This is a genomic window from Leisingera sp. ABD4_442, assembly GCF_056160905.1.
The window spans coordinates 1-47,015 of record NZ_JBSWYB010000037.1 but is presented as its reverse complement, the minus strand read 5'-3'; the positions used below and the strand labels follow the sequence as shown (position 1 = coordinate 47,015).

The following is a 47,015-nucleotide window of genomic DNA, read 5'->3' as shown; positions in this document are numbered from 1 at the left end:
AGCCGAGGTCTTCGAAACCAACCTGATGGAAATTCAGAACCGATTGGAATAAAACAGGATATCAGAAACTGCACTTCGCCGTGAGTTCACAGGGTCATCCATCGCAGGATCACCCGTGCATCCAGGCTTGAAGGCTGCCATAGAGGGCCGCCTGAAACCTGGCTCTGCACCTGAAGAAATGCGAGTGGCGGCGGGGCACAGACCCCGGTACACTCTGCCAAGAACTCAAGACGTTACTGGTCTGAAGCCATTAGAAAATGTGATCCGGGATGACACAGGATACCAGAAAAATTGCCGTCATTGGCCTGGGCTATGTCGGGCTGCCTCTTGCGGTGGAATTTGGCAAGATCCGCCCGGTTGTCGGTTTTGACATCGACGCAGGCCGGGTCCGTGAGCTGGCCTCAGGCTATGACCGCACCCGGGAAGTGGACGCGGAAGAGCTGGCTGAGGCCAGCCAGCTGCAGTACACATGCAGCCTGCAGGATATCGCCGGCTGCCAAATCTATATTGTGACTGTCCCGACACCGATTGACGCCCATAAGCGGCCTGACCTTACGCCCTTGATCAAGGCGTCGGAAACGGTGGGAAAGGTGCTGGGCCGGGGCGATATCGTGATCTATGAAAGCACGGTTTATCCCGGCGCTACGGAAGAGGACTGCGTGCCCGTTCTGGAGCAGTTTTCGGGGCTGGCCTTCAACAAGGATTTCTTTGCCGGCTACAGTCCGGAGCGGATCAACCCGGGCGACAAGGCTCATCGCCTGCCCAATATCCGCAAGGTGACTGCAGGTTCGACCCCGCAGACGGCCGCGGCGGTTGACGCGCTTTACAGCGGGATAATCACCGCGGGCACTTTCAAGGTCGGGAGTATCCGTGTCGCCGAAGCGGCCAAGGTCATCGAAAACACTCAACGCGATCTCAACATCGCCCTGGTCAATGAGCTGGCGATGATTTTCAACCGTATGGGGATCGACACCCAGGCGGTGCTGGAAGCGGCCGGCACCAAGTGGAACTTCCTGCCCTTCCGCCCCGGGCTGGTCGGCGGCCATTGTATCGGCGTGGACCCCTATTACCTCACGCATAAAGCTGAGGCGACCGGCTACCGGCCGGAGGTCATTCTGGCGGGACGGCGGATCAATGATGGCATGGGCGCGTATGTCGCCTCGCAACTGGTCAAATCCATGCTGCAGAAGCGCATCCATGTGAACGGGTCGCGGGTGCTTGTGATGGGGCTGGCATTCAAGGAGAACTGCCCCGATCTGCGCAATACGCGGGTGGTCGATGTGATCGGGGAATTGCGTGAGTTCGGCGCCGAAGTCGATGTTTTTGATCCTTGGGTGGATCCTGACGAAGCCCGCAAGGAGCATGGCATTGAAATGGTCAGCGCTCCGCAGGACGGGATCTATGACAGCGTTGTGATCGCGGTGGCCCATGATGCATTCCGGGAACTTGGTGCCAGCGGCGTGCAGAAGCTGCTGCGCGGCATTCACGTCGTTTTTGATGTGAAAGGGCTGTTTCCAGAGCTTGATGGGGCTTTGCGCCTGTAAATGAGGCGCCGGCGGCTATGCAGGTGAAACGCGCTTCTTTGGCGTTTCCGGATGGCATGTTTCCGGATGGCACAATGGGATGGGGAGAGCGGCTGATCCTGGCCCGCGCGGTTTTTTGGGCCGCACTTCAGGCCTGGTCTGCCGCGCCGCAGGTCACAGGCGGCGCAGGCTGGCGGCGCGCAGCGCGCTCAGCCCGTGGCGGACAACCTCCCATTCCGCCCGGCCCAGCCTGGGATTGCGGTATTTCAGCTGCCGCCGCCAGTGCAGCAGCCGCACCAGCAGGCCCGGGGGCGGCACTGCGGCCGGGGGTGGCACCCCCAGCAGGGTCTCCAGCATCCTGAGCTGCAGTCCGAAGGCCAGCCGGAAGCGCCAGTCGCGCTGCTTGCTGCAGAGCCAGTCCCAATCGGGCGGGTCCTGGGCATTCCGGAGCTGCGCGGCCAGCGGCAGCAGGTAGCGCAGGTTGGTGGCGCCGCTGGCCAGGGCGGTGTGATGCAGCATGTCATGGGCAATATTGATCAGGAACCGCAGGCTGGCGTCAGGCACCCTGAAGCGCAGCCCGTCCCGCTCCATGAGGATCAGGCGCTGGCGCAGCTCGGTGCTGTCCAGCAGGCCTGCGATGCGCTCCGGCAGGGCGCCGTGCAGATCCAGCGCCGCCACTTCGCCCGGGCGCCAGTAGCTGCCGGGCGAATGGTCATAGGCGCTGTCCTCCAGCGCTTCAAACCCGGCCCGCTGCAGCACCTCTGCGGCGGCGGCCAGGTCGGCGGGATCGGTCAGCATATCGGCGTCGATCAGCATCCGGGCATAGTCCTGCGGATCGGGGAGCAGGGCCATCTCCCCTGCCCCCTTGATCAGCACCGGGGTGATGCCGGTGGCATTGAGTTCAGCCGTGACGCTGCTGACCAGCCGCCACAGGCGGCGGTTGCGGGTGCGGTTTGCCTCCGCCAGCTCTGCCAGATAGGCCAGCGCATCCGGTTCTGCCCGTGCGGCCGCGCCGGTTTCCGTCAGGCTGCGGTACAGCGCGGGGGCCACGAATTCCGCATTGGCGGTGGCGATCAGCTCAAACCAGTCGGCCCCGCTGCCGAACCGGCCGCGCAGGCAGTCCGCCAGCCGTTCCAGCGGCGCGGCCGCGCTCATGGCCCCGGCCCCGCCCCGGCGGCCGCAGCCGGGGCCAGGCCGCACAGCTGCTGCAGCGCCGCCACCGCGCCGGCAAGATCCGAATAGCGCAGCCGCAGGCAGGCGGCGCGGTCCGCGCAGGCGGCCAGGGCGCTGAATTCCCCGGGCGTCAGATCGCTGTCGCCGGACCAGGCGGCCCCGATCAGGCCCGACAGCGTATCGGGCGCAGAGACCGGCTCCAGGCTGGCCGGGCCGCTGCCCCGGCGGTCGAGAAAGACAATCCAGCCGGCCGGCAGCGGCTGGCGGGCGGCGGCAGCGTCCACCGGCAGGTAGCGCACATGCTGGGCGTCCGGCCGCAGATGGGCCGGCGCGGTGGCCAGCGCGGCGGTACAGTTGTCCAGCAGGGGCCAGGAGCCGGTCTTGAGAGTGACGGGGAACGGCAGCGCGCGCAGCTGCCCGCCGGGATCCAGCGCCGCCAGATCATCGCCCGCCAGGATAAAGCCCGCACCGCCCAGGGCGGCCGCCAGGGTGCTTTTGCCCGCCCCCGGCCCGCCGGTGAGCAGCAGCGCTTGCCCCTGGCACTGCAGCAGGGCCGCATGCAGAAGGAGATCGGTAACATGGTCCATCACCGCATCGGTGATGGCGATTTTCAGCACCGGCGCGGCGCTGGCGGCGGCGGCCCGTTCCACGGGGCCGTCCCGCAGTGCGATGAGGGCATCCCCGCCGGCAGGCTGCACCGAAACGCAGTCGTCGCAGGGCTGGTCCAGGGGGATTTCCATATGGGCGAATTCCGGTGCCAGCTGCGCGTGCAGCTGCGCATCGCCATAGCAGATCAGCACCGTTCCGCCGCCGGTATCCACCGCCTGCAGTGCCGCCACTGCGGCCGGTCCCGTTTCGGTGGCGAGCGGTTCCAGGGCGCCGGCCTGCCGCAGGCCTGCCACTGCCGTAGGATCGCAAAGGCCGGCTTCACAGGGCTGATCGCCGCTGCAGAGCACCCCTGCCTCGAACTGCGGCCAAGCCGCGGCGGCGTCCTCATTCAGGGCAAAAACCGATTGCTGTTCTGCAAGGAAAAGATAGGCTTGCCCGCCGATCCGGGCCATCCGGCTCCCGCGGGCTGAAATCAGCAGCTGAGTTGAAATTGCGCGCGCTCCTCATTGCCACGGCTGTTGGAGGCCACGGTCATTGAGTGCCGCAGCCCTTGCCCCGCTCCCGGCCGCCGCTGCGGCCGGCCAGGCTCTCAATCCTTTTTCAAAGACCTGCCCGCCCCTTCGGCAAATGACCGGAGGGGCGGCCCGCCCATCCGGCGGGCGCGGCCGGTGTTACCAGCGCCGCCACTTGCGGTGCCAGCGCTTCCACTGCTTCCACTTGCGCTTGCGGTAGTACTTCTTATGCCCGTGGCCGCCGCCGGATTTGAAAATACCGGTGGCATCGGCATCTTTTGCCGTCGACAGCAGCACCAGAACCGCGGCCGGTGTTGCCGCGGCAAAGCGGCCGGCCTTGGCCAACAGGGCGCGCCGTTCAGGTGATTCGGGCAGCTCGCTGGAATTTCTTTTCTCTTCTGTCACTTTCAACCCCCATACTCGTAATGCTGTTAAGTGTTGCTCATTTGCGGTAAAAAATCAAGAAAACGGCGCGTTCTGCGGCAAAGCGGAGCACTGCTGCCGCCGGGGAAGACCGGGCTATATCATCTGGGAAACATGTCTTTGCCTTTGTTTACAGGGTGTTTGCCGGCAGGTGCGCCGGAGGATCGAGGGGGGTGATGGGCGGCAGGGTGAGTTCTGAAAATATCGGTGCCAGCATCCGGAACATCTTCTGGGCCTATGCGTCCTTTTTTTGCACCAAGGTGCTCAACCTGGTCTCGGTTGTCATTCTTGCCTGGTATCTGGAGCCTGCGGAATTCGGCCTGATGGCCATTTGCCTGGCGGTGATGAGCTATCTGGAAATCATTTCGCAATTCGGCATGGGGGCGGCGCTGATTTCGGCCCGCAGCAAGGTGGAGGAAACCGCCAGCGCGGTGCTGCTGTGCGGCCTGGTGTTCTCTGCGGCGCTGTTTGCGCTGATCTGGCTGAGTGCGGAGCCAATGGCCGCCTGGTACGGCGACCCCCGGCTGGCGGAGCTGCTGCCGGTGATTGCCGCCGCCCTGATGATCACCGCCGCCACCACGGTGAACACCAGTTTTCTCTACCGGGAGCTGCGGCTGAAGGCGAAGCTTGTGCCGGATGTGGCGCGCGGCCTGGCCAAGGGGCTGACGGCGATCCTGCTGGCGGTGCTCGGCTACGGGGTCTGGGCGCTGGTGCTCGGCTATCTGGCCGGGGCCGTTGCCGGCAGCCTTGCCACCTGGATGGTCCGGCCCTGGCGGCCGCAGTGCCGGCCCGGGCTGGGGACCCTGCGCCGAATCCTCAGGTTCGGGGCCCATATGATCGGTGCCCAGACCATCAATGCCACCCCGCGGCTGCTCGACAACCTGCTGGTCGGCAAAGTCTTGGGGCTGCAGGCGCTTGGGATCTACTCGCTGGCCTTCCGCATTCCCGAGCTGGGGATCAAGAGCTTCACCAATGTGGCCGGCTCGGTGCTGCATCCGGTGATGTCGCGGATCCAGTCCGATCCCGCCGGGCTGACCGCCTATTACTACGGCGCCCTGAAATACTGCGCGCTGCTGATGTTCGGCGCCGGCGCCCTCATTGCGGTGCTGGCCAGCCCGCTGGTACACCTGCTTTATGCGCCGAAATGGCATGCGATGATCGTGCCGATGCAGCTCATCGCCATTGCCTTTGCGATCAGCACTCTCAACATGGTGCCGGGCAATGTGTTCAAGGCGCTGAGCCGCACCGACCTGATGTTCCGGGTCTCGCTGATCAACCTGCCGTTTTTCCTGGGGCTGATCTGGCTGGCGGTGCCGCATGGCATCGCGGCGGTGGCCCTTGCCCAGCTGGCACTGGCGGTGATCCGCTTCGTGCCCAATTTCCTCTTGCTGCGGCGGGCGCTGGAGATCACCGCCGCAGGCACCTTTGCGGCGCTGGCGCCGGGGGCGGCCTGTGCCCTGGCGGCGGCAGCGGCGGCGCTGGCCGCCCAGAAGCTGGGCAGCGGCGGCGATCTGGCCCGGCTGCTGACCGGTGCCGCCGCCTTTGCCGCGGCCTATCTGGCGGCGGCCTGCCTGGCCGCACCGGAGGTTTTCCGGCTGCTGCGCCAGCGCTTGCAGCGCAAGTCCCGCCGCGCTTGAGCCGGGCTGCCCGCGCAGTTCCATCACGGCATTGAAGCAATTCAAGCCGCCTGTTCTCCACAGTGCGCGCCTTGGCCGGCGCAGCGTACCCGGCTGGCATAATTTGCGAACATTACACATATCCTGCCAGGGCCGCTCTTCTCCCTGATCACTGAACTTTCTCCGCGATGCAGGACGCTTTGGCCGGGGCCAATGGCAATTCCGGCGAACTGCCATGGGTTTCCATGCCCCGGGGTTGCACAGCGGCGCTATAGATGGGATCAGACCAGACAGCACTATTGCGGCCCCGGTACCGGCGGAAGCAGACAGCATAAGAGGTCCGTAAGGATGCAGATAGAAGAGACAGGATTGCCGGGGCTGAAGGTGCTGACCCCGGCGCGGTTCGGCGATGCGCGGGGGTTCTTCAGCGAGAGCTGGAACAAGCGGCGGATGCAGGAGGCCGGGATCGATCTGGATTTCGTGCAGGACAACCATTCTGTCTCGGCGGAGACCGGCACCCTCAGGGGCCTGCATTTCCAGGCGCCGCCCCATGCCCAGGACAAGCTGGTGCGCTGCGGCCAGGGCGCGCTGTTTGACGTGGCGGTGGATATCCGCAAGGGCTCGCCCACATACGGGGGCTGGTTCGGCATTGAACTCAGCGCAGAGAACGGCAAGCAGCTCCTGGTGCCCAAGGGCTTCCTGCACGGGTTTATCACCCGGGTGCCAAACACCGAGGTGATCTACAAATGCACCGATTACTATGCGCCGGACTGCGATGGCGCGGTGGCCTGGGACAGCTGCGGCATCACCTGGGATTTCGAAGGCAGCCCGGTGCTGTCGGAGAAGGACGCCGCGGCGCCGCGGCTGGCGGATTTCGACAGCCCGTTTGTGTGGGAAGGATAAGGCATGAAGCTTCTTGTGACCGGCGGGGCCGGCTTTATCGGATCGGCGGTGGTGCGGCTGGCGATTGCCCGCGGCCATCAGGTGGTCAATCTGGATGCGCTGACCTATGCCGCCTGCCTTGAGAATGTGGCGGAGGCGGCGCAAAGCCCGCTGTATGCCTTTGAGCAATGCGACATCCGCGACCGCGCGGCGCTGGACCGCGTGTTTGAGGCCCACCGCCCGGATGCGGTGATGCATCTGGCGGCGGAAAGCCACGTGGACCGCTCGATCGACGGGCCGGGCGATTTCATCGAGACCAATATCACCGGCACTTTCAACATGCTGGAGGCGGCCCGGAAATACTGGACAGAGGCGGGCAAGCCCGAGGGTTTCCGTTTCCACCATATCTCCACCGATGAGGTTTATGGCAGCCTGCCTGCCGACCCGTCGGTGCAGTTCACCGAAGACACATCTTACGATCCGCGCTCGCCCTATTCCGCCAGCAAGGCCGCCAGCGACCACCTGGTGCGCGCCTGGGCCGAGACCTACGGGCTGCCGGTGGTGCTGACCAACTGCTCCAACAACTACGGCCCCTATCACTTCCCCGAAAAACTGATCCCAGTGGTGATCCTCAATGCGCTGGCGGGCAAGGTGCTGCCGATCTACGGCGACGGCTCCAACGTGCGCGACTGGCTCTATGTCGAAGACCACGCCGATGCGCTGCTCCTGGTGGTGCAAAAGGGCGCGTTGGGGCGGTCTTATAATATCGGCGGCGAGAACGAGCGGTCGAACCTGGAGCTGGTCAATACGCTGTGTGAGGTCCTGGACCAGAAGCGTCCGCGCGCGGACGGCAAGTCCTACAAGGACCAGATCAGTTTTGTCAGTGACCGGCCGGGCCATGACGCGCGCTATGCCATTGACCCCAGCCGCATCCGCGAAGAACTGGGCTGGCGGCCTTCGGTGACGGTGGAGGAAGGTCTGGAGAAGACGGTGCAATGGTATCTCGACAACGAGGCCTGGTGGCGCGCCCTGCAGGACCGCGACGGCGTCGGGCAGCGGCTGGGGACGGGGAAGTGAAGGCTTTCCGCGGGAAAGCCTGCCCCCCTCTCGGCGGCAAAGCCGCCTGCCGGGCAGCGGGACGGGGATATTTTTGGCCAGATGAAGGAGAATCCCGCCTGGGGGCGGGGCGCGAGAGGCAAAGGGAGCGGGTATGACCATCCTTGTTTTTGGCAAAACCGGCCAGTTGGCCCGCGAACTGGCGGCGCAGGGAGACGTTACCTGCCTGGGCCGCGATCAGGCGGATCTGTCTGATCCGGCGGCCTGCGCCGCGGCCATCCGCGCCCATGCGCCTGCCGCCGTGATCAACGCCGCTGCCTATACCGCCGTCGACAAGGCGGAGGAGGAAGAGGCGCTGGCAACCGTGATCAACGCCGCCGCCCCCGGCGCGATGGCGGCAGCCTGTGCGGAAACCGGCATTCCCTTTGTCACCGTCTCCACCGATTACGTCTTTGACGGCAGCGGCAATACGCCCTGGCAGCCGGGCGATGCCACCGCGCCTCTGAATGCCTATGGCCGCTCCAAGCTCAAGGGCGAGGAGATGGTGCGCGCGGCGGGCGGCGCCCATGCCATCCTGCGCACCTCCTGGGTGGTCTCGGCCCACGGCAATAATTTCGTCAAGACCATGCTGCGTCTGGGCAAGGAACGGGACCGTCTCACCATCGTCGCCGATCAGACCGGCGCCCCGACCCCGGCGCGGGATATTGCGGCGGCCTGCCTGGAGATCGCGCGGCAGCTGGCGGAGGATCCGGACAAATCCGGCACCTATCATTTTGCCGGGCAGCCCCAGGCTATCTGGGCGGATTTCGCGCGGGAGATCTTTGCCCGCGCAAGGGTAGATTGCGACGTGGAGGGCATTCCCACCACTGCCTATCCGACGCCCGCGGCGCGGCCCTTGAACTCAAGGCTCGATTGCACCGCATTAGACACTGTTTTTGGCATCCCGCAGCCGGACTGGCGGCTGGGGCTCATGGATATTCTGAAGGATTTGGGAGAGCTCTCATGACAGACGGCAAGCCCGGCGCAGGACATGTTTCCGGCCGCAAAGGCATTATCCTGGCAGGCGGCTCCGGCACCCGGCTCTATCCGATCACCATGGCAGTCTCCAAGCAGCTCTTGCCGCTCTATGACAAGCCGATGATCTATTATCCGCTGTCGGTGCTGATGCTGGCAGGGATCCGCGAGATCTGCGTGATCACCACGCCGCAGGACCAGGAGCAGTTCATCCGCTTGCTGGGCGATGGCAGCCAATGGGGGATTGAACTCACATACGTGGTGCAGCCTTCTCCCGACGGGCTGGCGCAGGCCTTCATCCTGGCCGAGGACTTCCTGGCGGGCAGCCCTTCGGCGCTGGTCCTGGGCGACAATGTCTTCTTTGGCCATGGCTTGCCGAAACTGCTGGCCGCCGCGGACCGCCAGGAGGCCGGCGGCACTGTTTTTGGCTATCACGTGGCCGACCCGGAGCGGTATGGCGTGGTGGCCTTTGGCAGCGATGGCACCGCGCAGGAAATCATCGAGAAACCCCCGGTGCCGCCCTCGAACTATGCGGTGACCGGCCTGTATTTCCTGGACGGCTCAGCACCGCAGCGGGCGCGGGCCGTGAAACCCTCCGCCCGCGGCGAGCTGGAGATCACCGATCTCTTGCAAAGCTACCTGAACGAAGGTGCGCTCAGGGTCGAGACCATGGGCCGCGGCTATGCCTGGCTGGACACCGGCACCCATGGCTCGCTCTTGGATGCGGGCAATTTCGTGCGCACCCTGCAGGAGCGCCAGGGGCTGCAGACCGGCTGTCCCGAGGAGATTGCCTATGAGCAGGGCTGGATTGATGCTGCGCAGCTGAAGGCGCGGGCAGAGAAATTCGCCAAAAACGCCTATGGCGCCTATCTCGAAGGCCTGCTGAAGTAGGGTCAGGACCCAAACCACCCGGCCCCGCCCGGGGCATCCGCACAATACAAAAAGGCAGGCGCTGGCCGCGCCTGCCTTCAGTCTTGGCAGCTGCCGCCTGGATCAGGCCAGCAGCGTGTCGGCGAACAGCTCGATGCTGTCGATGCGCAGCGGCTCGCCGCCATTGCCGTAGCCCTGCAGCACGATGGCATCGCCGGCCTCGATCCGGACGTCCTGGATCAGGCGCTGCGCCAGGCTGTCCGGCGCGGCCAGCGCCTGCTCGGTCTCCTCGTCCCAGGTCCAGCTGTCGACGGTCTTGCCGCCAACGATGACCTCCAGGAAGCTGGCCCCGTCCGCCTCGTCGAAATAGTCGATGGCAATGTCATAGACACCGGCGCCGCCGTCGAAGACGGTGGAGGCCTTTGCATCCTTGCCCTTGCCGGCCTGGATCACCTGGCCGCCGGAGGCATTGGTGTTGCCCTTGATCCGGAAGCCCTGCTCCAGGTCCATATCCTCGGCTTCGATCTTGAGCACCGGCTGGCCGCTGCCGCCGCCCGGCTGCGTTTCCCCGCCGCCGCCGGTCCCGGCAGAGGCCAGCTGCAGGTCGACGTAATCGATCCGCAGGGGTTCCTTGCCGTCGCCGCTGCCCGCCAGGATGATGGTGTCGCCATCGCTGATGTCCACACCTTCGATCACCCGCTGGGTCTGGGTGAAGCCATCGGCCAGGTTCGAGCCCAGATCCTGCTTCCACTGCCAGCTGTCGACCTCCTGGCCGTTGACCAGAACGGAAAGGCTGGCATTGCCGTCGGCCTCGTCGAAATAGCCGACGGTCAGGTCGTAGGTGCCGCTGGCGCCGTCAAAGACCGCGGAAGCTTCGCCGCTGCTCTGGCCCTGGACCTGCAGCACCTTGCCGCCCGACGCCGCCTTGACCGAATTCGCAAAGAAGCCGTCCGCCGCGGTGAAATCCTCGGCCTCCAGGCGGATGCTTTCGCCATCCGCGCCACCGCCGGTGCTGCCGCTGCCGCCAGTGCTGCCGCCCGTGTTGCCACCGGTGCTGCCGCCGTCATCGCCATCATCATCGCCGTCATCCGGGGCCACCTGGCCAAAGCCGTCGACCAGCCGGTTGATGTAATCCTCGATGTTGGACACGCCGTTGCCATCGCTGTCGGCATGGGCGTCGAACTTGTCCGGGTTGGTGCCAAACAGCTCCTCATAGCTGTCCGGCACGCCGTCGCCATCGCGGTCGCTGGGAGCCGGGGTGTTTTTGGCAAAGTCGTAGCCGCCGACCTCATCGGGGGAGTCGATGATGCGGCCGGTGCCGTCCTTCACCGACTGGATGATCCGCTCATCCACCGAGTTCAGCTCCGGATAGCGCGCGCCGGCATTGCTCAGCACGTGGTCCACCACTTTGGAGGAGGGCAGCACGGTGACATTGCTCGGCTCGAACACATAGCTGTTCTTGATCTTATCGGTGGCACCGCCATCCACCTCGGCGATGTTGTCCTCCAGGTAATAAGCGGTGCCGCTTTCCGGCGATTTCAGCTGGATCGCGGCGCGGCCGGCGGAATCCGCCCCGGCAATATAGGCATTGCCGATGATATGGGCGGTGGTGCCCTCATGGCCCAGGAAGCCGTGAGGGCCATAGTTGTAGATGACGTTGTTGATGAATTCGATCTGCTTGGCGTCATCCTTGACGGTGGCATTGCGGAATTCGTTATGCGCCAGCAGGTTGCCGGCGATGGTGACATTGGAGCTGCCGTCGCCCACCAGCAGGCCCATCGAATGGTCGCCCTTGGGGTGGATCGAGCTTTGCAGCGCTTCCGCCATGATATTGTTGGTGATGGAGACGTTCTGGGAGCCGTACCAGACGGTGACCAGCTCATCCACCGACCAGGTGAAGGAGTTGCCGTCGATCACCACGTTCTTCACGGTCTCGCTGCTGCTGCCGATCGAAATGCCGTCGCGGTTGTCTGCGGCATCCCCCGCGCCGTCGCCGGGGCGGAACTGCAGCCCGCGGATGATCACGTCGCTTTCCACCACCCGCAGCTTGGCGCCGGTCACGGTGACACCGCCGGGCGAGGTCTGGCCGGCCACGGTGACATCGCCGTTCACCTTGACGGCATCTTTCAGGTTGATCTCGCCGCTGACGTCAAAGACCACGATCCGCGGCCCGTCCAGTTCTTCCAGCGCCCAGCGGAGCGATCCCTTGCCGGAATCCGCCAAAGTGGTGACTTTGACGATCTCGCCGCCGCGGCCGCCATCTGTTTCGGCGCCAAATCCCTGCGCGCCTTCAAAGGCCAGATCGGCCTGCGAAAGAGTCTCGCTCATCTAGTTTCCTTCTCTCGATCTCGGCGGAAAGTTCCGCCGGGGCCTCCTGGCCGTCGCTTTTGCCGCAGGTCTTGCTGCCCGCGGGCCTCGGGTCTCAGCCGCCCGGCGCGCTCAGGGATCAGCCCCGGTGCGCTGCGGCCGCCAGCCTCGTATACGCGGCTCCCCTGAAATCCAAACGCCGCACCCGCGAAATCTGCCGCGCGGCGGGCGGAACCTTGCCAGTTTTGCCGTTTGGAGCGGTTTTCGGGGAAAATATAAGCGAATTCACGCCAACGGAGGACGATTTTCTGCTAAAATCCGCTACATCTATACGTAGAAGACCAGGCCAGATGTGCGAAAAGCACAATTTTGCGGCCTGCCGGGGCCGCTCAGCCTTCCACTGGCCGGCCGTGGAATCAGTATTGGTACGGCGCGCGCGGGGTGCCGCCGGTGAATGGTTTTTGAGGGTGGGGGCATGGCAAAAATCCGGATTCTGGCGCTGACCAAGGCGACCGGCGGCATCGCGTTTTACAACAGGATGCTGCTGGCCGCGCTGGATCCCGGCCGGTTCAGCTCCCACACCATCTGCCTGTCCGACAATGCAGAGGCCTATGCCGCGGGGCTGCAATCCGCAGGCCTCAGCGCAGAGCCCTTTGCCATGGCGCGCTACCGGATCAGCCCGGGCGGCGATCTGCGGGTGCTGCGCCATGTGCTGAAGACGGCGCGCAGCCGCCAGGCGGATCTGCTGCTGTGCCACGGCAGCAAGGCGGGCTTCCTGGGCCGCGCTGCGGGGCGGATCCTGGGGATTCCGGCAATCTACCGGCAGGCCTCGATGCCGTTCCTGCGCCGGGTGCAGGGCGGCAAGGCGCCGCTTTACTGGGGGCTGGAGCATCTGGCGGGCCGCTTTGGCGGCCGGCTGGTGGCGATCACCGAACATGCCCGGCGCGAGACCCTGGCCCGGCGGGTGGTGAAACCCGAAGCCGTCCGGGTGATCCGGACCGGCATCGACACCGCCCGGTTCCAGCCGCGCGGGTGCCGGGCCGCGGCGGCTGCGGAATTCGGGCTGGACCCGGCGCGCCCGGTGGCGGGCTGGCTCGGCCGGCTGGAGCCGCAGAAGGCGCCGCTCGACTATCTGGCGGCGCTGCGCACAGTGGCGCCGCGCCATCCCGAAGCGCAGTTTGTCATCGCCGGCGAAGGCAGCCTGCAGGCGGCGGTGGAGCAGCAGCTGGCGGCAGGCGCCCTGCCCGGCAACGTGCGGCTGCTGCCCTGGCAGAACGATCCGGCGCATGCGTTCCAGGCGATGGACGTCTTTGCCATGAGCTCGCTCTGGGAAGGGCTGCCGCTGACCCTGCTGGAGGCGATGGCCTGCGGCTGCGCGCCGGTCTCCACCACGGTGGACGGCTGTTCCGAGGCGATTGCCCACGGCGAAAGCGGCCTGCTGGTGGCGCCCGGCGATCCTGCAGCTATGGCCGCGGCGCTGGACCGGATGCTGGCAGACCCGGAGTTCCGGCAGGCCTGCTCCCGGGCAGCGCGGCAGCGGGTGCTGGACCTGTTCGACCGCCGCCGCATGGTCCGCGAATGGGAGGAACTGCTGGAGGAGGAGGTGCAGGCTTCGGGACGCCCTGCCGCCGCCCGCCCTGCCGGCGGCCCGGGTGCCGCCGCTGTGCCGGATCCGGCCCCCGGCTCTGCGGGCGCCCCCGCCGCTTCGCCCGCTGCCCCGCCCGCTGCGGCGCCGCGGCAGGGCGCCCTGCGGATCTGCATGGTGATTTCCTCCTACCATCCGGTGGTGGGGGGCGCCGAGAAGCAGCTGGCGCAGCTGGCCGGGCTGATGCGCGGCAAGGGCCATCAGCTGCGCATCATCACCCGCCGCTACCCGGGCCTGCCGGCGCTGGAAACCATCAACGGCATCGAGGTGCAGCGGGTGCGCTGCAGCGGCCCCAAGCCGGTGGCCGCGGCCCGCTTCCTGGCCGGTGCCGCGCGCGCCATCCGCGCCTATGCCCCGGATGTGATCCACTGCCATTCGGCCTTCAGCCCGGCGTTGGCCGGGCTGGCCGCCAGCGCGCTGACCGGCCGGCCGCTGCTGGTCAAGCCGATGTGCGGCGGCGAGATCACCTCGGTTTTCCGGAAGGCGGGCGGCAGCCTGCGCCGGGCGGCAATGGCGCGCCGGGTCAGCCGCTTTGTCGCGGTCAGCCGCGAAATCAGCGAAGAGCTGCAAAGCTTCGGCATTCCGCCGCAGCAGATCCTGCAGATCCCGAACGGGGTGGACACCGGACGCTTCCGCCCCTGCGCCACCCCGGCAGAGAAAGCGGCGCTGCGCCAGCGCCTCGGCCTGCCGGAGGGCATCCTGTTCCTGTTTGCAGGCCGCATTGCCCGGCAGAAGCAGCTGCCGCTGCTGCTGGAGGCCTGGCCTGCGGTGGCGGCGCGCTGCCCGCAGGCGCGGCTGCTGATCGCCGGCGCCAACCGGCAGACGGCGCCGGGCCATGATGCCAATGCCGGCGATGCCGACAGCGTGCCGCCGCATCTGCTGGCGCAGGAGGGGGTGCAGCTGCTGGGCCATGTGGAGGATATGCCCTCTTATCTGCGCGCCGCTGACGTTTTTGTGCTGCCCTCGGCCCGGGAGGGGCTGTCCAACGCGCTGCTGGAGGCCTGCGCCTCCGGGCTGGCGGTGGCGGCCTCCAAGGTCGGCGGCACCGAGGATGTGATCCGGGACCGGGAAAACGGGCGGCTGTTCCCGCCGGAGGATGCAGAGGCGCTGGCGGCGGTGCTGACCGCCCTGGCGCAGGACCCGCAGCAGCGCCGGACCCTGGGCGCGGCAGCGGCGCAGACCGCCGCCCGCCAGCTCGATATCCGGCTGACCGCAGAGCGGCTGCTGGAAGCCTATGGGGGGCTGTGCGGCGCCTCCCCGCTGCCCGCCACGCCGCAGGCGGCAGATCCCGGCGCCATGCTGGCGCCCGGCCGGGGCCAGCGCGGATGACCGCGGCAACGGGGGCGGCAGGGACGGCAGCGGAGGGCGCGCCGGTCTTCATCCTTGGCCTGCAGCGCGGCGGCACCAACCAGCTGCTGAACATTCTGCGCTCGCATCCCGATACGGTCTGGCCGGACGGCGAACTGCATGAGGTGCTGCGGCCGAAATGGAAAGCCATCACCGATCCGGCGGCGTTTTCACGCCAGGCCTGCCGCTATCTGCCGGTGCTGCTGCGCCATGGCGATGTGCTCAGCCCGCATAAGCCGCCGCGCGGCCGGCAGGCGGATATGCCCGCGGGCCTGCAGCGCTGGATTGCCGCCCAGCTGGCGCAGGCCACCGCGCGCAATGCGGCAGAGGTGGCCCGGTTCCGGGCCGCCATGGCGGCCCAGGGCTTTGCCCCGGCGCAGCCCGCGGGGGCGCCGCGGATGGTGGTGAAACTGGTCAACTTCAACGTCGGGCTGGCCCGCAGCCTGCTGCGGATCTACCCCGGCGCCCGCTTTATCGGCATCACCCGCGATGCGGTCGGCGTCTGCGAAAGCATGATCTCCCGCGGCATGCCGCCGGAACGGGTGCTGCCGCTTTATCAGTATGTGGCGCAGGAGCTGCTGGAGCTGCACAGCAGCGGCTTCCCGGTTCTCTTGCTGCGGTTCGAGGACATCATTGCCGATATCCTGGCCGCCAGCGCCAGGGTCTACGGCTGGTGCGGGCTGGATCCGGCGGCAGTCACCGGCTTCTGCCTGCAGGACAAGACCCGCAAGCTGGACAGCCGCGGCCAGGTCGTGGGCATGCGCAAGGTGGATGCCTTCTATGATACCGCCACTGCCGCCCGGCATCTGCGCGGCGACGTCAATGCCGCGGCCCGGGCCCGCATGCCCGAAGCGCTGAAGCGTGAAATCGGCACCCGCTGCGGGCCGCTGATGCAGCGGCTCGGCTATGGCTCAGACAGCGCCGGGCCGGCCTGATCCAGCCTGCCCGGCCCGCATCTGCGGGGTCAGCAGCAGCGGCCCGGCCCTGCCGGGCCGGGCAGGCTGGCCGGGCGCCGCCGCCAGCCGCTGCCGGGTGATGCGCCCGGCTTCGATCCCAAGCACGATCACGATCCACAGGAACCGCGGATAGGCGTCATGCAGCAGCGCCATGCCCGCCAGATAGCCCGTCAGCCCGGCGCCAAACGCCGCAAGATGATGCGCCAGCCGGCTATCCCCCGCGGCCCGCGCCTGGCGGCAGGCCGATAGGATGCCGCCTGCGGCACAGGCCAGCATCGCCAGGAAATAGATCAGCCCCAGCAGCCCCTGCTCTGTCAGCACTTCCAGATAGAGGCTGTGGGTGGAACGGCCCTCGCCGCGGAAGATCAGCCCCAGCTCCAGCGCATAGTCCTGATAGAGCAGGTTGAAATTGCCGGCTCCGACCCCCAGCCAGGGGTAGGTCTTGAAGATCTCCGCCGCCACCGCCCAGCTGCCCAGCCGGCCCTCGGTGCTCTTGTCGACCCGGTCCTGGCCGACCAGGTCGGCCAGGGTCGCAAGCCGCTCAAAGGCCGCTTCGCCGACAAAGAAGGACCCCGCCAGCACCACCGCGCCAAAAGCGGCAACGGCGGCCAGCTTCTGGCGGCGGCTAAGCTGCAGGAACAGGATCGCCAGGCCGATGCAAAGCGCCAGCAGGCCGCCGCGCGACTGGGTGGCCAGCAGCCCGAACAAGAGCAGGCTGGCGGACAGCCCCCAGAACAGCCGGGCCAGGCTGCCCCGCGCCTCCAGCATTTGGGCCAGCGCCAGCGGGATGCAGAAGACCACGACGACGGCAAAGAAATTCTCATCCTCGATCGGCCCGGCAAAGCGGCCGTTGTATTCCCCGAAGCGGGCAAACAGTGCAAACGCCCCCGGCAGATCAAACCCTGCCACCTGCAAGAGCCCCAAACCGCAGACCGCCGCCACTGTCAGCACCGCTGACAGGGTGACGGTCTCAAACCCCTTGCGGTATCCCATGAAGGCCAGCGCCAGAACGGCCACGATGGCATCCTTGATGAAATCACCCGTGTCCTTCAGCGTCTTGCCCCAGTCCGGGGCATAGACCGCGCCGAACAGCTTGAGCGCCAGCAGTCCCGCCAGCAGCCACAGCGCCAGCCAGCAGATATAGGGGCGGTCGCCCCACAGCATCCAGCGGGCGGCCAGCAGCGCCACCAGCCCCGGCGCCGCCAGTTTCGCCACCGAAGGCGCCCCGAAGCCCTGGATCAGATTGGGCGACAGGTTTGCGGTGATCATGATGATCAGCAGCGACAGCGCCGCCAGCGGATAGCGCAGCACCAGCAGGCACAGCAGCGCAAACAGCACCAGGGCGGTCAGCTTGGCCGGCGAGGAATCCCCGACCGCCATCGCCGCCATCGCCAGCAGCAGCCCGATGCCCGCATTCCTGGCCGCCGCCAGAATGGCGCCGCGGCGCACCATCAGCGCCGCCGCCTAATGGCTGCGCCGCTTCTGCAGCCGGTTGCCGATAGTGATCCTGATCCCATTCACGATGCCTTTTCTGCGGATCTTATGCACAAAGGATTTGGCCCCGTCCGCCAGGGCCAGGCAGGCCCGCGCCCGCCGCGGCAGCGGCCTGGGGCCGCGGGCGTATTCCATGATGTAGGGCGTCTGCTGCGCCGCGCCCCAGACAATTTCCTCGATCCGCTTCTGCAGCCGCCGCGGCAGCTCCTGGCGGTATTTGCAGGCATTGGCCGCATCGACATAAAGCTTGCCCTTGGCGGCGCCGATGTTCTCGGATGGGGCCGCCAGCTGCGTCATGCCGGGTTCATAGACCTGGCCGAGAAAGCCGGAAATCCGCCGCAGCTCCGGCTCCGGGGCGGCCAGCAGCTGCTCATAGAACACTTCCAGGTAATCGGCGCCCAGCTGCGCCGCGCTGCGCCGCGCCGCCGCCAGCCCCTGCGCCCATTTGGCCGCCGTGCGCAGCGGGTTGTGGCCCCAGGCGCGGCGTGCCGACAGCGCCACATCGCGCGGGTCTCGGATGATATGCACAAAGCGCGCTGCCGGGAAGATCCGCTTGAGCAGCGCCATCTCCAGCACATAAGACGGTGTCTTGTCGCCCCAGATGCCCGTGTCCGGCGCCTCGCCCTCGCCATAGAAGCGCAGGATGATCTCAAAGGCCGCGCTCCAGTCCGGCGCCGCCTCCAGCCGGGCGAAATCCGCCCGGGTCATCACCCGCCGCCCGGTGGTGCGGCGGTAGATCTGAAACGGGGTGCTGTCGAAATCGGCAAACAGCCGGTCGAGATCCGCATCGAACCTGGCCGGGTCGCCGCCGTGGCGCTGGAACAGATAGGGAATGAAATGGGTTTCCGGGTCGCACAGGCTGATGCCGGAGTTCCGGTTCAGCAGGCTGCGCAGCAGCTTGGTGCCGCTGCGCGGGCTGCCCACAAGGAAAAGAGGCCCGGAAAAAATCTGCATGCCCTCCGCCGTCCTGCCGCGGGTCCTTCACCGCCGGCAAATCCTGTCCGCCCCAACGGCCGCTAGATACTGGGCCTCAGGACGCTAGATAGTAAGTCGCCCGGCGCCAAAGGCACGCGGAAACCGCTGTTTTCCTGCCGGGCAGCCGGCCTGCCGCGGGGCCGGGCGGACGGTAGGGGTAAGAGAATTTTACGTTTGGGAGCAGGGAATTGTACCATCCTTTGGGCGTGTCCTGGAAATTTGTCAAAGTCACGATTGCCGTTGTCATATGCGTCTTTCCCGTGCTCGCGTATTACGTGCTGCAGAAGCCGGAGATCTATCAGGCGCGCTCGCTGATCCTGTTCGCGCTGGGGCGGGAATACATCTATGTGCCCGATGCCGCAGGCAGCGGCGTCAAGGCACCCAACCCCGGCGATTTCCAGGGGGTGGTCAACGCCGAGATGCTGCTGCTCGACAATCCGGAGCTGAGCCGCAGCGCCCTGGAGGCGGTGGGGATCGGCCGGGTCTATCCCGGCCTGCCGGAAGGGGATGAGGACGCCGCCCGCCAGGCGGTGCTGTGGTTTCAGGCCGCCACCACCGTGGAGCTGATCACCGGCTCCTATGTGGTCAAGGTGGCGGTCCGGCACTGGGATCCGGATATCGCCGCCGAGCTGACCAACACGCTGACAACCTCTTTCCTGGAGCGCCGCCGCGCGCTCTATGCGGCGCGGGAAACCGCGCAGCTGCAGGTGCGCCTGGCTGCCGCCGCCGGCCAGGAAAGCGAAATCAACAAGCAGATCTCGGAACTGCTGGGCGGGCTGGACCCGCTGTTCATCGCAACCGATCTGGAAAAAACCTCGGAGGATCAGGCCAACCTGGCCCGGCTTTTGCGGGACTCGCGCACCACGCTGGCAGCACTTGAGGCCCGCCGCGCGCTGTATGAAAAGCGCCTCGGCATGGAGGACCGGCTGCTGGCTGCCGATATTGAGATCCAGGAGGAGCTGGCCCGGATCAGCTATATCGAGCGCGCGATGATCACCAACCGGAAGAAGATGGAGCATCTGTCCAAGCTGATGCCTGCGCTGCGACCGCTGAATGAGCTGCGGGCGCAGCAGGCGGAACGGATTGCCGGGCTGAAGCTGCGCCTGCGCGACAGCGAGGCCCTCAGCGGCTCGGATGCCGAGGGCAATGTCCGCGTGATCGAGGCCGCGGTCTCCCCCCTGCGGCCCAGCTCCGCATCGCTGGAGGTGCAGCTGGCGCTCTCGGGGGTGGTGTCGCTGCTGGCAGGGCTGTCGGTGGCGGGGATTGGCGCGCTGCTGCGCAATCCCGGACCCGCAGCCGCCGGCCCGGCCAGCCCGGCCGCAGAAGCACCGGCGCGGCCGGTTCCCGGGCCTCAGCCCCCCGGGCAGGCCCAGGCTGCGCAGGGCCGCAACGCAGGCTTCCGGCGCAAGCCGCCGGGCGGCGGAATGGTTCTCTAGGGCAGGCGGCGGACGGCAGGGCAGAGCGCAGGGCAGATTTCAGCGGGGGAGCAGACAATGGCGGAAACAACCAGGGACGCGCCGCTCAGGCTCGCCTATATCGTCGACACGCTGGTGACCGGCGGCGCCGAGCGCCTGGTGGTGAGTTTTGCCCAGGCGGTGCAGCAGCGTCCGGATACCGCGCTGACCGTGATCGTCCTGAGCCGCGGCGGCACCCCCTTCCACGAAGAGCTGGCACGCTCGGGCGCCGATGTGGTCTGCCTGCCGGGCAAAAGCCTGGTCGATCCGCGCCGCTTCCTGCGGGTGCTGGCGGCGCTCAGGGCGCGGCGGATCGCCTATGTGCATGCCCATCTGATCACCTCTACCGTGGTGGGCGGGCTGGCGGCGGCGCTGCTGGGGATCCCCTTTGCCGCCACCATCCATAACGTCAAGGCCAGCACTGCCCGGGTCAGCCGGGTCCGCAGCTTTCTCTACCGGCGGGTGCTGCGGATGGCGCGGACCACCCGGATTGCCGTCGGCCAGGCGGTGGCCGAGGCGGCGCTGGCGGATACCGGCGGGCGCCGCTGCCTGGTGGTGCCCAATGCAGTGGCGCCAGAAGCAACGGCGCCGCCCGGCACCCGCGCTGCAGCCCGCGCGGGCCTTGGCGTGCAGGACCGCCCGGTGCTCCTGGCGGTGGGGGCCATCATCGGCCAGAAGGCCTATGGCGACATGCTCACGGCCTTTGCCCGGGTGCTGCAGGAGGTGCCCGATGCGCTGCTGCTGATTGCCGGCAATGCGCCGGAGCCGCAACGCCTGGCCCGGCTGCAGCAGCAGGCGCAGGAACTGGGTATCGCCGGCAGCCTGCAGTTCCTTGGCCTGCGCCGGGATATTCCCGCCCTGCTGGCGGCCGCTGATGTCTTCATCAGCGCCTCCCATTGGGAGGGCGCGCCGGTGTCGCTGCTGGAGGCGATGGCAAACGGGCTGCCCTGCGTGATGACTGACGCAGGCGACAACCGCAGGATCCTGGAGGGCACCGGATTGCCGGTGGTGCCCCCCGGCCAGCCCCAGGCCCTTGCCGAAGCCGCGGCTGCGCTGCTGCGCGACCCCGCCGCCCGGCAGCGCGCAGGCCAGGCTGCCCAGGCGCGCGCCGCCGGCCAGTACGGGGTTGAGGCCTGGGTTGCCCGGCTCATCGGGATCTACACCGGCACCGCCCCGGCACCGGCCCCGGATCCAGACCCAGCCCCAGCCCAGGGCGCCATCCCGGAGCGGCCGCCGGCAATCCCGCCTGAATTACCGCCAGCCCCGGGCCGGAAAGGCGGTGCCCGGTGACCCTGATGGACAAGACCCGGCGGCGGCTGCGCCGCAGCCCCGCCTATACCCTGGCCCGCAGCCTGCAGCTGCAGCTGCGCAGCCTGCGCGATCCGGACCGGCCGCTGCCCGCCTTTATCGTCATCGGCGCCCATAAGGCGGGCACCACCTCCTTTTACAAGAACCTGGCCGCCCATCCGCAGATCGGCGCCGCCTGGACCAAGGAAGTGCATTATTTCGACCGCAGCCCGCTGCCGCCGCTCAGCTGGTACCGGGCCCATTTCCCGCGCACGCAGGAGCTGCCGGAGGGCGGCATCACCGGCGAGGCCAGCCCCTCCTACTGCCTGTTCCCGCAGCTGCCGGAGCTGATCCGCCGCCGCATGCCGCAGTGCAAATTCATCATGCTGCTGCGCGATCCCGCCGCGCGCGCCTATTCGGCGCATCAGTACAACAGCCGCGGCGGCATGACGGGGATGTCCTTTGAGGACTGGCTGGAACGGGATTTCCGGCTGCTGGAGGGGCGCGATGTCACCCAGGAGGTGTTCAGCGGCCTGATGTCCCGGGCCGGATCCGCCGAACACACACCGCTGGGGCTGTTGCGCGGCATCTATGTGGAACAGATCCGGCGCTGGCACGCCGTGTTTCCGCCAGAACAGCTGCTGGTGCTGGACAGCGCCGATTACTTTGCTGATCCCCCGGCGCTGCTGCAGCAGGTGGCCAGCGGCTTTCTCGGCCTGCGCGATCATAGATTCAGCTATCAAAAAACCCGGACCGAAAGCCGCGGCTATCCCCGGATGAAGCCGGAAACCGCGGCCCGGCTGCGCGCCTTCTACCGCCCCTATAATGACAGGCTGGAGGCCTATCTCGGCCGCAGCTTCGGCTGGTAAGGCCTGTTTGCGGGCGGATCAGCCGCCGCTGCCCTGAAAGGAAACGCTCAGAACATCATCGGGGCGCAGCGGGCTGGTCAGCTCCACCCGCTCCGGCGCGGTGCCGGGGCCGCCGCGGTAGATCTCGAACACCGCCACCATCTCTTCGCCGACCGACAGCGCCACCGATGGCGCGGCAGAGCGCAGGTATTCCAGCGCCGTATTGAGATTGGAGCGCAGCAGCGCCACCTTCTGATCGGCCTCGATCTTGTCGCGCAGCAGGTCGCGCTGGTAGCGGCTCAGCGCAACGCCGATCTCGCTGGCGGCATTGGCGCCGGTCTGCTCGGCCCGGGCGGCAAAGGCCAGGGTTTCCAGCTCGTCGGAGCGGTAATTGTCCACATCGACCTGCAGGTCGATCAGCGGCTCGCGCCGGGACAGGCCCTGGGCCACCAGCTCGTTGATGTCGGCCAGCTGCTGTTCGATGGTCTGCAGCTGGCGGGCGATGATCTCGCGGCGCTGCGCGTAATAGCTGGTCTCCGCCTTGGCCAGCGCCTCCTTGCGGCGGAAGCCGGAAATCGCCTCGTCCAGAATGACCCGCCCCATCCGGTAAAGCTCTGCCTGGTCCGGGTTGGCGCCCGCCCCCCCGTCCGGAGCCGCTGCGGCCTCTGGATCCGCGGCCTGCATCCGCTTCAGTTCCGCGGCAATGGCGCGCTGCTCATCCTCGGCAAAGCGCAGCCGGATCTGCGCCTCGACCGCGCGCCGCTGCGCCTCCAGGATCACCCGCTCATCGGTGGTTTCCGCATTGGCCCGCTCATAGCCGCCAGCCAGGGCAATCGCCTTGATCACCGTCATCCCGGGCGCATAAGGGTAAGAGCCCGGGGCCTGGACATTGCCCAGCACAAAGACCGGCCGGTATTCGGCAATGCCCGCCACCACCGACACCGCGCCGTCGAACCGGTCGCCCGCGCGCTGCATGATCTGCGCCTCGACATCCGCCAGGGTCTTGCCCGCCGCCTCGATCCGGCCCAGCAGGTGGATCCGGATGCTGCCGTCGCCGCGCACTTCGGTGATCCTGGAAAACTCATCACGGCCAAAGATGGAAATGCTCAGCTTGTCGCCCGGGCCGATGATGTAATTCTCTGCTGCCGCCGCCCCCGCAGCCAGGGTCAAAGCCATCGCTGCCGCCGCCGCCAGGGCGGCCAGCCCGCCCGCAAACCTCTGAAACAATGCCCGCATGTGCCAGCCTCCGTCAGCCCCGTCCTTCATCTAACCTTCATCTAATCTATGCCGGTTGCCTGCAAAGTCCGCTGCCGGTCCCCCATAGAGCGCCCAGATCCGCTTCAGCATGGCGGCGCCGGAAAACCGCGCCCGCACCGTTTCCAGCCCGGCCGCCCCTAGGGCGCGCCCGGCAGCCGGGTCCAGGATCAGCCGCTCTGCCGCCGCCGCCAGCGCCACCGGATCGGAGGGCGGCGCCAGCAGCCCGTTCCGGCCGTCCTCGATCAGGCCCGGCACCCCGCCGACCGCGGTGGAGACCACCGGCAGCCCCATCGCCATCGCCTCCAGCAGGACCATTGGCAGGCCCTCCCATTTCGAGGCCAGCATGAAGATATCAATGGCCGCCAGCAGCGCCGGCATATCGCGCAGATTGCCGGTAAAGCTCAGCCGGTCCGGGCCCAGCCCCAGGCGGCGCGCCTGATCGCGGATCTGTTCTGCCAGCTCGCCATCGCCGGTGATCAGGAAATGCGCCCGCGGCTGGCGCTGTGCCAGCAGCGCCGCGGCCTGCAGGAAATTGCCGTGGTCCTTCTGCACGGTGAAGCGGCCGATCTTGGCAATCACCACCGCATCCTTTGGCACCCCGAAGCCGGACAGATCCATCGCCGGGACCCCGCCCGCTGCAAAACGGCCGAGGTCGACGCCATTGCGCACCACCTCGATGCGCGCCCCGTCATAGCTGCCGCAACGGGCCGCATGTTCGGCGACATTCTCTGCCACCGCGATACAGGCATCGGCGCCGCCGGTGATCAGCCGGTAGATCCGCGACAGGACCGCATTGCGGCGCCAAGGATCGGTATTGTGCAGGGTGATGATGCGGCGGCGGCGCGCCAGGCGGGCCGCCAGCTGCCCGGCCAGGTCGCTTTTGACCAGATGGGTGTGGACGATATCCGGGTCCCAGTCCCGGATCAGCCGCAGCGCCCGCAGCACCGCCCGCGGATCGCGCAAGCCCGCCCGGCTGAGCCGGGTGGCCCCGACCCCGCGGCGCGCCACCTCCGGCGCCAGCGGGCCCGGCGTGAAATAGGCGACATGGGCGCGGTCGCCGCGCGCCTGCGCCGCATCCAGCAGGTCCAAGAGCAGCGTCTCCGCGCCGCCCACCCGCAGGCTGTCGATGATGTAGAGCAGCCGCAGGCTCACCAGGCCAGCTCCTGCGCCGCCGGGCGGCTTGCAGCCCCCGGCGCATGGGCGGCAATCCGGCGCGCCACCGCCTCCCAGGTGAACTGGCGGCCCCGCTCCAGCGCCGCCAGCCCCATGCTGCGGCAGGTGCCCGGGTCCGCCAGCACTTCATACAGCGCCTGTTCCAGCCCAGCACTGTCGCGCGGCGCCGCCAGCCGGCCGGTCTCGCCGTCGCGGACAATGGCGCCGATATCGCCCGCGGTGGTGGAGACCACCGGCAGCCCGAATTGCATCGCTTCCAGGAAGACCACCCCGAAGGGCTCGACCCGCGACGGCATGCAGAAACAGGACGCCTCATGGAAATGCGCCTCCAGCGCCTCCAGCGGCAGCCGCCCCAGCACCCGGCAGCCCTCCAGATGGATGTCCGGCGTGCAGCCGATGATGGTCAGCGTGGCATCCGGCAGCCGCTGGCGCAGCCGGGCAAATGCCTTTGCCAGCTCGGGCCCGCCCTTGCGGTCCCATTCGACACCGACAAACAGGATATTGCGGCGCCCATAGCGCTCCGGCGCGGTCTGCGGCGGCTGGGCGGGCCGCACCGAGGCGCCGGCCCCGATCGCCGAGACCTTGCCCGGCGCAATGCCATAGCTGCCGGTCAGGAAATCGCGGATCTTCGGCCCGAAGGTAAAGACATGCGCGGCCTCTTCATAGATGGCGCGCTCGCAATCCAGCCAGGCGGCGGAGGGCTGGCCGGTGCCGTCCTGATCCTCATCCGCCAGCCGGGCGCGGGCGGCGTGGTCGGTATAGACAAAATTCGGGCAGCCCGGCAGCGCCGCGGAAAACATCGACTGGGTCTGCACCGTGAAATCAAAGCCGCGGCCTGCGAACCGCTGCTGCACCAGCCCCGCCGCCCAGCGGATATAGGCCTGGTTGCGGAACAGCCGGTAGCGCAGCCGGGCCCGCGCCCCCATGCCCCGCAGCCCGTATTCGCGCAGCGCCCCCAGCCCGCAGCGCAGCAGCGCCGGGTAATCCCCGCGCATCTGCCCGGACAGGCTGAAGGTTTCAAACTCTACATCCGGGCATTGCGACTGCAGCGCGGCCAGCAGCTGCGTGTTGATGTGCGAAAAAGAGCCCAGCGTCACAAACAGCGCCCGGTACTGCGCGGCAGCATCCGCCCCCGTCCCAGTCCCAGCCGCCCCAGTCTCAGCCGCCCCAATCTCAGCCTCTGCCGCGTCCCGCATCTGCTCTCCTCCTGAGGGCCGCGGCCGGACGCGCCTTGCAACCGTTCCGGCTACACAGGCATCAGGCAATCGGCTCGTCATTGAACACGAAATCGATGTAGTCCGTCCGCAGCGGTTCGCCACCATTCTTGGTGCCCACAATCTCGATCACATCGCCGGAGCTGAGCGCCACATCAGCGATCTCATGCACCGCAAAGGAGGTCTGGTTGGCGATCGCATCGCCGGCATCCTGGTTCCAGATGAAAGTGTCGATCTCGACACTGTTCAGCAGCACGCTCATCTGCGACTGGCCGTCGCTTTCGTCGAAATGGCCGATCTGCAGATCATAGGTGCCCGCTGCCGCCGCAAAGGTATAGGAGGCGCGCTGCTCGCCGCTGCCGCCCGCCTGCAGGTACTGATTGCCGGAGGCCTGGTTGTTGTTTTTGATGTTGAAGCCGCTGAGGATGGTAAAGCCTTCCGCCTCCTCGCGGAACGAGGCTGGCGGCGGCGCCGACAGATCTACGGTAAAGCTGTTCAGCGCGGGATCGGCAGCAGCAAAATTGCCGCTGGGGTCCTCGACCTCGCCGGCCAGCAGCGCCACCGTATAGACGCCCTCATCCGCCGCATCCCAGCTGCCGCCGGGGGCATCCACCGTATAGGTCACCGTGCGCGGGCTGCCGTTGCTGCCGATGTCGACGCTGAAGCCGCTCACCGTCAGCGCGCCGCCCGGGCCGGTGACGCTGATGTCGCCGGTGTCGATGGTGGTCAGGTCCACCGCCACATTGTCCGCATAGGTGACCAGGATATCCGTTGTTGCAGTGCCGGCCCCGGCCGGGCCGATGTCCGGCGCCGAGGAGGACTGCACGAAGGGTGCGGTGGTATCGCCGCCGCCGCCCGCCCCGGTAAAGACAAAGTCGATGAAGTCGGTGCGCAGCGGCTCCTTGCCGTCCTTGAAGCCGGACAGCTCGATCACATCGCCGGAGCTGAGGCTGACGCCGCTGACCGTGTGTTCGGCAAAGGACGTCTGGTTGGCGATATGGCTGCCGGCGTCCTGGTTCCAGATGAAATTGTCGATCTCGATGCCGTTCAGCAGCACGCTCATCTGCGACTGGCCGTCGCTTTCGTCGAAATGGCCGATGGTCAGGTCATAGGTGCCGGCCGCCGCCATGAAGGTATAGGAGGCGCGCTGTTCGCCGCTGCCTATGGCCTGCAGGTACTGGCCGGCCGAGGCCTGGCTGTTGTTCCTGACGGCAAAGCCGCTGACAATGGTCATGCTCTCGGCCTCGACCCGGAACGGATCCGGCGGCGGGCTGGAGAGATCCACCGTAAAGCTGTCCATCGCCGGATCAGCCGCCGCGGCATTGCCGCTGGTGTCCTCGACCTCGCCGGCCAGCAGCGCCACCGTGTAGCTGCCATCGTCGGCCGCGTCCCAGCTGCCGCCCGGCGCATCCACCGTATAGGTCACCACCCGCGGGCTGCCGTTGGTGCCGATATCGACGCTGAAGCCGCTCACCGTCAGCGCCCCGCCCGGGCCGGTGACGCTGATGTCGCCGGTATCCAGGCTGGCGATGTCGATCGCCGCGTTATCCGCATAGGTGACAGTGATATCTGTCGTGGCGGCGCCCGCCTGGCCCGCGCCGATATCCGGCGCCGAGGAGGATTGCACCACCGGCGGCGCGGTATCGCCGGCGCCGGAGTCGAAGGTCAGGAACACCGGCTGCGTCGCCGGGCCCAGCGGCGCATCGCCGTCCGCCGGATTGATGATCGCGGCGGTAAAGGCCAGCGGCAGCTCATCCTCGCCGGCAAAGTCGTAATCCGCCACGCCGGAGAAATCGAACATCGCCGAGATGTCCTGGTTCGAGCCGTCCAGCAGCACGTCGATGGTCTGGAACTCGACGATATTGTTGGCCGGGAAGTCCGAGGCCGCCAGCGCGGCCAGCTGGGCATCCAGCTGCGGCGCATAGGCCTGGTCTTCGCTGTTGCCGTTGTGGAACTCATTGGTCACCGGCTGGATAAAGCCCTTGGCCAGGGTGATGCGTGCGGTGAACCCTGCCGGGCCGCTCAGCACCACGGCCGGCCCGCCGGCGCCATAGGTGCCGGTGCCGCCCTCGCCCGCACCGTTGACGGTCAGCACCGGCTCCAGCCCCGGGGCCGCCTGCGACGACACCGTATAGGACCCGGCATTGTTGCCCGCGCTGATCAGATCGCCGGTGCTGGTGGTGCCGTCGTCATAGGTGACGGTGACCGTCGAGGCGATGATCTCCGCCCCGGAGATGCCACCCGCATCCCAGCCCAGCGAGGAGCCCGCATCGAGCAGCGATTTCTTGGCGCCGAGCAGCGAATTGGGATCCATGTCGATCGAGAAGCTGACGCTCTCGCCCGGCTGGAAGCCGCCGTTCACCGCCTGGTCGAAGGTGACGATCAGCCCCTCATAGCCGGCCGCGCCGCCCGCGCCCACGTAATTGGAGGCATCCGGGGTGGTGTCGACCCCGGTCGATCCAGCGGAATCGATGGTCAGCCCCTTGAAGATGGTGTCGCCGGCCTCGCCGAAGGGGTCGAACACCGCATCGGGAATGATGCCGTTTGTCACGTCGAACTCGACCTGGGTGATGATCTTGCTGCCGGTATTGGTGATCTCAAAGGAATCCGCGGCAAAGGTCGACTTGTTGATATTGTTGGAGGTTTCATTGACGCCGACACGTGCAGCGCCGATCACCGGGCTGGTATTGGCAACATCGATCCAGTCCCAGGAGGCGGCAAAGGAATCGTCGCCGTCGGGCGCCGAGGCCAGCATCCCCACAAAGGCGCCGGTGGTGGTGCCCAGGTTGTCATACTGGCCCTTGACCGCGGCCACCACATCCGGCGGCAGCACCAGCCCGGCGGTGGACACCCAATCGGTATAGACCCCGTCATCCACATAGCGCGCCCGCGCACTGGCGGTCTCGATCCCCGGAGTGAGGTTCAGGTCGATGGCGACCTGGAAGTTCGGATCGCCCAGGCCCGCGATAATGGGCGCATTGATGCCCGGGATTTCCACAAAGACCGACTGCGGGCTGTCGCCGGTTTCCACCAGCAGCTGGACGCCGTATTGCACGGTGCCGCCCACATCCACCGCGGCAATCGTCGCCTCGGCATAATTGGACTGATCGCCGGGGCCGACCACCAGGCCGACCTTCTCGCCGCCATTCCAGACCTTGGCCGGCGGATCGGTGTTCAGCGAATAGGTGAAGATATTCACCATCTCGGTGCTGATCGTCAGATGGGTGGCATCTGCCGCCCCGAAACCGATGCCCAGCACATCCTGCTGGCTGTTGGAGGCGCCCACCGCGCTGCCGTCATGGGCCACGTCCAGGCTGACAAAGCTGGAAGCGCCGCCCAGGTTGAACACGCCGCCATTGAACAGGCCCTGGGTCTCGTCGCCGCCATTATCTGTGGCCGGCAGCACGCCGTCGCGGAAGGCCGCGTTGATGCCGATATCGCCGGCAATGCTGTTGCCCGGCGGCACTGCGCCCGGCGGGGTCGAGGACGGGTTGTTCAGCTCAAACCCCCAGCGCGCAGAGGTGCCCTGGGTGATATTGACGCCCAGCCCGTCCAGCGGGTCGCCCACATGGGTGTCGACGATGTCGTTGAGCCCGTCCAGATCCATGTCGTCGCCGGGATCGATCGGGGTGCCGCCCGGCACTAGGAAGGTGATCACGTCAGCGCCATAGGTGGCCACCGCAATCACACCTGAGAAATCGTCGATGCCATCACCGGTATTGTCGATCAGGGCCGGCGACAGCCCGTGGTCGGGCAGCGCCGTCAGCGCCAGCGGGTTGGCGCCGGCCAGCGACTGGCTGTGCACGATGGTGGCGCTGTCGGTGCGCCCGTCGCCGTCGGTATCGGCAGGCATGGCGAAATACAGCGTCTCGTCAAAGCTGGCCGCCACGATGGCGCCCTGCAGCTGACCGCCGAAATAGGTGGCGGTGAATTCGGTCAGCCCGTTGGTCGATTCCGGCGTCACCACCAGCGAGCCGTCCTCATCCTCGTCCAGCAGCTCGGATTCCGGCGAATAGGGCGTGCCGTCCATGATGCTGGTGCCGTCGAAGAAATTCAGCGGGTTGTCGATCGAACTGCCCGGGTGGCTCCAGTCATAACCCGACAGCACATCGAACAGATCCGGCGGCAGGCCGGTGGCGGCGGTCACGTCATTCCAGGTGCCGGAGCCGTCCTGCTCATAGATGATCAGCAGTTTGGACAGGTAATTCTGCGCATCCGCCTCATTGGCAAAGATCTGCACCCCGTCGGCAATGATCGGATCGGCAGAGGTGGCGCCCTTGTAGCTGCCATCGGTGTTGAAGGCCGCGGCCAGCGCCTCCTGGGCGGCGCGCAGCGGGCTGGCATGGCCGCCATAGGTGCCATAGGGATCGGTCACATTGCCCAGGTAATGCAGCTGGTCGCCAAAGCCGCTGCTGCCGCTTTCGTTGAACTCGTTGGTGGCAAACTCCGAGGTCCAGTCATTGACGATATTGCCGTCGGAATAAGACAGCGGCTGGCCGCCCCAGCCGCCGTTCGGGCCGTTGTCCCAGGTGAAGACCTCGCCGGAGTTGAGCGCGATCACGTCATAGGGGTTGCGGTAGCCGGGCGCGAACAGGTCCACCGGGTTGCTCACCAGCTTGAGCTGGCCGCCCTCGCTGGCCAGCACGTAATCGGTGATCTTGGCCTGGTTGAGCCCGTTGTTGCCGCCGGCCCAGTCGGGCTGCAGCACGCCGCCAATATTGCCGTTGTCATCCAGGGTGAAATTCGGATCCAGCGCCAGGTCCTGGATGCCCAGGGTGGTGAGGTCGATATTGCTCCGCGTCGGATCGTCCAGCGTCGGCAGGTCGAGGATGAACTGGTTGCCGTTGGCATCGGTGCGGATGTCATAGGATTCCAGCTCGGTGAGGTTGATCTTGATGATCGCCGCCGACCAGGCAAAATCGGTGGTGCCGGCAAAATTGTTGCCCGGCGCGCCCTTGTTGGTGATGCCGCCGACGGCGACATACATGATGGTATCGCCGGTCGCCGGATCGATGGCCAGGTCGATGCCGTTGTTGGCGTGGTTCTCTTCCGAGCGCGGCAGCCCGCGCAGCACCGCCACATTGGACAGCACCGCGCCGGTGTCCGGGTCCAGGGTGATCCGGTGGATCTGGCCGGAGTTGGTGTCCAGCCCGCTGTCCTCGCCCACGGCAATCCGCCAGTCGGAGGAGGAAATGTACAGCACGTCATTGCCGGCCGCATCCTCGGTCACCGCCATGCCGGTGACCTGGCGCTTGTTGTTGCTGTTCAGGCTGCCGTCATCGTCGAAATTCTGCACATCATCCGGCACCGTGTCGATCTGCACCGTACCGGTGACCACAAATTCATCGGTGGTATCGGGGTCCGGGCCGTCCAGCTGGCGCTCGATCTCGTAGCGGTAGACGGTGCCGTCCTGCTGCGCCACAAACAGCACCGGATTGCCGGTCTTGCTGAAATCAATTGCTGTCGGATTGAAGGAGGCGTTGCCGCTCAGATCCGTAATGCCGAAAGTAATGGGGTCCATGGTCTATTTTCTCCTGCACCGCTTGAAACCGAGAGCCGCATCCAGCTGGAGGGTCATCTCTTGGCACGGTGCTCTGGTGAGTTCGGACTGCCCGGCAGGCCCGCAATATAGCCGATTTTGCGCCGCAATGCACGGAAGGCGCGGCCGGGAACGAAATGCGAATGATGCGGCACCACCACGCGCTGGTAGAGGTAGCGCTCCAGAATGTGGTGGGCGTAATCGCTGGCCGGGCTGTAGCGCAGCGCCAGCTGCCCCGCCGCCAGCGGGGTCCGCGACGCCGCCTTGACCCTGGCCCGCCGCTTGAGCCCGCTGGGCAGGGTGATGATCACCGCCCCCGGCCCGGCGGCGCAGGCGCCCGCCAGCACCAGATGGGCGTCGTCGATGCGCAGCACCTGATGCCGCCGCCCCGCCGCGCAGCGGTACTGGACGCCGACCCCGGCCTTGGCCGCCAGGTTGCCTGCGGCCTGCGGATCCCGGGACAGGCCCGCCGCCGCCGCCAGCCGCGCCAGCAGCAGCGCGCAGCTGCGCGCGAACATGCAGGCCGGCACCATGATCATCATCTCCAGCTCGCGCCGGTAGCTCACCGGTGCCCGGCACAGGGCCGCATTCAGCCGCGCCCTGACCGCCTTGGGAGTGCCATGGCCCATCAGCGCCTGGGCCGGGCCCAGCAGCCCCGGCTTGACCGCAAAGCGGGCGTCGTAATTGCGGATCCCGGCGCGCTGCATCTCGGCGATCTCCGGCCGCACCGGGCGCGGGCCGCAGATGTTCATGTCGCCGGCGATCACATTCAGAAGCTGCGGCAGCTCATCCAGCCGGGTCTCGCGCAGGAAGCCGCCCAGCGGCGTCTCCAGGCCGGAGCCATTGGGCAGCACCCGGTCGCGGGTCAGCCTGGCGGCTGCCGCGGTGTCCAGGGTGCGGAATTTCAGGATGCCGAACACCCGGCCATGCTGGCCGACACGCACGCCCCGGTAGAACACCGGACGCCCCTGGGTCAGCAGCACCAGCAGCGCAATCAGCCCCGTCACCGGCAGCGCCAGGACAAACAGCCCTCCCGCCAGAACCGTGTTATAGACCCGGTGAAACGCTTCCGACCGGGGGCGGAAACCGGACAGCACCCGCCGTCCGGCCCGCCGCCGCCGTGCAGCACTGTCCCTCATAGCTGCAAGTCCCGCAGGGCTGATTCCCGGCCGCTCCCGGACCGGCAGGATACTGGCCCGGACCTGCTCCGCAGAGCGCGCCTTTGCGCCCCGCTGCAGATCACGTCCGGATGCCAGGCCGCTTTCATCAATGAACACGATGCCCCCTCACTAACAAACTGAAACCAATTACCAAACGCACGCGCTCCCCCGCAGCCGAAGCCCCCGCAAACACACGCGGCGGCGCTGACGGCCCGGCAGCTTCCTGCAGTCTGCCCGGCCTCCGCCCGGGGGTGCCCGGGCCGCAGGCTGCACAGTTCCGGGCCCGCAGAACGGCCCGCCGCAGCAGCACAGGCCGCCAGATCATTAAACCGCGGGGGCGGCAGGCCGGTATGCCCCCAAATGGGGACAAAATCCGGCCCGGCCGGGCCAGCGCCGCCTGCGGCCGGGCACGGCCCGGATCCGCCGGATCCGCCCCGGCGGGCCCCGGCGCCGGGCGCCGCCGGGGCCACGGCCGCAGCCGGGCCGGACCCCGGCTGGGACGGGGTTGAAAAATGCAATCCTGGCGGGAGCCGGCCCGGGCAGCAGGCTGGCAGCGGGCGGGCAGCGGATGGGCCGGGGCAGCGGAAGTCGCCTTTGGCGGCAACCGGCTTATATTTACGGGTCGGACGTTCAGTAACCCGTTTCCAATGCCGCGTCCTGCGGCGCTCCGGCCCGCAGGACCCTTTACCGGACCGTTATTCATATGCGACTTACAGCCGCCGGCGCAGACAGGCTTTTCCCTCCGCGGGGCTATATTATCGGGGCGCCGAAATGCGGCACCACCGCGCTGGCCCAGTATCTGGCCGCCCACCCGCAGGTCGCCTTCAGCAAACCCAAGGAGCCGCATCACTTCTGCGATGACCTGCCCGGCCTGCAGCGCAGCACCGCTCCGGAGCGCTACCGCACCTTCTTTGCGCCCGGGCCGGAAACCCGGCTGCTGGCCGAGGCCTCGGTCTGGTATCTCTATTCGCAGACCGCCGTTCCCGCCATCCTGCGGGCCCGCCCGGATGCCCGCTTCATCGTCATGCTGCGCGACCCGGTCCGGATGCTGCCCTCGCTGCACCGGCAGCTGGTCAATGCCTTCGACGAGGACGCGGCGGAATTCGAAACCGCCTGGCGGCTGTCGGAGGCGCGCGCCGGCGGCAGCCGCATCCCGCGCCGCTGCCGGGCGCCGCAGACCCTGGTCTATACCCGCACCGCCGCCTTTGGCGCGATGCTGGAGCGGCTGTGGCAGACGGTGCCGCGGGCGCAGACCCTGGTGCTGTTTCAGGAGGAAATGCAGGCCGACACCGGCCGGGTCTACCGCCGGGCGCTGGAGTTTCTCAGCCTGCCCGACGACGGGCGCCAGGAGTTTCCCCGGATCAATGCCGCCAAACGCGCCCGCTCCAGGCTGCTGAGCTATGCCATCGCCCGCGGCGGGCCGCTGCGCGAGCTGGCCACGCGCCCGGTCAAGAAGATGCTTGGGGTCCGCTCCTTCGGGATCATCAAACGCCTCAAGACGGCCAATGCCGCCGCCGTCCGCCCGGCGCCGCTGAGCCCCGGCCTGGAACAGGAGATCATCCGCCACTACGCACAGGACACCCGGCACCTGGCCGCGCTGCTGGAGGGGCACCGGAACGCGCAGCAGGACGGGCCGCTGCCGGACTGGCTCATGCCGCGCCAGCCGGACAGCCAGCCAGACAGCTCTCCGGACGGGCAGCCGCAGCACACATCGTCACCTTAAACCGGAACCACAGCAGGAAAGCGGAGCACATATGCCTAGACACTACCGGATGCGGAAAAGAATCCTCGTGACAGGCGGGGCGGGCTTCCTCGGCTCGCATCTGTGCGACCGGCTGCTGGAGGCCGGCAATGAGGTGCTGTGCGCCGACAACCTGTTCACCGGCACCAAGCGCAACATCGACCATTTGCACAACCACCCGCGGTTCGAATTCATGCGCCACGACGTGACCCTGCCGCTTTATGTGGAGGTGGACGAGATCTACAACCTGGCCTGCCCGGCCTCGCCGGTCCACTACCAGCACGACCCGGTGCAGACCGCCAAGACCTCGGTGCATGGGGCAATCAACATGCTGGGGCTGGCCAAGCGGCTGAAATGCAAGATCCTGCAGGCCTCCACCAGCGAGGTCTACGGCGATCCGCATATCTCGCCCCAGCGCGAGGATTACTGGGGCAATGTGAACCCGATCGGGCTGCGCTCCTGCTATGACGAGGGCAAACGCTGCGCCGAGACGCTGTTTTTCGATTACAACCGCCAGCACGGGGTGCCGATCAAGGTGGCGCGGATCTTCAACACCTACGGGCCCAGGATGCACCCCCGCGACGGCCGGGTGGTGTCCAATTTCATCAGCCAGGCCCTGGCCGGCGAGGAGATCACCATCTACGGCGATGGCAGCCAGACCCGGTCATTCTGCTATGTCGATGAGCTGATCGACGGGCTGGTCCGGCTGATGGACAGCGGCGATGGCATTGCCGGGCCGGTCAACCTCGGCAACCCGGTGGAGTTCTCGATCCGCGAGCTGGCGGAGCTGATCATCCGCAAGACCGGCTCGCGCTCGGTGCTGAGCTATCACGACCTGCCCAGCGACGACCCCACCCAGCGGTGCCCCGACATCAGCTTTGCCAAGCAGCATCTGGACTGGGAGCCGAAGATCCCGCTGGAGAAGGGCATCAGCCATACTGTAAGCTATTTCAAGGACTTGTTCAAAATCTGGGAGCAATAGCGCCGCCGCCGCAGGGGCGGCGGCGCGCAGGCCGTCCGCAGATCACTGCCGGTCGCGGAAAACGGCGCAGAATTGACCTTAAAAAACGCGGAAAACCTGCTACCTTTGCCCCAAAGAGGAGCAAGAGCAGTGTTCGCAATACTCGCATTCTGCGTTCTGACAGGAACGCTTTGCGCGCTGGCAAGCGCCATCCTGTTCAGCGCCCCGGCCTGGATCATGGGTCTGTGCTATGTGGCGGGCAGCTGGGCCGGTTTTGCCGCTGTGGCGGAAATCCATATGCTGTCCAAGGCGCAGCGCAAACGCACCGCCGCCGCGCTGCATCCTGAGATGGAATAAGCCCCGCGCGCGTCCCGCAGCCGGCCGCGCCTGCCAGGCCGTTTTACCGGGCCGTTTTGCCTGATCCTAGGTCCGGGCCGCCGCCCCCGCCTGCGCCTTCTGCCCCGCCCGCGTCTCCGCCGCGAAATGCCGTTTCAGGCCGGAGGCCGCCGCCGCATCCAGCACCACCGTGGCGCGGCGGTGCGTCTGCAGCGCCGAGGCCGGGCACCGGGGACTCAGCGGGCCTTCGATCATGGCCGCCACCGCCGCGGCCTTCTGCGCGCCGGTGGCCAGCAGCAGGACGTCCCGGCTGTCCAGGATGGTGCGGATGCCCATCGTGATGGCAGTTTCCGGCGGCGCCTCGCCTGCCGGGAAGAACCGGCTGTTGGCCTTGCGGGTGCCGGCATCCAGCCGGATCTCCCGGGTGCGCGAGTCCAGGCTGGAGCCGGGCTCGTTAAAGCCGATATGGCCATTCTGCCCCAACCCCAGCAGCTGCAGGTCCACCGGCCCCCTGGCCGCCACCAGCGCCTCATAGCGCTGCGCCTCCGCCGCCGCATCCGCCGCATCGCCGCGCGGCAGATGCAGCCGCTGCGGGCTGAAATCGGTGCCGCGCAGCAGATGCGCCTGCAGGTAGCTGCGGTAGGAGCAGGGGTGGCCCGCGGGCAGGCCGGTGTATTCATCCAGGCTGAAGCCGCAGGCGCGGGCAAAAGACACCAGACCCTGGCGGCAGGCCGCAGCCAGCTGCGCATAGACCGGCAGCATGGTGCCGCCGGTGGCCAGCCCCAGCACGCTGGCGGGATGCGCCCGGACCTGCCCGGTGAGATGCGCCGCGGCGCAGGCCGCCGCCTCCTGCGCGGCTGTGAAAATCAGAACCTTCATATGCCCCCCGCCGGCCCGGCGCCTGCCGGCTCTGCCTGCGCCCCCCGCAGCAGTCCCTCCGGCAGGCGCCGGGCCGGGACTTCTCAAATAGCGCGGCACGGCGGCAAGGCCAGACAGGCCCCGGCGCGGCCCCCTTCGTAACAGGCCCTTCAAAACAGGAAGTCATCCGCCTCCAGCTGCCCCGGCCGCAGGTCTTCCAGAAAGATCTTGCCCGACCCGGTTCTGATCAGCGTGCCGCCGTCCTGGCGGCTGAGCTCCAGATCCGCAAACCGGTCCGCCGCCGCCTCCAGATCGATCAGGTCGCGGCCGGGGCGGAAGTCGGAGATGGTGTCGCGCCCATGGCCGCGGGCAAAGACAAAGACATCGCTGCCGCCGCCGCCGCTGAGCCAGTCCTGCCCCTTGCCGCCGGTCAGCCGGTCATCGCCGCCCTGCCCCTTCAGGCTGTCCCGGCCCCGGCCGCCGTCCAGCGTATCACCGCCGCCGCCGCCCTTGAGGCTGTCATGGCGGCCGCCGCCCGCCAGGCTGTCCTGCCCGCCCTGGCCCTTCAGGCTGTCCCGGCCGCCGCCGCCGGCCAGGGTGTCGCTGCCGCCGCCGCCCTTAAGCGTATCGCCGCCGCTGCCGCCCTGCAGCCGGTCCCCGCCGCTGCCGCCTTTCAGCAGATCCTTGCCGCCGCTGCCCTTCAGGCTGTCATTGCCGCTGCCCCCGGTCAGCCGGTCATCGCCGCCGCCGCCTTCCAGCCAGTCATTGCCGCTGCCCCCGGTCAGCCGGTCATCGCCGCCGCCGCCTTCCAGCCAGTCATTGCCGCTGCCGCCCTCCAGGCTGTCATCACCGCTGCCGCCCGCCAGCCGGTCGTTGCCGCCGCCGCCTGCCAGCAGGTCATCGCTGCCGCTGCCCTGCAGGCTGTCATCGCCGCTGCCGCCATAGAAACTGCCGCCCGGCAGGGTGTCCCCCGGCCCCTGGCGCTCCGGAAAGGCAAAGCGCAGGTCCGGCCCGAAGATATCCTCCAGCTCCAGCGGCATGCCGGCAGCGCTGATCAGCACCACCGCGGTTTCCCCCGCCTGCAGCACCATGCCGGTGCTGCGGCTGCCCGCCTCCAGCTGGGCGGCGCTGTAAAGCCCCTCGAACAGCGACAGGTCCAGCCGGTCCTCGCCGGGGGTGAAATCGCGCACCGTGACCCGCCCTGCCGCCGGGTTGATGACAAAGGCGTCGGCGCCGCTGCCGCCCTCCAGCCAGCCGCCGCCCGCACCCGCCACCAGCACATCATCGCCCGCGTGCCCGGCCAGCCCGGCCGCCCCCGGACCGCCCTCCAGCACATCCGCCCCGGCGCTGCCCTCCAGCCGTGCCTGCCCCGCCGCCGCCCGGGCCGCCTCCCCCAGGTCCGCCAGCGGCAGGGTGAACTGGCTGATGCCGCCGTCGCTGCCGGAGGCTGCAAAAACCTGCAGATGGCCGCCCGCCGCCACCGCCTTCAGCGCGGTCGCATTCTGCAGCCCCAGGCCGGGCATATGCTCCAGGCTTTCAAGATGGATCAGCGCCCCGCCCGGGGTCAGGGTGAACAGGCTGAGGCCGCCGTCATTGCCCGCCGCCAGCACCAGGGTATGGTCTCCGGCCTGCACCACATCCAGCGCCGACACCCCGCCAAAGCGGGTCGCCGCGGTGTCCTGCAGCTGGGCCGCAACCTGCAGGCCGCCGTCCGCCCCCGCCCGCATCAGGGTGAGCGAGCTGCTGCCCGCCGCCGCCAGGAGCACCCAGGCCTGGCCGCCCGCGGTGAAGCCTTCCAGCGCAGAGATGCCGGAGACCGCCAGCCCCTGCGCCGCCCCCAGCTCTGCCGCGGGGCTGAGCGCGCCGGTCTCCGCATCGGCGCGGAAGCTGCGCACCCCGGCCGCATCCGCCGCCAGCAGCAGCGGCCCGCCCGCCGTCTGCACCGTGGCCAGCAGCGCCGCCGGGTCCAGGCTGTAAGCCGCGCTGCCGCCTGCCAAAACGGCCTGCGCCTGCACATCGCCCTCCGCATCCAGCCGCCAGCCCTGCAGGGCGCCGCCATCCGCCCCCACCCCGTAGAACACCGATGCGCCGCCCGCCAGCTCAAGCACCGCCACCGCGCCAAAGCCGCCCGCCTCAGCCCCAGCCAGGCTGCCGCGCTGCTGGCCGCCCAGGCTGCCGCTGCCGTCCAGCTCATAGAAGGTCATCTCGCTCCGGGCCGTCTGCTCCTGCAGCAGCCGCACCACCCCGCCGGCCCCGGCCAGGTGGAACGCGCCGGTGCGGATGCCCGCCTGGCCATGCAGCTGCTGGCCTGCCAGCTGCGGCAGTCCGCCTGCCCCGTCCAGCTGCCAGCGGCTGATGCCGCCATTCATGCCGGTGATGGCATAAAGCGTGGCCTGGCCATCCTGCACCGCAATTTCCAGATCGCGCAGGTCGGTGCCGAAAATCAGATCCTCTGCGGCGATGCGCCCGTTGAATACCAATGCCATGCCCCGCTCCTTTGCGCTTGCGGCCCGGGGCTGACCCTGGCGGCGCCTGCGGGCGCAAAGCGGGCGGCAAAACAGGCGAATTCAGGGCGATTGTTTACAGATTGACGACAATTGAGCGAACAGACCGGAAACAGACCCAAGACAAGCCGGGAACAGGCAGGGGCACGCATACCGCCCGGGCCAGCCGTTGCATTTGCAGCGTACGCCCCGTTAGCGCCGGTTTCAGACCGCTCTGGCAGACTGGCGCGGATCCCGTTCCTCAGCCCCTGCCGGAGCCCTCTCTCCATGACCCAGACCTCGCCGATCCTCGCCCTGCCCTATCTGATGCCTGCCCAGGCGCAGAAACATGTGACCCATAACGAAGCGCTGCAGATGCTGGATGCGCTGGTGCAGCTCAGCGTCGAAAGCTTCAGCGCCGCCAGCCCGCCCGCCGCGCCTGCCCTGGGCGAGACCCATGCGCTGGCGCCCGCGCCAGCCGGGGCCTGGGCCGGGCACGGGTCTGAGCTCGCGGTCTGGCAGGGCGAGGGCTGGCTGTTCCTCGCCCCCCTGCCCGGCTGGCGCGCCTGGAGCCGCCTGGACGCAGAGCTGAGGGTCTGGGACGGCAGCGCCTGGATCCTGCCGCCTGCGGAGACCCAGAACCTGGCCCGTCTCGGCGTCGGCACCGCCGCCGATGCCGCCAATCCGCTGGCAGCGGCCGGGCCTGCCACGCTGCTGACCCATGCGGGTGCCGGCCATCAGCTCAAGATCAACAAGGCGGGCAGTGCCGACACCGCCGCGCTGCTGTTCCAGTCGGGCTGGAGCGGGCGCGCCGAAATGGGGCTGGCGGGCTCTGATGATTTCTCCATCAAGCTCTCTGCCGATGGCAGCGCCTGGTCCACCGCGCTGGCGCTGACCGCAAACGGGCGCACCGGGCTTGGCACTGCCAGCCCCGCGGCGCATCTGGAGATCCAGGGCAGCAGCACCGATTACCTGCTGGCCGGCGATGGCAGCGCCGATTTCCGGCTGGGGGCGGACGGCAACGGCAGCTGCTCCGGCGCCTGGTCCGGCGGCGGCGCCGATTACGCCGAATGGTTCGAATGGGCCGACGGCAATCCCCGGGGCGAAGACCGCCGCGGCCTGGCCGTGGTGCTGGACGGGGAGAAGATCCGCCCGGCGGCCCCCGGTGAAGATCCGGTCGGCGTGATCAGCGGCAACCCGGCGGTGATCGGCGACGGCGACATGGGGGAATGGAAGCAGCGCTGGCTGCGCGACGGCTACGGCAGCCCCCAGCGCGGCGCAGACGGCCGGCCGCTGGAAAACCCGGCCTATGACCCGGAACGGCCCTATGTGCCGCGAAGCCGCCGCCCGGAATGGGCGCTCACCGGGCTGGTGGGCAAGCTGCGGCTGCGCAAGGGCCAGCCCGCAGGCGCACGCTGGCGGCGGATGCGGCAAGTGTCGCCGCAGGTAGAGGAATGGCTGCTGCGCTGACTGCTGCCCGTTTCAGTCCCGCCGCGGCAGGCGCCCGCCCGTCACCGGGCATCAAAGCTCCCCTCTTCCCGCCAGGCGCGGGAGCGCCCTGTTCCGCCGCCCTGTTCCGCAGCCTACCCCTTGGCGCCCTGGCCGCGGGCATAGATGTCCTCGTAGCGGATGATGTCATCCTCGCCCAGGTAGCTGCCGGTCTGCACTTCGATCAGCACCATCGGCACCTTGCCCGGGTTCTCCATCCGGTGCACCGCGCCCAGCGGGATGTAGACCGACTGGTTTTCCGTCACCAGCCGGACCTCCTCATCCACCGTCACCCGGGCGGTGCCCTCGACCACAATCCAATGCTCGGAGCGGTGGTGATGGCTCTGCAGGCTCAGCGCAGCGCCGGGATGCACATGGATGCGCTTGACCTGGAACCGGTCCCCCACCGCCAGGCTCTCGAACCAGCCCCAGGGGCGGTGGTCCTTGGGGAAGCAGGCGGCCTGGCGGGCGCCTTTTTCCTTCAGCGCCGAGACCGCCAGTTTCACATCCTGGGCCCGGTCCGCCGCGGCCACCAGCACCGCATCGGGCATCGCCACCGCAATGATGTTCTCCAGCCCGATGCCGACCAGCTCCAGCCCCTCGCTTTCAGACCGCAGCAGGCTGTCCGCGCAATCAATCGCGGTGGCCGCCCCGGCGGTCACAACCCCATTGCCGTCCGCGGGGCTTTCGCGCCGGACCGCGTCCCAGCCGCCCAGATCCGACCAGCCCGCGGCAAAAGGCACAACCGCCAGGTTGTCCGCCTTTTCCATCACCGCATAGTCGATCGAGATATCCCCAGCCTCTGCCCAGGCGCCCGGATCCAGCCGCAGGAAGCCCAGATCCGGCCGGCCCCGGTCCACCGCGGCCTGCACCGGCGCGATCAGCGCCGGCGCATGGGCGCGGAACGCCGCCAGGATGGCCTTCACCGAGAACAGGAAGATGCCCGCATTCCACAGGTGCCGGCCCGAGGCCAGCATCGCTTCGGCGGTCCTGGCATCGGGTTTTTCAACAAAGCGCTTGAGCCCGAGCGGGCGCGGGGAGACATCGCCGGGCGCCGCGGTCAGCTCCAGGTAGCCATAGCCGGTCTCCGCCCGGTCCGGGGTGATGCCGAAGGTGACCAGCTGCCCGTCCCGGGCCGCCGCCGCGCCTGCGGCAACCGCCGCGCGGAAGGCCTCTGCGTCGGGCACCACGTGATCCGAGGGCGCCACCAGCATCAGCCCGTCCGGGTCGCTCTTCTCCAGCCACAGCGCCGCGGCCAGCACCGCGGGCGCGGTATTGCGCCCCTCCGGCTCGATCAGGATGGCGCCGGGATCAATGCCGGCGGCAGCCAGCTGCTCGGTCACGATGAAGCGGAAATCCGAATTGGTCAGCACCAGGGGCGGCGCGAACCCCTCCCCCGACAGCCGCCGGGCCGAGGCCTGAAACAGCGTTTCCGCGCCGGTCAGCGGCACAAATTGCTTGGGGTAGCTCTTGCGCGACAGCGGCCACAGCCGGGTGCCCGAACCGCCGCAAAGAAGAATCGGGGTAATCATGTTCCTGCTCCAAATATCAGCATTGCGGCCTGAAAAGCGGCCTGCTCCTGTGCTTATGGCCCGGCAGCCTGTGTCACAACAAGTGTTTCCAGCCCCTGCCGACTGGCCTATGAAGTGCCCCAGGACATCTTACCGCTGTATTCAGACGATCAGAAAGCCAGAGACCCGTGCCTCCCCCAGCATTTGCCACCGCCATTGCCCAGCTTCAAGCCTTGCAGCATGCCCCTGAGCAGACGTCCGCACCGGGGCATTGCCCTCTTGGCCCCACCGCGGATCTGTGGCTGTCCACCGATCCCGCAGGCCAGGCCAGGCTGTCTTGCGCCCCGGCCGCAGAGGGGTTTGCCCTCAGATTGGAAAACGGCGACAGCGGCCTCTGGGCCAGCTTCGGGATCCGGCTGGAGCTGGCGCCGCTGCGCAAGGCCCGCTACCTCGGCCTGCTGGCGGCCGCCGCCGGCCCGGATCTGCTGATCTACACCCCCACCCTGCGCTGCCATCTGGAAAGCGGCGGTTTCACCGAGATCTCCGCCCGCCCGGTTGTCTGCACCGGCGACGCGCAGGAACAGATCGCGCATATTCCGCTGGACCCGGATCTGCTGGCGCGCAGCAGCGGCTGCGAACTGAACCTGTTCTTTCAAACCGCGCAGTTCCAGGCCGTCTTCCGCAAGATTGAGCTGCTGGCCATGGCCTGACCGGTCCGGCTGCCGCCAGGCTCAGCCCGGCTGCCCCTCCAGCACCGCCGCCAGCCCGGCTTTCACCGCCGCGGCCAGCCGCTTGCGCTCTGCCAGCCAAAGCGCGGGGTCGCAAAACAGATCCGCCAGCTGCCGCTGCGCGCCGGCATAGGCCGCAAACCGCGCCCGGCCCCAGTTCCGGACCCATTCCCGGCCGCAGCCCAGGCTCTCCAGCCGCGCCGCCGCCTCCGGCGCGCTCTGGCCGTGCAGATTGATCCAGGACTCCTGCGGCAGGCCGAAGCCATGAATGCGGTGCTCCGGCGCGGCAAAATACAGCGGCACCGACCCGCAGGCAAACGCATCGAAGATCTTCTCGGTGAGATAATCCGGCTGATGGGTGTTCTCAAAGGCCCCCAGCATCCGGGCCCGGCGGTCCAGGCGGGTGATCTTGTCCAGATGCCAGTTGCGCTGCTGAAACCGGCTCTTGCCGCCCTGCCAGCTCTGCCCCAGCCGCTCCACGGCACCGGCCTGCACCGCCTCGGCCAGCTCTGTGCGCCAGGAGCACAGGCCGGTGATGCCGCCCTCCGGCCAGTGCACCGCATGATAGGGCTCGGGGCGGCGCTCGAACATGAAGGCAAGATCGGTGCCGCGGGTCTCGAAACACGCCTGCCAGTCCGCCGCATCCAAGGCTGCATTGCGGCTGAAACGGGCCGCATAGGCATTGGCGAACCGGGGGTTGGTCAGCAGGTAATAGGGGATCCGCGCAAACCGGAAGATACCGCTGGTGGCATGATTCAGCTGCACCGCAGGCACCGCCCCGAAGCGGGTTTCCACGATCAGCTCCCGCTGCAGCGGGCGGCGGCCCCAGATGGTGTCCCAGAACGGCTCTTCGGACAGCAGCACAACCGGCGGCTGGCGCCGCCGCCAGGCCGCGATGACCGCCTGCGGCGCCTCTTCGATGTCCAGGACATGGGCAAACAGCAACAGATCCGCCTGCTCCGGCTCTGCAACACGCTCTGCCCAGCCCTCAAACAGCGGCGCCAGGGCTCTGTAGCTGAGCGGCGACCGTTTGATATGCCTGCCTTCCATGTAGATCCTGATCATGCGTCTCTGCCCGCCTGCTGTTTGCCCCCTCTTACCCCGATCGCCGCGCAAGCGCAGCCCGGAACTCTCCTCCAGGCCCCTCTGCGGTTGACTTCGCCTGCCGACAGTAAGATTGCTGTCCGGGAACATGCCCCAGGCAGATGCAAAAGACCGTGCAAATGGATGTGACAGCCAAGACAGCCGAGACCCCGGTGCAGTATATCTGGTACCCGGCGGATGCCGCCTGCGGCCCGGCGCTGGAGGCGCTGTCCGCCCGCCTGGGCCTGGCCCGGCTGCACCGCCCGCTGGAGGCCGGCCGCGGCCCTGCACTGCTGCTTTATGCCCTGCCGGAACGCTGCCTGTACCAGGCCTTCCTGCAGGATCAGCCGCCGGAGGCGGCGCTGGCCGCCTGGTGCGCGCAGGCCCGGGAGATCCTGCAGGCGCTTCAGGACGGGGGGCCGCAGGTTACCGCCGCGGAGCTGGGCCGGTTTCTCCGGTCTCCGGCAGAGGTCCTGGCCGGTTCCGGCCAGGCCTGTGCCGCTGCCCCGGAGAACCTGGCGCCCCCGCCCCCCCTGCCGGCAGAAGACCCGGTGCTGCTGGCCCTGGCCGCAGCCTGCCTGCCGCAGGACGGCACTATCCCCGGCCTGGCCCGGGCCCTGCAGGACGCCGCCCTGCCCCACCCGGACCCGGATGCTGACGCCCCGCCCGGCCCGGATCCGGCCGCCGCGGCACAGGCCTACCAGGCCGCCAGCGCGCAAATCGCCTGGCTTCAGGAGCAGAAGAACCTGATGCATCACGAGCTGGAGACGCTGCAATCACTGAACCGCAGCCTGGCAGAGGCGCTGCAGCAGAAGATTGCCGGGAAGGAACAGGCGCTGCAGGCTGCAGGGCGTGAAATCCGCGCCCTGGCAGCCCGTTCCGGCAGGCTGCAGCAGCAGCTGGACGAAAGCCGGGCCCAGGCCGCAACGCCCTCCCGCCAACTGAAACCCCGGCTCCTCCGCCTCATCGCACCGCTGCGCCCCCCCCGCCGGAGCCCGACAGGACGAAACAAGGCATAACATGCAAGACAGCACCTTCTTTCAGACCCAACTGGCCCGGATCCGCCAATCCGGCAGCCTTGATACGCTGGTTTACCTCGGCATCGGCAACGCCGGTCCGGACGCTGTGCAGGCCTGCCTGGACAGCGGCGCCAGGCATATCCTGCTGACCGAAGCAGACCCCGAAAGAGCCGCTGCGCTGAAGCCCGCCTGCGCCGCTGCCGGTACCCGGCTGCGCACGGTGGCCGTGGCGGAGGAGGCCGGGCAGAGCCCCTTCTACCTCTTCAACTTCCGCTCCCTGTCCAGCTGCCGCCGTCCGGACGGGCTGGACAAAATCTTCCCCGGCCTGCGCCAGACCGGCACGGTGCAGGTGGAAACGGCCCCCCTGGCCGGCCTGCTGGACCTGCCGGGGCGCGCCGCGGACGGCCCCGGCCTGCTGGCGGTCGATTGCCCCGGCCAGGAAGCGGTGATCCTGCGCCAGCTGCTGGCACTGGAGCAGCTGGCCGGCTTCCGCTATCTCTATCTCCGCCTGCCGGCAGCCGCGCTGTACGAAGACAGCCTTCCCATGGAAGAGATTTTGCAGCTGCTGGAGGCGGCCGGATGGCGGCTGCGGCATACGGACGCCCGGGATCCGGATTTCCCCGCCTGTTTCCTGGAACTGGACCCCCTTGCCCTGCAGGCTGCCGCCCTGCAGGCAGATCTGGCGGAGGCCCGCGCGGCGCTGCAGGACAGCAGCCGGCAGGCACAGGCGCTGGAAGCGGAAACCCGGCGCCAGGCGCAGGCCCTGGAAGAGGCCGCAGCGGCGCGCAGCGCAGCCGAGGCCGAAGCCGGCAGGCTGGCCGCGCACAGCGCTGAACTGGAAGCGGAAACCCGGCGCCAGACGCAGGCCTTGGAAGAGGCCGCTGCCTCCGCCAAGGCCGCAGCGGAGAAGGCCGAAGCGGAAACCCGGCGTCAGGCGCAGGCCCTGGAAGAGGCCGCTGCGGCGCGCAGCGCAGCCGAGGCCGAAGCCGGCAGGCTGACGGCGCGCAACGCAGAGCTGGAAGCGGAAACCCGGCGCCAGGCCCAGGCCCTGGAAGAGGCCGCTGCCGCCGCCAAGGCCCGCCAGGCCGCAGCGGAGAAGGCCGAAGCGGCCGAGGCAGAGGCCCGGCAAAGCCTCTCCGTGGCGCTGCGCCTGCAAAGCCGCCGCGACGCGGACCTGAAGGAATTGCAGATGCGCTACAGCGCCCTGCAGCAGCAGCAGGAAGCGCAGGAGGATCTGCTGCGCCGCACCAGCGCCTGCCTGGGCTACCTGATGGATGACAGCGCCCCGGAAGAGGCCCGGCCGGTGCTGGCCGCCGCCGCCCTGAAGAGCAGCAGCGCTTCATGAGCAGCCTCGCCCCGCATCAGAACCGGACCCTCGCAGCGGATCTGGAACACCAGCTGGCCCGGGCGGCCGCCTCGCTCCAGCGCAACCCCGCCCTGGCCGAGCGGCTGCAATCTGCGGACGGCCTGCCGGAGCTGCTGGCAGAGGCAAAGACCCTGGCCGGGCAGCCGCAGCAGCCGCTGCTGCGCACGGTGCATCACTTTGCCTGCACCGGCGGCACCCTGATCAGCAAATGCATCGCCGCGATGCCCTGCACCCGGCTGCTGAGCGAAGTCGACCCGCTGAGCGGTATGACCCACCAGCAGGGTTTCCTGCCCGCCGATATGATCGGCCTGGCCAAGCTCAGCTCCTGCCCGCCGGAGCAGGCAACACTGCTGCGCATCTTCCTGGGCGGGCTGGCCGCGCTGGCGGCGGACAGCCGCGCCGAAGGCCGCGACCTGATCCTGCGCGACCATGCCCACAGCCATTTCTGCTGCGGCCCGGACATCCCCAGCCGGCCCTCGCTGCAGCAAATCCTGGAACAGGGCGGCTACCGGCTGCGGACGCTGGTCACCGTGCGCCATCCGCTGGATTCCTATCTCAGCCTGCTGCGGCGGAACTGGGTGCACTGGCAGCCTGGCGGGCTGGACGAATATGCCCGCCGCTATCTCGCCTTCCTGGATCACTACGGCGCCGCGGAGCTGTTGCGCTACGAGGATTTCGTGGCCGATCCGCAGGCGCGCATGCAGCAGATCTGCGCCACCCTGGAGCTGGCGTTCAATCCCGGTTTCCAGGAGGATTTCACCGCCGTGGCGCTGTCCGGCGACAGCGGCCGCAGCGGCGCGGTGATCGGCCCCCGGCCGCGGCGGCCGGTTCCGGAGGCTGTGGCCGGCGAAACCGCGCAGGCCCCGTCATACCAGGACCTATGCGCCCGTCTTGGCTATGATCCGGCCCCGGAATCCGCCTAGGCGGGAAACTCTCTCTTCTCTTCCCGCCAGCTCTGCCTTAATCACAGGCACAAGCGTTTGCGGCACACAGTACAGGATTTTACAATGAAAAAAGCTCTTATCACCGGCATCACGGGCCAGGACGGCTCCTATCTTGCGGAGTTTCTTCTGGAAAAGGGCTATGAGGTGCATGGCATCAAGCGCC

The 47,015-nt window shown here is 68.1% G+C and carries 35 protein-coding genes; 20 read left to right on the top strand and 15 right to left on the bottom strand.

Features of this window, described 5'->3' with window-relative positions:
- The first annotated feature begins 269 nt into the window (after positions 1-269).
- Complete coding sequence (tviB, locus tag ACXAHG_RS19940) at positions 270-1,544, top strand: Vi polysaccharide biosynthesis UDP-N-acetylglucosamine C-6 dehydrogenase TviB (protein ID WP_475060117.1); 1,275 nt, start codon at positions 270-272, stop codon at positions 1,542-1,544.
- A gap of 153 nt (positions 1,545-1,697) precedes the next feature.
- Here the strand turns inward: tviB and ACXAHG_RS19935 are convergent, their stop codons facing one another.
- From ACXAHG_RS19935 to ACXAHG_RS19925, 3 genes are all read right to left on the bottom strand, one after another.
- Positions 1,698-2,678, bottom strand: coding sequence for a nucleotidyltransferase family protein (locus ACXAHG_RS19935; RefSeq protein WP_475045651.1), 981 nt, complete (start codon positions 2,676-2,678; stop codon positions 1,698-1,700).
- Complete coding sequence (locus tag ACXAHG_RS19930) at positions 2,675-3,757, bottom strand: hypothetical protein (protein WP_475060115.1); 1,083 nt, start codon at positions 3,755-3,757, stop codon at positions 2,675-2,677. Before ACXAHG_RS19930 ends, ACXAHG_RS19935 begins: the two co-directional genes overlap by 4 nt.
- A 219-nt stretch (positions 3,758-3,976) precedes the next feature.
- Positions 3,977-4,222, bottom strand: coding sequence for a hypothetical protein (locus ACXAHG_RS19925; protein ID WP_475045648.1), 246 nt, complete (start codon positions 4,220-4,222; stop codon positions 3,977-3,979).
- Positions 4,223-4,428: 206 nt separating this feature from the next.
- Between ACXAHG_RS19925 and ACXAHG_RS19920 the strand changes: the two genes are divergently transcribed.
- The 5 genes from ACXAHG_RS19920 to rfbA all read left to right on the top strand — a co-directional run bounded on the left by ACXAHG_RS19920 (position 4,429) and on the right by rfbA (position 9,699).
- The gene (locus tag ACXAHG_RS19920) at positions 4,429-5,877 is read left to right on the top strand and encodes a lipopolysaccharide biosynthesis protein (RefSeq protein WP_475045646.1); all 1,449 of its coding nucleotides are present in this window, start codon (positions 4,429-4,431) and stop codon (positions 5,875-5,877) included.
- A gap of 327 nt (positions 5,878-6,204) precedes the next feature.
- Complete coding sequence (rfbC, locus tag ACXAHG_RS19915) at positions 6,205-6,759, top strand: dTDP-4-dehydrorhamnose 3,5-epimerase (protein WP_475045645.1); 555 nt, start codon at positions 6,205-6,207, stop codon at positions 6,757-6,759.
- Positions 6,760-6,762: 3 nt separating this feature from the next.
- Positions 6,763-7,815 (top strand): dTDP-glucose 4,6-dehydratase, encoded by a 1,053-nt coding sequence (gene rfbB, locus ACXAHG_RS19910; protein ID WP_475060113.1) that lies wholly within the window; start codon positions 6,763-6,765, stop codon positions 7,813-7,815.
- 133 nt (positions 7,816-7,948) lie between these two features.
- Positions 7,949-8,800, top strand: a complete 852-nt coding sequence (gene rfbD / locus ACXAHG_RS19905; protein WP_475060111.1) for a dTDP-4-dehydrorhamnose reductase — start codon at positions 7,949-7,951, stop codon at positions 8,798-8,800.
- On the top strand, positions 8,797-9,699 hold the full coding sequence (rfbA, locus tag ACXAHG_RS19900) for a glucose-1-phosphate thymidylyltransferase RfbA (protein ID WP_475060109.1): 903 nt from the start codon (positions 8,797-8,799) through the stop codon (positions 9,697-9,699). The genes rfbD and rfbA overlap by 4 nt, the downstream gene beginning before the upstream one ends.
- A 102-nt stretch (positions 9,700-9,801) precedes the next feature.
- Here the strand turns inward: rfbA and ACXAHG_RS19895 are convergent, their stop codons facing one another.
- Complete coding sequence (locus tag ACXAHG_RS19895; protein ID WP_475045640.1) at positions 9,802-12,006, bottom strand: hypothetical protein; 2,205 nt, start codon at positions 12,004-12,006, stop codon at positions 9,802-9,804.
- A 454-nt stretch (positions 12,007-12,460) separates the two neighbouring features.
- Here ACXAHG_RS19895 and ACXAHG_RS19890 point away from each other — a divergent pair, with 454 nt between their 5' ends.
- Both ACXAHG_RS19890 and ACXAHG_RS19885 read left to right on the top strand, forming a co-directional pair.
- On the top strand, positions 12,461-14,959 hold the full coding sequence (locus tag ACXAHG_RS19890) for a glycosyltransferase (protein ID WP_475060106.1): 2,499 nt from the start codon (positions 12,461-12,463) through the stop codon (positions 14,957-14,959).
- Positions 14,956-15,912 carry a sulfotransferase family protein gene (locus ACXAHG_RS19885; RefSeq protein ID WP_475045636.1) on the top strand — a complete coding sequence of 319 codons (957 nt, stop codon included), beginning with the start codon at positions 14,956-14,958 and terminating at the stop codon, positions 15,910-15,912. The genes ACXAHG_RS19890 and ACXAHG_RS19885 overlap by 4 nt, the downstream gene beginning before the upstream one ends.
- Here ACXAHG_RS19885 and ACXAHG_RS19880 read toward each other — a convergent pair.
- Together ACXAHG_RS19880 and ACXAHG_RS19875 are read right to left on the bottom strand one after the other, a co-directional pair.
- Positions 15,889-17,385 (bottom strand): O-antigen ligase family protein, encoded by a 1,497-nt coding sequence (locus ACXAHG_RS19880; RefSeq protein ID WP_475060104.1) that lies wholly within the window; start codon positions 17,383-17,385, stop codon positions 15,889-15,891. The genes ACXAHG_RS19885 and ACXAHG_RS19880 overlap by 24 nt on opposite strands.
- 12 nt (positions 17,386-17,397) lie before the next feature.
- Positions 17,398-18,381 (bottom strand): sulfotransferase family protein, encoded by a 984-nt coding sequence (locus ACXAHG_RS19875; RefSeq protein WP_475045632.1) that lies wholly within the window; start codon positions 18,379-18,381, stop codon positions 17,398-17,400.
- 209 nt (positions 18,382-18,590) lie between these two features.
- Between ACXAHG_RS19875 and ACXAHG_RS19870 the strand changes: the two genes are divergently transcribed.
- Genes ACXAHG_RS19870 through ACXAHG_RS19860 form a run of 3 tightly spaced genes read left to right on the top strand, consistent with a single transcriptional unit; the run spans position 18,591 to position 22,012 of the window.
- A complete protein-coding gene (locus ACXAHG_RS19870) occupies positions 18,591-19,838 on the top strand; it encodes a GumC domain-containing protein (protein WP_475060102.1) in 1,248 nt (415 codons plus the stop codon).
- 57 nt (positions 19,839-19,895) lie between these two features.
- Positions 19,896-21,146, top strand: coding sequence for a glycosyltransferase (locus tag ACXAHG_RS19865; protein ID WP_475045630.1), 1,251 nt, complete (start codon positions 19,896-19,898; stop codon positions 21,144-21,146).
- Positions 21,147-21,151: 5 nt separating this feature from the next.
- Positions 21,152-22,012, top strand: a complete 861-nt coding sequence (locus ACXAHG_RS19860; protein WP_475060121.1) for a sulfotransferase domain-containing protein — start codon at positions 21,152-21,154, stop codon at positions 22,010-22,012.
- An 18-nt stretch (positions 22,013-22,030) separates the two neighbouring features.
- Here ACXAHG_RS19860 and ACXAHG_RS19855 read toward each other — a convergent pair whose 3' ends face one another.
- The 5 genes from ACXAHG_RS19855 to ACXAHG_RS19835 all read right to left on the bottom strand — a co-directional run bounded on the left by ACXAHG_RS19855 (position 22,031) and on the right by ACXAHG_RS19835 (position 32,313).
- Entirely contained in the window at positions 22,031-23,257 is a 1,227-nt protein-coding gene (locus tag ACXAHG_RS19855) for a polysaccharide biosynthesis/export family protein (RefSeq protein WP_475045627.1), read from the bottom strand.
- The gene (locus ACXAHG_RS19850; RefSeq protein ID WP_475045626.1) at positions 23,258-24,400 is read right to left on the bottom strand and encodes a glycosyltransferase; all 1,143 of its coding nucleotides are present in this window, start codon (positions 24,398-24,400) and stop codon (positions 23,258-23,260) included. It abuts the gene before it with no gap.
- Positions 24,397-25,617 (bottom strand): glycosyltransferase family 4 protein, encoded by a 1,221-nt coding sequence (locus ACXAHG_RS19845; RefSeq protein ID WP_475060099.1) that lies wholly within the window; start codon positions 25,615-25,617, stop codon positions 24,397-24,399. Before ACXAHG_RS19845 ends, ACXAHG_RS19850 begins: the two co-directional genes overlap by 4 nt.
- Before the next feature lie 61 nt (positions 25,618-25,678).
- Complete coding sequence (locus ACXAHG_RS19840) at positions 25,679-31,156, bottom strand: hypothetical protein (protein ID WP_475060097.1); 5,478 nt, start codon at positions 31,154-31,156, stop codon at positions 25,679-25,681.
- Between the two features lie 53 nt (positions 31,157-31,209).
- Positions 31,210-32,313: a sugar transferase gene (locus ACXAHG_RS19835; RefSeq protein WP_475060095.1), complete on the bottom strand. Its 1,104-nt coding sequence runs from the start codon at positions 32,311-32,313 to the stop codon at positions 31,210-31,212.
- Positions 32,314-33,037: 724 nt separating this feature from the next.
- Between ACXAHG_RS19835 and ACXAHG_RS19830 the strand changes: the two genes are divergently transcribed.
- The 3 genes from ACXAHG_RS19830 to ACXAHG_RS19820 all read left to right on the top strand — a co-directional run bounded on the left by ACXAHG_RS19830 (position 33,038) and on the right by ACXAHG_RS19820 (position 35,393).
- Positions 33,038-34,057 (top strand): sulfotransferase family protein, encoded by a 1,020-nt coding sequence (locus ACXAHG_RS19830; protein ID WP_475060093.1) that lies wholly within the window; start codon positions 33,038-33,040, stop codon positions 34,055-34,057.
- Positions 34,058-34,088: 31 nt separating this feature from the next.
- Positions 34,089-35,057 carry a UDP-glucuronic acid decarboxylase family protein gene (locus ACXAHG_RS19825; RefSeq protein WP_475045619.1) on the top strand — a complete coding sequence of 323 codons (969 nt, stop codon included), beginning with the start codon at positions 34,089-34,091 and terminating at the stop codon, positions 35,055-35,057.
- A 129-nt stretch (positions 35,058-35,186) separates the two neighbouring features.
- Positions 35,187-35,393 carry a hypothetical protein gene (locus tag ACXAHG_RS19820; protein ID WP_475045617.1) on the top strand — a complete coding sequence of 69 codons (207 nt, stop codon included), beginning with the start codon at positions 35,187-35,189 and terminating at the stop codon, positions 35,391-35,393.
- A gap of 66 nt (positions 35,394-35,459) precedes the next feature.
- Here ACXAHG_RS19820 and nagB read toward each other — a convergent pair whose 3' ends face one another.
- Positions 35,460-36,251 (bottom strand): glucosamine-6-phosphate deaminase, encoded by a 792-nt coding sequence (nagB, locus tag ACXAHG_RS19815; RefSeq protein WP_475045616.1) that lies wholly within the window; start codon positions 36,249-36,251, stop codon positions 35,460-35,462.
- Between the two features lie 149 nt (positions 36,252-36,400).
- Positions 36,401-38,716 carry a calcium-binding protein gene (locus tag ACXAHG_RS19810; RefSeq protein WP_475060090.1) on the bottom strand — a complete coding sequence of 772 codons (2,316 nt, stop codon included), beginning with the start codon at positions 38,714-38,716 and terminating at the stop codon, positions 36,401-36,403.
- A 285-nt stretch (positions 38,717-39,001) separates the two neighbouring features.
- On the opposite strand from ACXAHG_RS19810, the gene ACXAHG_RS19805 reads away from it, so the two are divergent.
- Positions 39,002-40,183: a peptidase G2 autoproteolytic cleavage domain-containing protein gene (locus ACXAHG_RS19805; RefSeq protein ID WP_475060088.1), complete on the top strand. Its 1,182-nt coding sequence runs from the start codon at positions 39,002-39,004 to the stop codon at positions 40,181-40,183.
- A gap of 113 nt (positions 40,184-40,296) precedes the next feature.
- Here the strand turns inward: ACXAHG_RS19805 and ACXAHG_RS19800 are convergent, their stop codons facing one another.
- Positions 40,297-41,733, bottom strand: coding sequence for a mannose-1-phosphate guanylyltransferase/mannose-6-phosphate isomerase (locus ACXAHG_RS19800; protein ID WP_475060085.1), 1,437 nt, complete (start codon positions 41,731-41,733; stop codon positions 40,297-40,299).
- A gap of 212 nt (positions 41,734-41,945) precedes the next feature.
- Here ACXAHG_RS19800 and ACXAHG_RS19795 point away from each other — a divergent pair, with 212 nt between their 5' ends.
- On the top strand, positions 41,946-42,422 hold the full coding sequence (locus ACXAHG_RS19795) for a hypothetical protein (protein ID WP_475060082.1): 477 nt from the start codon (positions 41,946-41,948) through the stop codon (positions 42,420-42,422).
- Between the two features lie 21 nt (positions 42,423-42,443).
- Here ACXAHG_RS19795 and ACXAHG_RS19790 read toward each other — a convergent pair whose 3' ends face one another.
- Positions 42,444-43,505 (bottom strand): glycosyltransferase family 10 domain-containing protein, encoded by a 1,062-nt coding sequence (locus tag ACXAHG_RS19790; RefSeq protein WP_475045609.1) that lies wholly within the window; start codon positions 43,503-43,505, stop codon positions 42,444-42,446.
- A 140-nt stretch (positions 43,506-43,645) separates the two neighbouring features.
- On the opposite strand from ACXAHG_RS19790, the gene ACXAHG_RS19785 reads away from it, so the two are divergent.
- From ACXAHG_RS19785 to ACXAHG_RS19770, 4 genes are all read left to right on the top strand, one after another.
- Entirely contained in the window at positions 43,646-44,542 is an 897-nt protein-coding gene (locus ACXAHG_RS19785; protein ID WP_475060080.1) for a hypothetical protein, read from the top strand.
- Between the two features lies 1 nt (position 44,543).
- Entirely contained in the window at positions 44,544-45,887 is a 1,344-nt protein-coding gene (locus ACXAHG_RS19780) for a hypothetical protein (RefSeq protein WP_475060077.1), read from the top strand.
- Complete coding sequence (locus tag ACXAHG_RS19775) at positions 45,884-46,831, top strand: sulfotransferase (protein WP_475060075.1); 948 nt, start codon at positions 45,884-45,886, stop codon at positions 46,829-46,831. Before ACXAHG_RS19780 ends, ACXAHG_RS19775 begins: the two co-directional genes overlap by 4 nt.
- 84 nt (positions 46,832-46,915) lie before the next feature.
- Positions 46,916-47,015, top strand: a 100-nt coding sequence (locus tag ACXAHG_RS19770) for a GDP-mannose 4,6-dehydratase (RefSeq protein WP_475060119.1), incomplete at its 3' end; no start/stop codon positions are given.

Excerpts from the sequence above, each read along its gene's own strand:
- tviB (WP_475060117.1), top strand. The coding sequence starts at position 270 with ATGACACAGGATACCAGAAAAATTGCCGTCATTGGCCTGGGCTATGTC.
- ACXAHG_RS19935 (WP_475045651.1), bottom strand. The coding sequence starts at position 2,678 with ATGAGCGCGGCCGCGCCGCTGGAACGGCTGGCGGACTGCCTGCGCGGC.
- ACXAHG_RS19930 (WP_475060115.1), bottom strand. The coding sequence starts at position 3,757 with ATGGCCCGGATCGGCGGGCAAGCCTATCTTTTCCTTGCAGAACAGCAA.
- rfbC (WP_475045645.1), top strand. The coding sequence starts at position 6,205 with ATGCAGATAGAAGAGACAGGATTGCCGGGGCTGAAGGTGCTGACCCCG.
- rfbB (WP_475060113.1), top strand. The coding sequence starts at position 6,763 with ATGAAGCTTCTTGTGACCGGCGGGGCCGGCTTTATCGGATCGGCGGTG.
- rfbD (WP_475060111.1), top strand. The coding sequence starts at position 7,949 with ATGACCATCCTTGTTTTTGGCAAAACCGGCCAGTTGGCCCGCGAACTG.
- rfbA (WP_475060109.1), top strand. The coding sequence starts at position 8,797 with ATGACAGACGGCAAGCCCGGCGCAGGACATGTTTCCGGCCGCAAAGGC.
- ACXAHG_RS19895 (WP_475045640.1), bottom strand. The coding sequence starts at position 12,006 with ATGAGCGAGACTCTTTCGCAGGCCGATCTGGCCTTTGAAGGCGCGCAG.
- ACXAHG_RS19890 (WP_475060106.1), top strand. The coding sequence starts at position 12,461 with ATGGCAAAAATCCGGATTCTGGCGCTGACCAAGGCGACCGGCGGCATC.
- ACXAHG_RS19885 (WP_475045636.1), top strand. The coding sequence starts at position 14,956 with ATGACCGCGGCAACGGGGGCGGCAGGGACGGCAGCGGAGGGCGCGCCG.
- ACXAHG_RS19880 (WP_475060104.1), bottom strand. The coding sequence starts at position 17,385 with ATGGTGCGCCGCGGCGCCATTCTGGCGGCGGCCAGGAATGCGGGCATC.
- ACXAHG_RS19875 (WP_475045632.1), bottom strand. The coding sequence starts at position 18,381 with ATGCAGATTTTTTCCGGGCCTCTTTTCCTTGTGGGCAGCCCGCGCAGC.
- ACXAHG_RS19865 (WP_475045630.1), top strand. The coding sequence starts at position 19,896 with ATGGCGGAAACAACCAGGGACGCGCCGCTCAGGCTCGCCTATATCGTC.
- ACXAHG_RS19860 (WP_475060121.1), top strand. The coding sequence starts at position 21,152 with ATGGACAAGACCCGGCGGCGGCTGCGCCGCAGCCCCGCCTATACCCTG.
- ACXAHG_RS19855 (WP_475045627.1), bottom strand. The coding sequence starts at position 23,257 with ATGAAGGACGGGGCTGACGGAGGCTGGCACATGCGGGCATTGTTTCAG.
- ACXAHG_RS19845 (WP_475060099.1), bottom strand. The coding sequence starts at position 25,617 with ATGCGGGACGCGGCAGAGGCTGAGATTGGGGCGGCTGAGACTGGGGCG.
- ACXAHG_RS19840 (WP_475060097.1), bottom strand. The coding sequence starts at position 31,156 with ATGGACCCCATTACTTTCGGCATTACGGATCTGAGCGGCAACGCCTCC.
- ACXAHG_RS19835 (WP_475060095.1), bottom strand. The coding sequence starts at position 32,313 with ATGAGGGACAGTGCTGCACGGCGGCGGCGGGCCGGACGGCGGGTGCTG.
- ACXAHG_RS19830 (WP_475060093.1), top strand. The coding sequence starts at position 33,038 with ATGCGACTTACAGCCGCCGGCGCAGACAGGCTTTTCCCTCCGCGGGGC.
- ACXAHG_RS19825 (WP_475045619.1), top strand. The coding sequence starts at position 34,089 with ATGCCTAGACACTACCGGATGCGGAAAAGAATCCTCGTGACAGGCGGG.
- nagB (WP_475045616.1), bottom strand. The coding sequence starts at position 36,251 with ATGAAGGTTCTGATTTTCACAGCCGCGCAGGAGGCGGCGGCCTGCGCC.
- ACXAHG_RS19810 (WP_475060090.1), bottom strand. The coding sequence starts at position 38,716 with ATGGCATTGGTATTCAACGGGCGCATCGCCGCAGAGGATCTGATTTTC.
- ACXAHG_RS19805 (WP_475060088.1), top strand. The coding sequence starts at position 39,002 with ATGACCCAGACCTCGCCGATCCTCGCCCTGCCCTATCTGATGCCTGCC.
- ACXAHG_RS19800 (WP_475060085.1), bottom strand. The coding sequence starts at position 41,733 with ATGATTACCCCGATTCTTCTTTGCGGCGGTTCGGGCACCCGGCTGTGG.
- ACXAHG_RS19790 (WP_475045609.1), bottom strand. The coding sequence starts at position 43,505 with ATGATCAGGATCTACATGGAAGGCAGGCATATCAAACGGTCGCCGCTC.
- ACXAHG_RS19785 (WP_475060080.1), top strand. The coding sequence starts at position 43,646 with ATGCAAAAGACCGTGCAAATGGATGTGACAGCCAAGACAGCCGAGACC.
- ACXAHG_RS19780 (WP_475060077.1), top strand. The coding sequence starts at position 44,544 with ATGCAAGACAGCACCTTCTTTCAGACCCAACTGGCCCGGATCCGCCAA.
- ACXAHG_RS19775 (WP_475060075.1), top strand. The coding sequence starts at position 45,884 with ATGAGCAGCCTCGCCCCGCATCAGAACCGGACCCTCGCAGCGGATCTG.